The sequence below is a fragment of the Mycobacterium sp. ACS4054 genome (assembly GCF_001667275.1).
In the GTDB taxonomy this organism is placed as follows: Bacteria; Actinomycetota; Actinomycetes; order Mycobacteriales; family Mycobacteriaceae; genus Mycobacterium.
Genome location: NZ_LZHV01000017.1, coordinates 1 through 56756, shown reverse-complemented (window position 1 = coordinate 56756; position 56756 = coordinate 1). Strand labels below are relative to the sequence as shown.

Annotated in this window: 55 protein-coding genes, 1 tRNA gene and 1 other RNA gene (1 of these 57 running past the window's edge); 28 read left to right on the top strand and 29 right to left on the bottom strand. The window is 69.5% G+C overall.

The features are described 5' to 3' along the window. Positions 1–739, top strand: the final stretch of a protein-coding gene (locus tag A5730_RS03435; protein WP_067895669.1) for an FAD-dependent monooxygenase. It extends 818 nt beyond the left edge of the window; only the last 739 of its 1557 coding nucleotides appear in the window; its start codon lies off the left edge, out of view; the stop codon is at positions 737–739. A 21-nt stretch (positions 740–760) separates the two neighbouring features. Here A5730_RS03435 and A5730_RS03430 read toward each other — a convergent pair whose 3' ends face one another. The 7 genes from A5730_RS03430 to aceE all read right to left on the bottom strand — a co-directional run bounded on the left by A5730_RS03430 (position 761) and on the right by aceE (position 10554). Then, positions 761–2182, bottom strand: a complete 1422-nt coding sequence (locus A5730_RS03430) for an acyl-CoA carboxylase subunit beta (protein ID WP_067895667.1) — start codon at positions 2180–2182, stop codon at positions 761–763. Between the two features lie 46 nt (positions 2183–2228). Continuing rightward, the gene (gene kasB, locus A5730_RS03425) at positions 2229–3482 is read right to left on the bottom strand and encodes a 3-oxoacyl-ACP synthase KasB (RefSeq protein WP_067895664.1); all 1254 of its coding nucleotides are present in this window, start codon (positions 3480–3482) and stop codon (positions 2229–2231) included. A gap of 83 nt (positions 3483–3565) precedes the next feature. Then, positions 3566–4816, bottom strand: coding sequence for a 3-oxoacyl-ACP synthase KasA (gene kasA / locus A5730_RS03420; protein ID WP_067895661.1), 1251 nt, complete (start codon positions 4814–4816; stop codon positions 3566–3568). Beyond that, entirely contained in the window at positions 4813–5157 is a 345-nt protein-coding gene (gene acpM / locus A5730_RS03415; RefSeq protein WP_066949723.1) for a meromycolate extension acyl carrier protein AcpM, read from the bottom strand. Before acpM ends, kasA begins: the two co-directional genes overlap by 4 nt. 81 nt (positions 5158–5238) lie before the next feature. Then, complete coding sequence (locus A5730_RS03410; protein WP_067895658.1) at positions 5239–6147, bottom strand: ACP S-malonyltransferase; 909 nt, start codon at positions 6145–6147, stop codon at positions 5239–5241. Between the two features lie 140 nt (positions 6148–6287). Continuing rightward, the gene (locus tag A5730_RS03405) at positions 6288–7613 is read right to left on the bottom strand and encodes a CdaR family transcriptional regulator (RefSeq protein ID WP_067895656.1); all 1326 of its coding nucleotides are present in this window, start codon (positions 7611–7613) and stop codon (positions 6288–6290) included. A gap of 148 nt (positions 7614–7761) precedes the next feature. Beyond that, on the bottom strand, positions 7762–10554 hold the full coding sequence (aceE, locus tag A5730_RS03400) for a pyruvate dehydrogenase (acetyl-transferring), homodimeric type (protein WP_067895653.1): 2793 nt from the start codon (positions 10552–10554) through the stop codon (positions 7762–7764). 184 nt (positions 10555–10738) lie between these two features. On the opposite strand from aceE, the gene A5730_RS03395 reads away from it, so the two are divergent. From A5730_RS03395 to A5730_RS03375, 5 genes are all read left to right on the top strand, one after another. Next, entirely contained in the window at positions 10739–11320 is a 582-nt protein-coding gene (locus tag A5730_RS03395) for a hypothetical protein (RefSeq protein ID WP_082946699.1), read from the top strand. Between the two features lie 81 nt (positions 11321–11401). Beyond that, a complete protein-coding gene (locus A5730_RS03390; RefSeq protein WP_055404358.1) occupies positions 11402–11824 on the top strand; it encodes a DUF3052 domain-containing protein in 423 nt (140 codons plus the stop codon). After that, the gene (locus A5730_RS03385; protein ID WP_067895648.1) at positions 11824–12285 is read left to right on the top strand and encodes a peroxiredoxin; all 462 of its coding nucleotides are present in this window, start codon (positions 11824–11826) and stop codon (positions 12283–12285) included. Before A5730_RS03390 ends, A5730_RS03385 begins: the two co-directional genes overlap by 1 nt. Before the next feature lie 46 nt (positions 12286–12331). Continuing rightward, positions 12332–12406 (top strand) — tRNA-Val (locus tag A5730_RS03380). A 40-nt stretch (positions 12407–12446) separates the two neighbouring features. Further along, positions 12447–13568 carry an epoxide hydrolase family protein gene (locus A5730_RS03375; RefSeq protein WP_067895960.1) on the top strand — a complete coding sequence of 374 codons (1122 nt, stop codon included), beginning with the start codon at positions 12447–12449 and terminating at the stop codon, positions 13566–13568. Here A5730_RS03375 and A5730_RS03370 read toward each other — a convergent pair. After that, complete coding sequence (locus A5730_RS03370; RefSeq protein WP_067895646.1) at positions 13565–14395, bottom strand: oxygenase MpaB family protein; 831 nt, start codon at positions 14393–14395, stop codon at positions 13565–13567. The two genes, A5730_RS03375 and A5730_RS03370, sit on opposite strands and share 4 nt — an antisense overlap. Before the next feature lie 61 nt (positions 14396–14456). On the opposite strand from A5730_RS03370, the gene A5730_RS24590 reads away from it, so the two are divergent. After that, entirely contained in the window at positions 14457–14609 is a 153-nt protein-coding gene (locus A5730_RS24590) for a hypothetical protein (RefSeq protein ID WP_156669581.1), read from the top strand. Positions 14610–14662: 53 nt separating this feature from the next. Beyond that, the gene (locus A5730_RS03365; protein ID WP_082946698.1) at positions 14663–15667 is read left to right on the top strand and encodes a cobalamin biosynthesis protein; all 1005 of its coding nucleotides are present in this window, start codon (positions 14663–14665) and stop codon (positions 15665–15667) included. A 43-nt stretch (positions 15668–15710) separates the two neighbouring features. Here A5730_RS03365 and A5730_RS03360 read toward each other — a convergent pair whose 3' ends face one another. Genes A5730_RS03360 through A5730_RS03350 form a run of 3 tightly spaced genes read right to left on the bottom strand, consistent with a single transcriptional unit; the run spans position 15711 to position 17731 of the window. Next, positions 15711–16535 (bottom strand): SURF1 family protein, encoded by an 825-nt coding sequence (locus tag A5730_RS03360; protein ID WP_067895643.1) that lies wholly within the window; start codon positions 16533–16535, stop codon positions 15711–15713. 1 nt (position 16536) lies between these two features. After that, positions 16537–17028, bottom strand: coding sequence for a low molecular weight protein-tyrosine-phosphatase (locus tag A5730_RS03355; RefSeq protein ID WP_067895641.1), 492 nt, complete (start codon positions 17026–17028; stop codon positions 16537–16539). Further along, positions 17021–17731, bottom strand: a complete 711-nt coding sequence (locus A5730_RS03350; RefSeq protein ID WP_197506129.1) for an HAD-IA family hydrolase — start codon at positions 17729–17731, stop codon at positions 17021–17023. The genes A5730_RS03355 and A5730_RS03350 overlap by 8 nt, the downstream gene beginning before the upstream one ends. Before the next feature lie 81 nt (positions 17732–17812). Between A5730_RS03350 and cobC the strand changes: the two genes are divergently transcribed. Genes cobC through A5730_RS03320 form a run of 6 tightly spaced genes read left to right on the top strand, consistent with a single transcriptional unit; the run spans position 17813 to position 22628 of the window. Continuing rightward, entirely contained in the window at positions 17813–18841 is a 1029-nt protein-coding gene (gene cobC, locus A5730_RS03345) for an Rv2231c family pyridoxal phosphate-dependent protein CobC (RefSeq protein WP_067895633.1), read from the top strand. Next, positions 18838–19974, top strand: a complete 1137-nt coding sequence (locus A5730_RS03340; RefSeq protein ID WP_067895631.1) for a Nif3-like dinuclear metal center hexameric protein — start codon at positions 18838–18840, stop codon at positions 19972–19974. The genes cobC and A5730_RS03340 overlap by 4 nt, the downstream gene beginning before the upstream one ends. Beyond that, the gene (locus tag A5730_RS03335; protein ID WP_067895628.1) at positions 19971–20708 is read left to right on the top strand and encodes a zinc ribbon domain-containing protein; all 738 of its coding nucleotides are present in this window, start codon (positions 19971–19973) and stop codon (positions 20706–20708) included. Before A5730_RS03340 ends, A5730_RS03335 begins: the two co-directional genes overlap by 4 nt. Further along, on the top strand, positions 20705–21814 hold the full coding sequence (locus A5730_RS03330) for a bifunctional RNase H/acid phosphatase (protein ID WP_067895625.1): 1110 nt from the start codon (positions 20705–20707) through the stop codon (positions 21812–21814). Before A5730_RS03335 ends, A5730_RS03330 begins: the two co-directional genes overlap by 4 nt. A 10-nt stretch (positions 21815–21824) precedes the next feature. Then, positions 21825–22406, top strand: coding sequence for a TetR-like C-terminal domain-containing protein (locus A5730_RS03325; RefSeq protein ID WP_067895622.1), 582 nt, complete (start codon positions 21825–21827; stop codon positions 22404–22406). 21 nt (positions 22407–22427) lie between these two features. Next, entirely contained in the window at positions 22428–22628 is a 201-nt protein-coding gene (locus A5730_RS03320) for a hypothetical protein (protein WP_067895619.1), read from the top strand. A 4-nt stretch (positions 22629–22632) separates the two neighbouring features. Here A5730_RS03320 and A5730_RS03315 read toward each other — a convergent pair whose 3' ends face one another. The 3 genes from A5730_RS03315 to tpx all read right to left on the bottom strand — a co-directional run bounded on the left by A5730_RS03315 (position 22633) and on the right by tpx (position 24926). Continuing rightward, positions 22633–24141 carry a molybdopterin-dependent oxidoreductase gene (locus A5730_RS03315; protein WP_369829852.1) on the bottom strand — a complete coding sequence of 503 codons (1509 nt, stop codon included), beginning with the start codon at positions 24139–24141 and terminating at the stop codon, positions 22633–22635. Positions 24142–24213: 72 nt separating this feature from the next. Next, on the bottom strand, positions 24214–24408 hold the full coding sequence (locus A5730_RS03310; RefSeq protein ID WP_067895615.1) for a ferredoxin: 195 nt from the start codon (positions 24406–24408) through the stop codon (positions 24214–24216). A gap of 20 nt (positions 24409–24428) precedes the next feature. Next, a complete protein-coding gene (gene tpx, locus A5730_RS03305; protein WP_067895612.1) occupies positions 24429–24926 on the bottom strand; it encodes a thiol peroxidase in 498 nt (165 codons plus the stop codon). A 126-nt stretch (positions 24927–25052) separates the two neighbouring features. Between tpx and A5730_RS03300 the strand changes: the two genes are divergently transcribed. After that, positions 25053–25949, top strand: a complete 897-nt coding sequence (locus A5730_RS03300; RefSeq protein WP_156745669.1) for a hypothetical protein — start codon at positions 25053–25055, stop codon at positions 25947–25949. A 10-nt stretch (positions 25950–25959) separates the two neighbouring features. Here the strand turns inward: A5730_RS03300 and A5730_RS03295 are convergent, their stop codons facing one another. Both A5730_RS03295 and A5730_RS03290 read right to left on the bottom strand, forming a co-directional pair. Then, entirely contained in the window at positions 25960–27129 is a 1170-nt protein-coding gene (locus tag A5730_RS03295; protein ID WP_067895607.1) for a cytochrome P450, read from the bottom strand. A gap of 45 nt (positions 27130–27174) precedes the next feature. After that, positions 27175–27885 carry a 2OG-Fe(II) oxygenase gene (locus A5730_RS03290; RefSeq protein ID WP_067895954.1) on the bottom strand — a complete coding sequence of 237 codons (711 nt, stop codon included), beginning with the start codon at positions 27883–27885 and terminating at the stop codon, positions 27175–27177. Positions 27886–27973: 88 nt separating this feature from the next. On the opposite strand from A5730_RS03290, the gene rnpB reads away from it, so the two are divergent. Then, positions 27974–28374: RNase P RNA component class A (gene rnpB / locus A5730_RS03285), an RNA gene on the top strand. 6 nt (positions 28375–28380) lie between these two features. Here rnpB and A5730_RS03280 read toward each other — a convergent pair. Both A5730_RS03280 and A5730_RS03275 read right to left on the bottom strand, forming a co-directional pair. Then, complete coding sequence (locus A5730_RS03280; protein ID WP_067895603.1) at positions 28381–29940, bottom strand: CYTH and CHAD domain-containing protein; 1560 nt, start codon at positions 29938–29940, stop codon at positions 28381–28383. A 121-nt stretch (positions 29941–30061) separates the two neighbouring features. Next, complete coding sequence (locus tag A5730_RS03275) at positions 30062–30259, bottom strand: hypothetical protein (RefSeq protein ID WP_231994622.1); 198 nt, start codon at positions 30257–30259, stop codon at positions 30062–30064. 197 nt (positions 30260–30456) lie between these two features. Between A5730_RS03275 and A5730_RS03270 the strand changes: the two genes are divergently transcribed. Beyond that, entirely contained in the window at positions 30457–30822 is a 366-nt protein-coding gene (locus A5730_RS03270) for a heme-binding protein (protein ID WP_197506126.1), read from the top strand. Position 30823: 1 nt separating this feature from the next. On the opposite strand, the gene A5730_RS03265 is transcribed toward A5730_RS03270, so the two are convergent. Both A5730_RS03265 and panB read right to left on the bottom strand, forming a co-directional pair. Beyond that, on the bottom strand, positions 30824–32005 hold the full coding sequence (locus tag A5730_RS03265) for a 1,4-beta-xylanase (RefSeq protein ID WP_067895594.1): 1182 nt from the start codon (positions 32003–32005) through the stop codon (positions 30824–30826). 112 nt (positions 32006–32117) lie between these two features. Next, positions 32118–32957, bottom strand: a complete 840-nt coding sequence (gene panB / locus A5730_RS03260) for a 3-methyl-2-oxobutanoate hydroxymethyltransferase (protein ID WP_067895951.1) — start codon at positions 32955–32957, stop codon at positions 32118–32120. Between the two features lie 201 nt (positions 32958–33158). Here panB and A5730_RS03255 point away from each other — a divergent pair, with 201 nt between their 5' ends. The 7 genes from A5730_RS03255 (at position 33159) to A5730_RS03225 (ending at position 42958) form a co-directional block, all read left to right on the top strand. Next, on the top strand, positions 33159–34721 hold the full coding sequence (locus tag A5730_RS03255) for an alpha/beta hydrolase (protein ID WP_156745673.1): 1563 nt from the start codon (positions 33159–33161) through the stop codon (positions 34719–34721). Positions 34722–34827: 106 nt separating this feature from the next. Continuing rightward, complete coding sequence (locus A5730_RS03250) at positions 34828–36378, top strand: alpha/beta hydrolase (protein WP_156745668.1); 1551 nt, start codon at positions 34828–34830, stop codon at positions 36376–36378. 91 nt (positions 36379–36469) lie between these two features. Next, positions 36470–37807: a glutamine synthetase family protein gene (locus tag A5730_RS03245; protein ID WP_067895585.1), complete on the top strand. Its 1338-nt coding sequence runs from the start codon at positions 36470–36472 to the stop codon at positions 37805–37807. 50 nt (positions 37808–37857) lie between these two features. Beyond that, positions 37858–40842: a bifunctional [glutamine synthetase] adenylyltransferase/[glutamine synthetase]-adenylyl-L-tyrosine phosphorylase gene (locus tag A5730_RS03240; RefSeq protein WP_067895582.1), complete on the top strand. Its 2985-nt coding sequence runs from the start codon at positions 37858–37860 to the stop codon at positions 40840–40842. Continuing rightward, complete coding sequence (locus A5730_RS03235; protein ID WP_067895579.1) at positions 40839–41483, top strand: PaaI family thioesterase; 645 nt, start codon at positions 40839–40841, stop codon at positions 41481–41483. The genes A5730_RS03240 and A5730_RS03235 overlap by 4 nt, the downstream gene beginning before the upstream one ends. Beyond that, on the top strand, positions 41480–42340 hold the full coding sequence (locus tag A5730_RS03230; RefSeq protein WP_055404005.1) for a TIGR03619 family F420-dependent LLM class oxidoreductase: 861 nt from the start codon (positions 41480–41482) through the stop codon (positions 42338–42340). Before A5730_RS03235 ends, A5730_RS03230 begins: the two co-directional genes overlap by 4 nt. Before the next feature lie 90 nt (positions 42341–42430). Continuing rightward, positions 42431–42958: a GNAT family N-acetyltransferase gene (locus A5730_RS03225; protein ID WP_156745667.1), complete on the top strand. Its 528-nt coding sequence runs from the start codon at positions 42431–42433 to the stop codon at positions 42956–42958. Between the two features lie 264 nt (positions 42959–43222). Here the strand turns inward: A5730_RS03225 and A5730_RS03220 are convergent, their stop codons facing one another. From A5730_RS03220 to glnA, 3 genes are all read right to left on the bottom strand, one after another. Next, positions 43223–44437, bottom strand: a complete 1215-nt coding sequence (locus tag A5730_RS03220; RefSeq protein WP_067895573.1) for a hypothetical protein — start codon at positions 44435–44437, stop codon at positions 43223–43225. 193 nt (positions 44438–44630) lie between these two features. Continuing rightward, a complete protein-coding gene (locus A5730_RS24585; RefSeq protein ID WP_156745666.1) occupies positions 44631–44768 on the bottom strand; it encodes a hypothetical protein in 138 nt (45 codons plus the stop codon). A gap of 75 nt (positions 44769–44843) precedes the next feature. Then, positions 44844–46280 (bottom strand): type I glutamate--ammonia ligase, encoded by a 1437-nt coding sequence (gene glnA / locus A5730_RS03215; protein ID WP_067895570.1) that lies wholly within the window; start codon positions 46278–46280, stop codon positions 44844–44846. A gap of 244 nt (positions 46281–46524) precedes the next feature. Between glnA and A5730_RS03210 the strand changes: the two genes are divergently transcribed. Beyond that, entirely contained in the window at positions 46525–46947 is a 423-nt protein-coding gene (locus A5730_RS03210) for an RDD family protein (RefSeq protein WP_067895566.1), read from the top strand. Here A5730_RS03210 and A5730_RS03205 read toward each other — a convergent pair whose 3' ends face one another. The 5 genes from A5730_RS03205 to sucB form a co-directional block, all read right to left on the bottom strand. Continuing rightward, positions 46948–47700, bottom strand: coding sequence for a DUF4191 domain-containing protein (locus tag A5730_RS03205; RefSeq protein ID WP_067895564.1), 753 nt, complete (start codon positions 47698–47700; stop codon positions 46948–46950). Positions 47701–47739: 39 nt separating this feature from the next. Beyond that, positions 47740–48663, bottom strand: coding sequence for a lipoyl synthase (gene lipA, locus A5730_RS03200; RefSeq protein ID WP_067895560.1), 924 nt, complete (start codon positions 48661–48663; stop codon positions 47740–47742). Beyond that, the gene (gene lipB, locus A5730_RS03195) at positions 48660–49358 is read right to left on the bottom strand and encodes a lipoyl(octanoyl) transferase LipB (protein WP_067895557.1); all 699 of its coding nucleotides are present in this window, start codon (positions 49356–49358) and stop codon (positions 48660–48662) included. The genes lipA and lipB overlap by 4 nt, the downstream gene beginning before the upstream one ends. A gap of 68 nt (positions 49359–49426) precedes the next feature. After that, positions 49427–50338: a TIGR01777 family oxidoreductase gene (locus A5730_RS03190; protein WP_067895554.1), complete on the bottom strand. Its 912-nt coding sequence runs from the start codon at positions 50336–50338 to the stop codon at positions 49427–49429. Between the two features lie 15 nt (positions 50339–50353). After that, positions 50354–52150 (bottom strand): 2-oxoglutarate dehydrogenase, E2 component, dihydrolipoamide succinyltransferase, encoded by a 1797-nt coding sequence (gene sucB / locus A5730_RS03185; RefSeq protein WP_067895551.1) that lies wholly within the window; start codon positions 52148–52150, stop codon positions 50354–50356. 192 nt (positions 52151–52342) lie between these two features. Between sucB and A5730_RS03180 the strand changes: the two genes are divergently transcribed. After that, the gene (locus tag A5730_RS03180; protein ID WP_067895548.1) at positions 52343–54103 is read left to right on the top strand and encodes an SDR family oxidoreductase; all 1761 of its coding nucleotides are present in this window, start codon (positions 52343–52345) and stop codon (positions 54101–54103) included. Positions 54104–54106: 3 nt separating this feature from the next. Here A5730_RS03180 and A5730_RS03175 read toward each other — a convergent pair whose 3' ends face one another. Next, complete coding sequence (locus A5730_RS03175) at positions 54107–54451, bottom strand: aminopeptidase (protein WP_067895545.1); 345 nt, start codon at positions 54449–54451, stop codon at positions 54107–54109. Positions 54452–54587: 136 nt separating this feature from the next. On the opposite strand from A5730_RS03175, the gene A5730_RS03170 reads away from it, so the two are divergent. Both A5730_RS03170 and A5730_RS03165 read left to right on the top strand, forming a co-directional pair. After that, positions 54588–55037 (top strand): SRPBCC domain-containing protein, encoded by a 450-nt coding sequence (locus A5730_RS03170; protein ID WP_067895948.1) that lies wholly within the window; start codon positions 54588–54590, stop codon positions 55035–55037. After that, complete coding sequence (locus A5730_RS03165; RefSeq protein WP_067895542.1) at positions 55034–56635, top strand: NAD(P)/FAD-dependent oxidoreductase; 1602 nt, start codon at positions 55034–55036, stop codon at positions 56633–56635. The genes A5730_RS03170 and A5730_RS03165 overlap by 4 nt, the downstream gene beginning before the upstream one ends. Positions 56636–56756 lie beyond the last annotated feature (121 nt).

Here is a 56756-nt window from a genome sequence, read left to right as displayed (position 1 = left end):
GGAGATCATCGACGTCGCGCCGTGGCAGCCATACGAGCGGGTCGCCGACCAATTCCGCTGCGGCCGAGTGTTTCTCGTCGGCGATTCGGCCCACACCATGCCGCCGTTCAAGGCCGGCGGGGCCAACACCGCCATCCAGAGCGCGCACAACCTGGCCTGGAAGCTGGCTAGCGTCTTGAACGGGACCGCCGACCCGGCCTTGTTGCGCACCTACCATGCCGAGCGGCACGCGGTCGGGCGGTTCAACGCGCGCCAGTCGCTCACCGGGCCGTCGCTGGCTTTCCTGCGGTTGGACGACGACCGGCCGCTATTACCACCGGACGAAGAGGCGCCGATGTTCGCGCTGCTGATCGGCTACCAATACCGCTCGGCCGCGGTGATTTCCGACGATCCGGGTCCGCCGGATCCCGACGCCGTGTCGCTGGTCGAAGAATTGCGCGGGCAGCCCGGCACCCGCGTCCCGCACGTTTGGGTGCGCGACGGCGTTTCGACGCTCGACCTGGTGGGCCCGGGGTTCACCGTGCTCACCGGTGACGAACGCTGGTGTGCCGCCGCGGCTTCGGTGCCGGTGGCCGCGCACTGCATCGAAATCGACGAGTGGGCTGGGCTCACCGGGCTCGCCCCCACGGGCGCCCTGCTCGTTCGCCCCGACGATTTCGTCGGGTGGCGCTCCGACACGCTGCCCGCGGACCCCGAAGGCGCGCTGCGCCAAGCGGTTACGGAGATCCTCGGCCGCTAGGTCTGCTCCCCAGAGGGTGACCTACAGCGGGATGTTCTTGTGGCGCCCGCGGCGTGCCGGCGCCTGGGCCAGCGCCTCGGTGAGTTTGCTGCGGGTGTGCGACGGGTCGATCTTCTCGTCCACCACGCCGATCTCGATGGCGCTGTCCACGCCACCGGCGATCTTCTCGTGCTCGGCGGCCAGCTCGTCGTGCAGCGCTTCGCGCTCGTGATCCGCGGCGGCGGCCAGCTTCTTCTTGTGCAGGATGCCGACAGCGGCCTTGGCGCCCATCACCGCGACCTCGGCGTCCGGCCAGGCGTACACCTTGGTCGCGTTCAGCGACCGGGAGTTCATCGCAATGTAGGCCCCGCCGTAGGTCTTTCGGGTGACCAGCGTGACGCGGGGGACCGTGCACTCGCCGAACGCGTGCAGCAGCTTCGCGCCGCGGCGCACCACGCCGCCCCACTCCTGGTCGACCCCGGGCAGGTAGCCCGGCACGTCGACGACCACGATCAGCGGGATGCCGAACGCGTCGCACAACCGCACGAAACGCGCGGCCTTCTCGGCGCTTTCGGAGTTCAGGCAGCCGCCCAGGCGCAACGGGTTGTTCGCCAGGACGCCCACCGTGCGGCCGGACAGCCGGCCCAGGCCGATCACCATCGACGGCGCCCAGTTGGCCTGGAACTCGTCGAAGGGGGTCTCGTCGTCGAGGATCGCGGTCACGATCGGACGCACGTCGTAGGCCCGCCGGGACGACTCGGGCAGCAGCGCGTGGATGTCGGTGTCACCGGCCTCGGCCTTGGTGCGGTCGAAATGCCCCTGCTGGCAGAACAATCCGACCAGCCGGCGGCCCCGCTCGTAGGCGTCGAGCTCGTCGTCGGCGACGATGTGGCACACGCCGGACTTCTTGTGGTGGGTCTCCGGGCCGCCGAGCGACGCCATGTCGACGTCCTCGCCGGTGACGCTGCGCACCACGTCGGGCCCGGTGACGAACACCCGGCTCTCCGGCGCCATCACGATGACGTCGGTCAGCGCCGGGCCGTAGGCTGCGCCGCCCGCGGCGAAGCCGACGACCACCGAGATCTGCGGGACATACCCGGACGCGCGGATCATCGCTTCGAAGACCGTGCCGACCGCGTGCAGCGCCTTCACACCCTCGGCCAGGCGGGCCCCGCCGGAGTGCCAGATGCCGACGATCGGGCTCTGCTCCTCGATGGCGGTGTCGTAGGCGTTCACGATGTGCGCGCAGCCCTCGACGCCCATGGCGCCGCCCATCACGGTTCCGTCGGTGCAGAAGGCGATGGTGCGCACGCCGTTGACGGTGCCCGACGCAGAAAGCACACCCGAGCGGTCACGCTCGTGCAGCAGCGCGACGCTGCCCTCGTCGAAGAAGTTGCTCAGACGCAGCAACGGGTCCCTGGGGTCGAGCGATTCGCCGACCGACGCGGGGGCCATGATTGTCATCGCAGGTCTCCTGTTCTCCGGTGTGCTTGCTGGTGGGGCGGCGATGTCAGTACCGCCCGAAGGCGATCGCGACGTTGTGCCCGCCGAAGCCGAACGAGTTGTTGACGGCGTATTCGTAGTTGCCCGGCCGCGGCTTCCCCGCCACCACGTCCAGATCGACCTCAGGGTCGAGGTTTTCGAGATTCAGCGTCGGCGGAACAACCTGGTCCCGCAGGGCGAGCACCGTCAGGATCGACTCGACCGCACCCACCGCGCCGACCGAGTGACCGAGAGCGGACTTGGGCGCATAGACCGCCGGCTTGTGGCTGCCCAGGGCGTTGTTGATGGCCTTGGCCTCGGCCACGTCGCCGACCTGGGTACCGGTGGCGTGGGCGTTGACGTGGTCGATATCGCTCGGAGTGAGGTCCGCGAGCTGGATCGCCCGCGAGATCGCATGGCCGGCGCGTACGCCATCGGGATCCGGCGCCACCATGTGGAAGCCGTCCGAGGTGATGCTGGCCCCCATAACCCGAGCCAGGATGTTGGCGCCACGGGCCTTCGCATGTTCCTCGGTCTCGATCACCATCAGCGCGCCCGCCTCACCGAAGACGAATCCGTTGCGGTCCCTGTCGAAAGGGCGGCAGGCGCCGGCCGGGTCGTCGTTGGTCGTGGACAACACGATCCGCATGGCGGCGAACGCCGCGATCGGCACTGCCTCGATCTTGGTCTCCACGCCACCGCAGATCGCGATGTCGGCCTCGCCGAACACGATGTGCCGCCAGGCCTGGGCGATACCCTCGGCGCCCGACGCGCACGCCGATACCGGGGCGCACACCCCGGCCTTGGCATGCCGCTCAAGGCCGACCGTTGCGGCCGCCCCGTTGGGCATGTACTTCTGCACGCCCAGCGGGTTGAACGCCTTGGTACCGCGCTCGCGCAGTGAGTCATAGCCCCAGATGAGCTCCTCGGTCGAGCCCATCCCGGTGCCGATGCACACCATCAACCGGTTGGTGTCCACCTCGGGCGACCCGGCGTTCTCCCATACCCGCCGGCCCAGCACGGTGGACATCTTTTGCAGATATGACAGCCGACGCAACTCGATGCGCGTCAAGTGGCTGTCGAACTCCTCGACGAGATGCCCGCCGATCCGGACCGGCAGGTCGAACTCCTCAATGAACGGGTCTTCCAAGGTGCGGATTCCACTTTGGCCGTCAAGCAACAGCTTCCAGGTGTTCTCCGCGTCGGGTGCTACCGCAGTCGTCATGGCGACGCCCGTGACGACCACGTTCGGGAGCGCTTTCCCGGTAACCAGCTCTGTCATTGGTCTTGCCAACGTTCCTTCCAAAATCTGTCCGGCGTCTTTTCGGGCCGTCGGCGGCCCCGCATCGTCACCGGACGCCGTGCTCAGTACCGCCCGAACGCGAGCGCCACGTTGTGGCCACCAAAGCCGAACGAGTTGTTGATCGCGTAACGGAAATCGCCGTAGCGAGGTTCGCCCGCGACCACATCAAGCTCGATCTCGGGATCGGGGGTTTCGTAGTTCAGTGTTGGCGGTATCACGCCGTCCCGAAGGCTCAATACCGTGAGGACAGATTCCAGCGCGCCGACCGCGCCGATGGAGTGGCCCAGAGCCGACTTCGGTGCGTACACCGCCGCCTGCTCACAGCCGGCGACCCGGATGGCGTTGGCCTCGGCCGTGTCGCCGATCGGTGTCGCTGTGCCGTGGGCGTTGACGTGGTCAATGTCCTTGGGGGACAAGCCAGCCAACTCGAGTGACCGTTGCATTGCCCGGCCGGCGCGCACGCCGTCCGCTGCCGGGGCCACCATGTGGAAGGCGTCCGAGGTGATGCCCGCGCCCATCAACCGGGCCAGCGGCTTGGCGCCGCGAGCCTTGGCGTGCTCCTCGGTCTCGATGATCATCAGGGCCCCGGCCTCGCCAAACACGAAGCCGTCGCGGTCCTTGTCGAACGGCCGCGAGGCGCGTTCGGGCTCATCGTTGCGAGTGGACATGGCCCGCATCATCGAGAACGCCGCGATCGGCAGCGCCTCGATGGGACCCTCGACACCGCCGCAGACGGCGAAGTCGGCGTCACCCATTGCGATCTGGCGCCACGCGTGCGCGATCGCCTCCGAGCCAGACGAGCAGGCCGACACCGGGGTGATGACCCCGGCGCGGGCGCCCAGCTGCAGGCCCACCACCGCGGCGGCGCCGTTGGGCATGATCATCTGGACGGCGAGCGGCGACACCTTGCGGGGCCCGCCCTCGTTCATCAGGTCGTAGCTCTCCACGATCCTCTCGGCGCCACCGAGCCCGGTGCCGACCACGACCGAGAACCGGTCGGGGTCGACCTCCGGGCTGCCGGCGGACTCCCACAGCTGAGTGCTGAGCAGCTTGGCCAACCGTTGGACGTAGGACATACGCCGCAAGTCGAGCCTGCTCATGTGCTCGTCGATGGGCTCCTTGAGGTGACCGCCGATCTGCACGGGCAGGTCCCACTTCGTGACGAACTCGTCTTCGAGGACGCGGATGCCGCTTTCGCCGGCCAACAAGCCCTTCCACGTGCTCTCGATGTCCGGCGCGATCGATGTCGTCGCCGTGACGGCGGTCACCACAACGCTGGGGTAACCGCCATTAGCAGTGGAAGGCTTGCTCACTTGTCCGCTTCCAGCCGGGCCTTGACGTTGGCAACAGCGTCGGGGTTCTCCGACTCCAGCTTGGCGCGCAGCGCTGCGGCGGCCTCGGGGTCTTCTTCCTCGAGCTTCTGGATGTAGGCGACGACGTCACCAACGGTCCGCAGACCGGCGAGGTCCTCGTCCGGGATCTTCACGCCGTACTTGTCCTCGGTCTGCACAGCGATCTCAACCATCGACAGCGAGTCGATGTCCAGGTCGTCGACGAACGACTTCTCCGGGGTGACCTCGGACGGCTCGATACCGGTGACCTCTTCGATGATCTCCGCGATACCGGCAATGATTTCTTCTTGAGTGACGGCCACAGCCTCTTCCCTTCGTAATGTGTTTGTTGATCGAACAGAAACGTTCTTTAGAGCGGTATGTGGTTGTACTGGATGCGGCTTTTAGAGTTCGGCCAGTGCGTCCAGGTCTGCGGGTGCCTTGACGGCGCGGGTCGTGACCCCCCGAAGTTCGCGTTTGGCGATGCCGGTGAGAGTGCCCGCGGGCGGGAACTCCACGGCCGCCGTGATCTCCCGGTCACGCATCGTTGCCGTGCACAGGTCCCAGCGGACCGGCTGGGTCAGCTGGGCGACCAGCGCCTCCATCGCCGCCGCCGCCGAGGCGGCGGGCTGGCCGTCGCGGTTCGACAGCAGCGTGGCGGTGGGCTCGGCGGTCTCGACCGCGGCCGCCGCGGCAGCGTAGCGGTCCAGGGCCGGAGCCATGTACTTGGTGTGAAACGCCCCGGCCACGCCCAGGGCGCGCACCCGCGCCTTGGCCGGCGGGTCCTCGGCCAGCTTCTCCAGCGCCGTCAGCGGGCCGGCGGCGACGATCTGGCCGGCGGCGTTGCGGTTGGCGGGGAACAGGTCGAGCTGCTCGAGGCGGGCCAGCACCTCGGCCTCGTCGCCGCCGAGCACCGCGGACATGCCGGTCGGCTCGATGGCGCAGGCCTTGGCCATTTCGGCGCCGCGGGTGGCGGCCAGCGCGACGGCGTCGTCGGCGGCCATCACACCGGCGATCGCGTAGGCCGCGATCTCGCCCACGGAGTGGCCGGCGACGATCAGGTCCGCGTCGGCCAGCAGGCCGCGCTTGGTGAGCTCCTGGTGGGCCAGCAGGGTGGCCGCGACGACCAGGGGCTGCGTGACCGCGGTGTCGGTGATCTCTTCGGTCGACGCGGTGGTGCCCAGCCGGACCAGGTCGAGGCCGCTGGCCTTCGACCACAGGTCGAGCTGGTCTGCGGCACCGGGCAGGTCGAGCCACGGCGACAGCATCCCCTCGGTCTGCGAACCCTGTCCGGGCGCAAGCAATGCAATCACGTGTTTAAGAGAACACTGTGGAAACGGTTTTGGCGGGTGTAACAGATTATGAACCTCGTCTTAGGTTTTTGTGCACTCCCAACAAAATAGCTCCGTAAGCTACATGTTCGATACCGTGCCGCGATCTGTTGCCTGGATCACTATCGCTCGGATTGGCCCGCAATAGCGGCCCTGACCGGCAGCGGAACCGGGGGCATAGCGTTGGTGCCGACGCTAGCGGGAGCGGTGGGGTAGTTGAGCTGCCCGACGGTGGCCGCCACTCGCAGCACGTACGCGTCGCGGGGCTGCGTGGGATCGCGTCCGGTGAAATCGGTGATCCGCTTGAGCCGGTAGCGCACCGTATTTGGATGAACGAACAACTTTCTGGCACAGGCCTCAATCGCGCCGCCGCAATCTAAGTAAGCGTCCAGGGTTTCGATGAGCGTGGGCCCGGCGTCGGCCATCGGCCCCATCACATCGGTATGCAGCGCCACGATCGCCGAGGCGTCCCCCATCAGGGCGCGTTCGGGCAGGAGTTCCCGCGCCTGGACCGGCCGCGGCGCCCCGCGCCAGCCGCCGACGGCGTTCATGCCGGAGATCGCCTCGCTCGCACTGTGGTAGGCCGCGGTCAGCATGGGCGCCGTCGGCCCAATGACCACCGGGCCGTCGGAGAAGGCGTCCAGCAGCTCGCCGAGGAATTTGTCAGTAGGTGACAGTTGGCCGGACACGATAGCGACCAGCCAGGTGCCGTGCACGTCCGTCAGGGCGGCGCGGCCGTGGCGCGCGGCGATGTCGCGGACGTGCTGACTGGCCCGCTGGTCGTCGCCCGGGCCGGTCGACCCGTCGGGGCCGGGCGCGGGGACCCCGACCACGACGGTCGCGGGGGCGGTGGTGTCCCAGTTCAGCGCCGCGGCGCGGGACAACAGCTCGGGACCGGTGTCGCCGCGGACGACCGCGTCGACGACGCTGGCCTCCATGCGGCTGTCCCAGGTGCCGCGCGCCTCGGCGGCGTTCGCATAGGCCGAGGCGGAGGTGAACGCCAGGTCGCGGCTGTACTTCAGGACGCCCACGGTCAGCGCGGTCAGCTGCTCCTCGGAGCGGGCCACCAGCGGCAGCACCTCTTCGAAGAACTCCATCGTGACGCGGACCATGTCCACGCTGTGTCGCAGCGCGATCCGGCGCGCCAGGTCCTGAGGCACCAGCTCGAACGCCTGCGCGGTGTAGCTGACGTCGCTGTGTGGGTCCTGCATCCACTCGACGAAGTTGTTGATCGCCGTCTGCACCACCAAGGCCACACTGGCCCGCTGCGACGCCTCCAGGTCGGCGAAGAACGGCAACCGATCGCCCATGACCGACACCGCCTCGGTGGCCAGCCGGCCGGAGTGCTGCTTCAACCGGCGCAGGACGGAGTCCGGGACCGTGTCCAGCAGTTCGAGCGGCGAGCGCGGCTGCTTCGCGAACGGGCCGGCGAACGGATTGTCATTCACAGCTAAAACCTACGCCATTTTTTAGATACAACCACCAAAGGGGCGGGGGTGGCGCGCCTTGCGGCAGGTCGAGTGTGCGGCTGGCCGCACACTCGGCGCCCACTGTGCGGCTGGCCGCACACTCGCGGGAAGCGCGGTGCGCCCGGCGTCAGGTCGCCTCGCCCGCCTCGCCGCTCTGCCCGGGAGCGGCCTGGACGTCGTCGATCTTGTACTGCCGGGCCGCCGCGACCGGCACCGACGGGTCGATCTCGCCGTCGCGGGCCAGCGCCTCCAGCACGGCGACCACCTGCGACTCGGCGTCGGTGTTGAAGTAGCGCCGCGCGGCGGGCCGGGTGTCGGAGAAGCCGAACCCGTCGGTGCCCAGGGTGACGAACGTGCCGGGCACCCACGGCCGGATCTGCTCGGGCACCGCGCGCATCCAGTCCGACACCGCGACGACCGGCCCGCTGGCGTTCGCCAGCGCCTGGGTCACGTAGGCGGTCCCGGCCAGGCGGTCGGGGTGCCGCAACCGCGCCTTCTCGACGGCCAGGCCGTCGCGGTTCAGCTCGCCCCAGCTGGTCACCGACCACACGTCGGCCGCCACGTCCCACTCGGCGGCCAGCATCTCGGCCGCCTGCAGCGCCGATGGCATCGCCACGCCGGACGCCAGCAGCTGCGCGGTGTTGGCGCGCTGCTCGGTGGCGGGGCGGTAACGGTAGATGCCCCGCAGCACGCCCTCGGGATCGAAGTTCTCCGGCTCCGGCGGCTGCACGTACGGCTCGTTGTAGACGGTGATGTAGAAGTACACGTCCTCCGGGTTGTCCCCGAACATCCGGGCGAGCCCGCTCTCGACGATGTAGGCGATCTCGTAGGCGAAGGCCGGGTCGTAGGCGACCACCGCCGGGTTGGTGCTGGCCAGCAGCAGCGAGTGGCCGTCGGCGTGCTGCAGGCCCTCGCCGGTCAGGGTGGTGCGCCCCGCGGTCGCCCCGAGCAGGAAGCCGCGGGTCATCTGGTCCGCGGCGGCCCACAAGCCGTCGCCGGTGCGCTGGAAGCCGAACATCGAATAGAAGATGTAGATCGGGATCATGGGCTCGTTGTGCGTCGCGTACGACGTGCCGGCCGCGATGAACGACCCCACCGACCCGGCCTCGTTGATGCCCTCGTGCAGGATCTGCCCGACTTCGCTTTCCTTATAGGCCAGCATCAGTTCGGCGTCGACGGCGGTGTACAGCTGGCCGAGGCGGTTGTAGATCTTCAGCGACGGGAACCACGAGTCCATGCCGAACGTGCGTGCCTCGTCGGGAATGATCGGGACAATGCGCGGCCCAATTTCCTTGTCCCGCAACACTTCCTTGAAGGTACGCACGGTCGCCATGGTGGTGGCGACCTCCTGGGTGCCCGACCCCTTCTTCAGCGCGGCGTAGATGTCGCGGGCGGGCAGCTTGAGCGCCTTGGCCTTGGTGCGGCGTTCGGGCAGGAAGCCGCCGAGCGTGCGCCGACGGTCGAGCATGTAGCGGATCTCCGGGGCGTCCGGCCCGGGGTGGTAGTAGGGCGGCAGGTAGGGATTCTCGTCCAGCTGGGCGTCGCTGACCGGGATCCGCATGGAGTCGCGGAAGCGCTTAAGGTCTTCCAGCGCAAGCTTTTTCATCTGATGGGTGGCGTTGCGGCCCTGGAAGTGCGCGCCCAGCGAGTAGCCCTTGATGGTCTTGGCCAGGATCACGGTCGGCTGGCCCTTGTGGTCGATGGCGGCGCGGTAGGCGGCGTACACCTTGCGGTAGTCGTGGCCGCCGCGCTTGAGGTTCCAGATCTCGGCGTCGGTCATGTTCTCGACGAGCGCCTTGGTGCGCGGGTCGCGGCCGAAGAAATGGTCGCGCACGTAGGCGCCGTCGTTGGCCTTGTACGTCTGGTAGTCGCCGTCGGGGGTGGTGTTCATCAGGTTCACCAGCGCGCCGTCGCGGTCGGCGTGCAGCAGGGCGTCCCACTCGCGGCCCCAGACCACCTTGATGACGTTCCAGCCGGCGCCGCGGAAGAACGACTCCAGCTCCTGGATGATCTTGCCGTTGCCGCGTACCGGGCCGTCGAGGCGCTGCAGGTTGCAGTTGATCACGAAGGTCAGGTTGTCCAGGCCCTCGAGCGCCCCGACGTGCGCCAGCCCGCGGCTCTCCGGCTCGTCCATCTCGCCGTCACCCAGGAAGCACCACACATGCTGATCGGAGGTGTCCTTGATGCCGCGGTCGTGCAGGTAGTGGTTGAACCGCGCCTGGTAGATGGCGTTGAGCGGGCCCAGGCCCATCGACACGGTGGGAAATTCCCAGAAGTCCGGCATCAGCCGGGGGTGCGGGTAGGACGGCAACCCGCCGCCGGCGTGGCTGTGTTCCTGGCGGAAGCCGTCGAGCCGGTCCTCGCTGAGCCGGCCTTCGAGGAACGCGCGCGCATAGATGCCCGGGGACGCGTGGCCCTGGATGAAGACCTGGTCGCCGCCGCCGGGATGCGATTTGCCGCGGAAGAAGTGGTTGAAGCCGACCTCGTACAGCGCCGCCGACGACGCGTACGTCGAAATGTGGCCGCCCACGCCGACTCCCGGCCGCTGGGCGCGGTGCACCATGATGGCGGCGTTCCACCGGATCCACGCCCGGAAGCGCCGTTCGACGTCCTCGTCGCCGGGGAACCACGGTTCCAGTTCGGTCGGGATCGTGTTGACGTAATCGGTTGACGTGAGCGAGGGGATGGCGACGCGCTGTTCCCCGGCCCGTTCCAGCAGCCGCAGCATCAGGTAGCGCGCCCGCGCCGGGCCGGAGCGCTCGAGCAGTTCGTCGAAGGACTCCAGCCACTCCGACGTCTCTTCGGGGTCGATGTCGGGCAGGTACGACGCGACGCCTTCGCGGATCACCCGAACGCGGTCGGGTTCGCTTGCGCTGCTAGGGGTTTTGGCCAGATCGTGGCGCGCGAACTCGGTTGTCAACGCACTGCTCCTGTAGTTGTCGGGGCTTGTGCCCTCGGGGTGCTGCGCACCGTATCCCCCTATCGTGCCGCACCAGCGTTTCGCAGGGCTAGCCGACGCCTGGTAGCCGGCGCGGGTTCACGCGGCGGACACGAACTCGTGCGTAGCGGGACGATCGGCAAACCCACCCGGTAACGTCTGAGCTGTGCTCAGCGGATGGCGTGCCGCCCTTGCGGGGAGCTTCCCCAGGCGAGGCGCTCTGGCGCTCGGATGTATTGCGGTCACGCTGATGGGGATCGTCGGGTGTACCACCGTCACCAACGGCACGGCCACCCCCGACACCCAGGTGGCCCCGGCGTATCGGCAGTCGGTGTCCGCATCGGCGTCCGCGTCGTCGGCGACCTCGCGGGTGCGCGAGTCCCAGCGCCAACAATCGCTGACCACCCGGGCCGTGCGGACGTCGTGCGACAACCTGGCGACCACGAGCAAGGACGCGATCGACAAGGTCAACATCTTCGTCGGGGCGTTCAACGCGGGGCGCAACACCGGCCCGACGGAGGGGCCGGCGATCGACGCGCTGAACAGCAGCGCCGACACGGTCAGCAACAGCTTCAACGATGCGCTGTCCCAGCAGTTGAAGGACGCGTTCAACTCCTACATCGACGCGGCCCACGGGGTGGCCAACGCCATCGGCACCCACGCGGCGACGGGCGAATTCAATCGGCGGGTGGACCGGCTCAACGACGCCAAGACGAAGGCGCTGAAACTGTGCCTGGCGTCGTTCTAAAGGCGCGGGTGTCGAGCCGGTTGCGGCTGTGCGACGATAATCCCCATCGCACGAGGCGGCACGGTTTAAGGAGGCTCCACGGTGGTCGCGGCGGATCACGCCCCGAGCTACGCTCGCAAACTGGGCATCCAACGGGACCAAGTTGTCCAGGAATGGGGCTGGGACGAGGACACCGACGACGAAATCCGCGCTGACGTCGAGGAAGCGTGCGGCGGTGACCTGCTCGACGAGGACACCGACGAGGTGGTCGACGTGGTGCTGTTGTGGTGGCGAGACGGGGACGGCGACCTGGTGGACACCCTGATGGACGCGATCGGCCCGCTGGCCGAGGACGGCGTGATCTGGGTGCTGACGCCGAAGACCGGCAAGCCCGGCCACGTTCTGCCGGCCGAGATCGCCGAGGCGGCCCCCACCGCGGGCCTGATGCCGACGTCGTCGGTCAACCTGGGTGACTGGAGCGCCAGCCGGCTGGTGCAGCCGAAGTCGCGAACCGGGAAGCGTTGATGCTGCCCGTTGGCGCCTCCGCCCCGGACTTCACACTGCGCGACCAGAACCAACAGCGGGTCACCCTGAGCTCCTACCGCGGCGCCAAGAACGTGCTGCTGGTGTTCTTCCCACTGGCCTTCACCGGCATCTGCCAGGGCGAGCTGGACCAGTTGCGCGATCACCTGCCCGACTACGAGAACGACGACAGCGCGACGCTGGCCATCTCGGTGGGTCCGCCGCCCACGCACCGGATCTGGTCGCTGGAGAGCGGGTTCACCTTCCCGGTGTTGTCGGATTTCTGGCCGCACGGCGAGGTGAGCCAGGCCTACGGCGTGTTCAACGACGAGGCCGGCTACCCCAATCGCGGCACCTTCGTGATCGACAAGTCCGGCGTCATCCGGTTCGCCGAGATGAAACAGCCCGGCGAATCGCGCAACCAGCGGCTGTGGACCGAAGCGCTGGCGGCTTTGCGGGGCTGAAAGTTTTGGGTACTCGGGCGTTGTGCGTGTAGCCTGCCTCGGGCACGGGCGCGTAGCTCAGTGGTAGAGCTCTGGTTTTACACACCAGCGGTCGGCGGTTCGATACCGTCCGCGCCCACCATCGGCTTGCGGGCTACGCTCGCGCAGTGAACCCCCAACCCGTGGAGCCGTTTCGCATCGACGTCCCCGACGCCGTCCTGGAGGATCTGCGCTCGCGGCTGGCTCGCACGCGCTGGCCGGAAGCCGAATGCGTGGACGACTGGAGCCAGGGCATGCCGCTGGCCTACACCCGCGACCTGGCCGCCTACTGGGCCGACGCATACGACTGGCGGTCCCGGGAGGCCGCGCTAAATCGCTTCGACCAGTTCGTCACCGAAATCGACGGGCTGGCCATTCATTTCGTCCATCAGCGCTCGCCCCATGCCGACGCGTTCCCGCTGCTGATCACCCACGGCTGGCCCGGCTCGATCGTGGAGTTCCACAAGGTGATCGAGCCGCTGACCAACCCGCCGTCGGGCCGCGCCGAGGACGCCTTCCACGTGGTCTGCCCGTCGCTTCCCGGTTACGGATTCTCCGGCAAGCCGTCTCGCACGGGCTGGGGCGTGGAAAAGATCGCCGCGGCGTGGGAGACGCTGATGCTGCGGCTGGGCTACGACCGCTACGGCGCCCAGGGCGGCGACTGGGGCGCCGCGGTGACCACGCAGATCGGCCGAAACCGCGGCCACTGCGCGGGCATCCACCTCAACATGCCGATCGGGCGGCCCACCCCGGAGTCGCTGGCCAACCCGACCCCGGAGGAGCAACGCGCGCTGGCGTCGATGGCGGATCACCGCAAGTGGGGCACCGGCTATTCCAAGCAGCAGTCCACCCGGCCACAGACGCTGGGCTACGGGCTGGCCGATTCGCCGGTCGGGCAGCTGGCGTGGATCGTCGAGAAGTTCTGGGCGTGGGCCGACTGCGACGGCCACCCGGAGAACGTGTTCACCCGAGACGAGCTGCTCGACAACGTGATGCTCTATTGGGTGACCAACAGCGGCGCGTCCTCGGCCCGCCTGTACTGGGAGAGCTTCAGGGTGTTTGGGCAGCTGGACCGCGTCGAATTGCCCACGGGCGTAGCGGCTTTCCCGCACGAGCTGCTCAAGGCGCCCAGGAGCTGGTGCGAGCCGGTCTACAACATCACGCACTGGACGGACATGGAGCGCGGCGGGCACTTCGCGGCGTTCGAGCAACCGGAGCTGTTCGTCGACGACGTCCGCGCGTTCTTCGCGACGGTGCGCGGCTAGACGATACGCCAACCGCGTCGGGCGCGAAAACGCATGTCCCACAAGTAGATCTGATACCCGAGCAGCCAGATCCCGTGCGGTAGGAACAGGTCGGCCACCCGCAGCGCGGACAGCAGCCACCCGAACCGGCGCTGCTGGCCCCGCGACCAGTCCAGCCTCATCAATGCCCGAAACTCCGGGGCCAAGAACCCCGTCGTCGCAAACAGGTTGAACCGGCCGGCCAGTACGCGCAGCGGCCACGGCAGGAAGGCCAGGGACGCGACGCCGTGCAGATGCTCGCGCACGGGAGGGTCGATGCGCAGCTCGTCGAGCGAGCGCTTCCAGTACGCGCCGAACGCCGCCCGGTCCGCCGGCCACATGCCCTCGGGCACCTGCAGCGTGGTGCCGAGCCGGGCGGCGTCGAGATAGACGGCGTCGGCCGCGGCGTCATCGAGCGGGCCGTGCAGGAATTCATGCTGGTCGACGAAATAGCGGTAGAGGCACGCGGCCACCCACAGCTGCAACTTCGGGTCGAACGCGTTATAGGGCACCGGGCTTGCCGACGTCGAGCGGACCTGCCGGTGCACGGTGTCCACGGCACCGCGGATCAGCGCGCGGTCGGACTCCGTCCCGATGGCGGCGACCGCCAGGTAGGTGCCGGTGGTTCGGGCTCGTTTGAACGGGTGCTTGTAGACGTTGCCGCTGTCCACCGGGCTCTCCAGCACTCCGTACCCGACGCCGGGCAACGACAACTGCATGATCACGTTGGCGGCGGGCAACAACATGGCCGCGGGGTTCAGCAGGTCGGCGACCCGGACCGCGGGCCGCTTCGTCGCGGACGACGCCATGTCTTCGAGTGAACCATGTGCCGCGGGTTACAACCGGCCGAAAACGGGCACGTCTAGCGGAATGAGCACCCAATTCGGCGTCTCGGCCACCGGGCCGGCGCGGCACCGGGCGGCCGTTGCGACCGGCACGCTCGAACCATCCCTGCTGATCTGGTGGGTAATCGGCCTGCTGATCGCCGTGGTGATCTTCGCGGGCATCCTCGCCATGGCCTAGTGCGTTGGTTGCGCCCGCGTGGGCGGCCCGGCCGCGTGTGAGACGCTGCCGAGGTGGTTGCGACGCGGCTTGCCGGCGTGCTGGTGGGTTACCTCGCCGACGTGGCGCTGGGCGACCCGGCGCGCGGGCATCCGGTCGCGGCGTTCGGCCGGGCCGCGGCCGCCGTCGAGCGCGTGACCTACCGCGACACCCGGGCCGCCGGGGCGTTACACGTCGGCGTGCTGGTCGGGGGCGTGGCCGTGCTCGGGGCCGCGCTGCAACGAGCCGCCGACCGCCGCGGCCGGCCCTGGTCGGTCGCGGCCGTCGCGGCGGCCACCTGGGTGTCGGTGGGCGGAACATCGTTGGCGCGCACCGGCCTGGCGATGGCGGACCTGCTGGAACGCGGCGACATCGAGGCCGCGCGCCGGCTGCTGCCGTCGCTGTGCGGGCGCGACCCGGCCTGGCTGGACGGCGCCGGGCTGACGCGGGCGTCGCTGGAATCGGTCGCGGAGAACACGTCCGACGCGCAGGTGGCGCCGCTGCTGTGTGCGGCCGCGGGTGGTGTGTCCGCGGTGCTGGCGTACCGCGGCATCAACACGCTGGACTCGATGATCGGCTACCGCTCGGCGCGCTACGCCCGATTCGGCTGGGCCGCAGCGAGATTGGACGATGCCGCCAACTATGTGGGCGCGCGGGCGACCGCGGCGCTGGTGGTGTTGTGCGCGCCGTTCGTGAGCGGGTCACCCTCGGGCGCGTTGCGGGCGTGGCGCCGCGATGCCGCCCGCCACCCCAGCCCCAACGCTGGCGTCGTCGAGGCGGCCTTCGCCGGGGCGCTCGGCGTGCGGCTGGGCGGGCCCACGCAGTACCACCACGAGCTGCAGATCCGGCCCACGCTGGGCGATGGCCACGAGCCGACGGTGGCCGACCTGCGCCGGGCGGTGGCGCTGTCGCGCACGGTGCAGGCGGGTGCCGCGCTGTTCATCGGGCTGTGCGGGGCATCGAGAGCGCTTGGCAAGGCGGCGAGTGTGCATCGGCGGCATCGGAAGTGCATGCAGGGCGGGAAAATCACGAGTTTCTAGCCCTCAGTGCACACTGAAGGCCCTCAGCGCACGATGAAGCTCGCTAGCGCCGGCGGCCGTAGCGGTCGGCGAGCTTCGCCTCCACCGTCTTTGGTGCCGCTGACGGCGCCGCCTCGGGTCGCTGTTGCCTTTCCCGGCGCCGGACGCGAATCTCGGAATACACGAAGTAGCCCAATCCGAGCGGGGCCACGATGCCGAACGAAATCCACTGAATGCCGTAGGACAGGAACGGGCCCGCGTCCAGATGCGGCACGTCGATCACGCCGAGCCCGCCGGGCTGGTTTTCGGTCAGCTGAAGATAGGACCCGGCCAGCGGCACCTTGGTCAGCGCCGCGACCTGCCCGGTGTTGATCGAATACACCTGCGGCACACCGTCTTGCGAAAAGGGATCCTTCCCGGCGGCGACGGGCTCGGAATCGCGCAGCCGGGCGGTGATAGTGACCGGATCCCGCGGCGGCGGTGGGATGGGCGGGACCTGGGCCCCCTGCTCGGGCCGCACGTAACCGCGGTCGACGAGGACGGTGGGTCCGTCGTCGACGACGAACGGGGCCAGCACCTCGAACGCGGGCTTGCCCTCGATCACCCGCAGCCGGGCCAGCACCTGGACGTCGGGCAGGTAGCGCCCGGTGGCCGTCACCCGGCGCCACTGCGCGTCCGGCGCGGACGAATCCTGTTGCGGCAGCAGCGTTTTGATGGGGACGGGCGCGGTGTTGAGGGAATGCTCGATCTGGCGGTTCTCCCGCGACGTCCGGTTGTGCTTACCCAGCTGCCACGGCGCCAGCACCGTGAAGCACAGGTAGGTGAAGGCGATGACCACCAGCGCCAGGGCTATCCAGCCGGGCCGCAGCAGGAACGCCAGCCGACGCATATCAGCCGGATCCGTTCCGGCCGAGTCGATCGTCGACCCACGCGTGCAGGCCGGGCAGCGACGCCTCGATGACGGTGAAGACGTCCTCGAAGTCTTGGGCATCGCCGTAGTACGGGTCGTCGACGTCGAGGGCGTGCGCGCCCGACCGCGGGTCGAACGAGCGCAGCATCCGCACCCGCTCCTCTTCGACGCCCAGCGCGCGCAGCATCCGAAGGTGGTTGCGGCCCAAGGCAACCACCAGGTCGGCGCCCAGATGGTCGGCGTCGACCTGCGCGGCGCGGTGGTCGGTGGAGTAGCCGTGGGCGCGCAGCACGTCGGTCGCCCGGTGGTCGGCGCATTCGCCGACGTGCCAGTTGCCGGTGCCCGCGCTGGTCACCCGGACCGCATCGGCCAGGCCGCGGCGCCGCAGCTGGTCGGCGAACATCTTCTCGGCCATCACCGACCGGCAGATGTTTCCGGTGCAGACGAACGTCACGTGCAGCGGCTCAGACACCCAGCACCGCCCGCAGCTCGTCGATGGTGGCGGCGTGCGTCACCGCCGTGGCGCCGGCGACGGCCGCGCCGTCGGGGAAGTCGGCTTGGCCGTAACCCCAGCCGACCACCACCGTGTCGATGCCGTGCGCGGCCGCACCGTGCACGTCGTGGCTGCGGTCGCCGACCATCAGCACCCTTTCCGGCAGGGGCTGCAGCTGCTCGAGCGCGTGCGCGAGCACGTCGACCTTGGTCTTGCGCGAGCCGTCGGGGCTGGCCCCGGCGATCACCTCGAAATGCTGATCGAGCCCGAAGTGGGCGAGGATGCGCCGCGCCGTCGGTTCCAGCTTCGAGGTGGCCACGGCGAGCCGAACGCCGGCGGCGCGCAGGTCGGCCAGCAGCGGCTCGATGCCGTCGAACAGGGTGTTCATCGCCCAGCCGCGGCTGCCGTATTCGGCGCGGAACGCCGCGATCGCCTGCTCGGCGCCTTCGCCCAGCATGGCGCGGAAGGTGTCGTCCATCGGCGGGCCCACAATCTGGGCCACCAGGTCGCCGTCGGGCACCGGGACGCCGACATGCTCGAGCGCGTGCAGGAAACTGGCCACAATGCCCTCGGCGGAGTCGGTGAGCGTGCCGTCGAGGTCGAAGATCACCAGCTGCGCCGCAGCCGGCGACGTTGCTTGGTAGCGGGAAGCCGGGCGATCCGCCGACGCTGTGCCTGTCACCTCACCATTGTCCTCGATGGTCCTCGGCGGGTGTGACGGTGTCGGTGCCACGGGGTCGAGCGGCCCACTAGTGTTTCTCGGGTGGCGAGTCTGAACATGAGCCCGCCTGCGGCGCGCTATCACGGTGACCAGGCGGTCGCACCGGGGATGCTGGATTTCGCCGTCAACGTCCGACACACCCACCCACCCGAGTGGCTGGTGCGCCGGCTGGCCGCGCGACTGCCCGATCTGGCTTCCTACCCGAGCGCCCGCGACGTGCGTTCGGCGCAGCACGCGATCGCCGAGCGGCACGGCCGGGCCCGCGACGAGGTGCTGCCGCTGGCGGGGGCGGCCGAGGGGTTCGCCTTGCTGAGCAACCTGCGCCCGACCCGGGCGGCGATCGTCGCGCCGTCGTTCACCGAGCCGGCCGACGCGCTCACCGCCGCCGGGGTGCCCGTGCACCACGTCGTGCTCGAGCCGCCCTTCGCCCTGGACGGGGTGAGCATTCCCGACGACGCCGACCTGGTCGTCGTGGGCAATCCCACCAACCCCACCTCGGTGGTGCACACCCGCGAGCAGCTGCTCGCGCTGCGCCGGCCCGGCCGCATCCTGGTGGTCGACGAGGCGTTCGCCGACTCGATCCCCGGCGAGCCCGAGTCGCTGGCCGCTGAGTCGCTGCCCGACGTGCTGGTGCTGCGCAGCCTGACCAAGACGTGGGCGCTGGCCGGGCTGCGGGTGGGCTACGCCCTCGGGGCACCGGAGGTGTTGGCCCGGTTGACCGCCCGGCGCGCGCACTGGCCGGTGGGCACGCTGCAGCTGACGGCCATCGCGGCGTGTTGCGGCCGGCAGTCCGTCGCCGAAGCAGCGGCCGGTGCCGCGCGGCTGGCGGAGGTGCGCGCCGAGATGGTCGCCGGCCTGACGTCGGTGGGCGCCGAGGTCGTCGACGGCCGGGCCCCGTTCGTGCTGTTCCGCTTGCCCGGGGCCGACAAGGTCCGAAAGAGCCTGCGGGACAGGGGGATCGCCATTCGCCGCTGCGATACGTTCGTCGGTCTCGACGAGCGCTACCTGCGGGCCGCGGTGCGCCGGGAGTGGCCGCTGCTGGTTCGGGCGATCTCGGAGGTGCGGCGATGAGCGTACGGCTGGCCGACGTCATCGACGCGCTGGACGAGGCCTACCCACCGCGGCTCGCCGAGCCGTGGGACTCGGTGGGCCTGGTGTGCGGCGACCCCGACGATGCGATCGAGTCGGTGACCGTTGCGGTCGACGCGACGCCCGCGGTCGTCGACGAAGTTCGGCAGGGCGGCCTGCTGCTGGCCCATCACCCATTGCTGCTGCGCGGGGTGGACACGGTGGCGGCCAGCACGCCCAAGGGCGCGCTGGTGCACCGCCTGATCCGAACGGGCCGTTCGCTGTTCACCGCGCACACCAACGCCGACTCGGCTTCGCCCGGCGTGTCCGCCGCGCTGGCCCACGCCCTCGGCCTCACCGTTGAAGCGGCCCTCGAGCCGCGAACGGCCGCGCCCGACCTGGACAAGTGGGTCGTCTACGTGCCGCGCGAAAACTCCGAAGCCGTGCAGGCGGCCATGTTCGAGGCCGGCGCCGGGCACATCGGCGACTACTCGCAGTGCAGCTGGAGCATCACCGGCATCGGTCAGTTCCTTCCGCACGAGGGGGCGTCGCCCGCGGTCGGCAGCGTCGGGACCGTCGAGCGAGTGACCGAGGACCGGTTCGAGGTCGTCGCGCCGGCGCGGATCCGGGCGGCCGTGCTGACCGCGATGCGCGCCGCCCACCCCTACGAGGAGCCCGCGTTCGACGTGTTCGCGTTGCTACCCCTGCCCGGTGACGCCGGGCTGGGCCGCATCGGCACCCTGGCGCGCCCGGAACCGCTGCGCGACTTCGTGTCCCGCGTGGACGCCGCGCTGCCGCGAACGGCGTGGGGCGTGCGCGCGGCCGGCGACCCCGACGCGCCGGTGTCGCGGGTCGCCGTCTGCGGCGGGGCCGGGGACTCGCTGCTGGCGACCGACGCCGGCGCGGGCGTGCAGGCCTACGTGACGGCCGACCTGCGGCACCATCCAGCCGACGAGCATCGCCGGGGCTCCGGTGTCGCGCTGGTCGACGTGGCGCACTGGGCGAGTGAATTCCCTTGGTGCGAGCAGGCCGCCGAACTGCTGCGGTCCCGTTTCGGTGCGGCGCTGACGGTGCGGGTGTGCGGCATCCGCACCGACCCGTGGAACATGGGGCAGATGGAAGGTGACCAGCGATGAAGGCCGAAGTCGCTCAGCAGCGTTCGCTGCTCGAGCTGTCCAAGCTGGATGCGGAGCTGTCCCGCATCACGCACCGGGCCACCCATCTGGCGGAGCAGCAGGCCTGCGAGCGCCTGCAGGAGGAACTCACCGCCGCCGGCGACCGCGTGGGCGCCATCCGAATCGCGTTGGAGGACATCGACACTCAGGTGTCGCGGTTCGAGTCCGAAATCGAGGCGGTGCGGCAGCGCGAAGACCGCGACCGCTCCTTACTGCAGTCCGGGGCGACCGACGCCAAGCAGTTGTCGGACCTCCAGCACGAGCTGGAGACGCTGACGCGCCGTCAGGCCAGCCTGGAAGATTCGCTGCTGGACGTGCTGGAGCGCCGCGAGGAGCTGCAGACCCAACTGGACGACGCGCAGGGCAGGGTCGAGGCGCTGGACGCCGAATTGGCCGGCGCCCGGCAGGCTCTCGACGCCGCGCTCGCCGAAATCAGCGAGGCCCGCCAGGCACATTCGTCACGCCGCGAGACCCTGAGCGCCGCGCTGGATCCCGCCCTGTCCGCACTCTACGAACGGCAGCGAGCCGGGGGAGGGCCGGGCGCCGGGCCGCTGCTGGGGCGCCGCTGTGGTGCCTGCCGCCTGGAGATCGACCGCGGCGAGATGTCCCGCATCTCCGCGGCCGCCGAGGACGACGTGGTGCGCTGCCCGGAGTGTGGCGCGATCCTGTTGCGGGTCAACGGGAGCGACCAGTGAAGGTCGTGATCGAGGCCGACGGCGGGTCGCGCGGAAACCCTGGCCCCGCCGGGTACGGCGCCGTGGTGTGGACCGAGGACCGCTCTACGGCGCTGGCGGAGAACAAGCAGGCGATCGGCCGGGCCACCAACAACGTGGCCGAATATCGGGGGCTGCTGGCCGGTTTGGACGACGCCCTGCAACTCGGCGCCACCGAAGCCGCGGTCTTCCTGGATTCCAAGCTGTTGGTGGAGCAGATGTCGGGGCGGTGGAAGGTCAAGCACCCCGACCTGATCGAACTGCACGGCAAGGCCAAAGCGCTGGCGTCGCGGTTCGACCGGATCAGCTACACGTGGATTCCGCGCGAGCGCAACTCGTATGCCGACCGGTTGGCGAACGAGGCGATGGACGCGGCCGCCGAAAGCGACCTGGCCAATGAACCCGCCGAGCGCGCGAAACCCGCTGCGGTGCAATCCCCGCAGGCGCCCGGCTGGACCGGCGCCCGGGGCACGCCGACCAGGCTGCTGCTGCTGCGGCACGGCCAGACCGAGCTGTCGGCCCAGCGCCGCTACTCGGGCCGCGGCAATCCGGCCCTCACCGAAGTGGGCCGGAGTCAGGCCGATGCCGCGGCGCGTTATCTCGCGCAGCGCGGCGGCATTTCGGCGGTATTCTCCTCGCCGCTGCAGCGGGCCTACGACACGGCGGCCCGGGCCGCCAAGGCGCTCGGCCTGGACGTGACCGTCGACGACGACTTGATCGAAACCGATTTCGGCGCCTGGGAGGGCCTGACCTTCGTGGAGGCCGCCGAGCGCGACCCGGAGCTGCACGGCCGCTGGCTGCGTGATACCGGCACCACCCCACCGGGCGGGGAGAGCTTTGACGCCGTGCTCGATCGGGTCGTGCGGGCCCGGGAACGGATCATCGCCGCGCATCAGGGCAGCACGGTGCTGGTGGTGTCGCACGTGACGCCGATCAAAATGCTGCTGCGGCTCGCGCTGGAGGCCGGGCCGGGCATCCTGTACCGGTTGCACCTGGACCTGGCGTCCCTGAGCATCGCCGAGTTCTATTCCGACGGTGCGTCTTCCGTGCGCCTGGTGAACCAGACCGGATACCTCCAGGCCGTGTAAGGAGACGTCGATGGAGCCGTCTGATCTGACCCGTGAAGCCGTTCCCGCGGACGTCCGGGCGAGGGTGATGCCGGCGGTACTCGACGAATTGTCCCGCTGGGGTGTCGAGCGGTTCAGCATCGAAGCCCTTGCCGAACGGCATCGCCTCGACGCGGCGATGGTGTACCGGTACTGGGGGGATCGGCGCCGGCTCATCGTCGACGCGGTGCTGTCCGATATCGACACGGTGAACGCGGGAACCGACACCGGGTCATTGCGCGGCGACCTACAGGCGTTGGCCCGCAACGTGACCAATCGAATCAACACCGAGGTGGGCCGGACGCTGCTGCGCTCGCTGGTGATGGACCGCCGCAGCGGGCACGACGAAGCCACCCGGCTGCGGTTCTGGTGGGCGCATTTCACCGTCGTGCGCGCGGTCGTGGACCGGGCCAGGGAGCGGGGCGAATTGCGCGAGGGCGTCAACACCCTGGCCGCGGTTCAGATCGTGCTGTCGCCGCTCAACATTCGCGCCCTGTACTCCGACGTCCCCGTCGACGACGAATACTGCGAGGCCGTCGCCGACATGGCGTATCACGCCCTCGCCCGCAAGTGAGGGCGCGCGTAGCATCCCGGTATGAGAAGGACCTTCGTCGCCACCCTCGCCTTCGGGTTGATCCTCGCGTTGTTCGGTTCGATCTGGGCGCTCCAGGGATTCGGGGTGCTCGGTGGTAGCCCGATGAGCAACACCACCACCTGGTCGGTCATCGGGCCCATCACGGCGGTGATCGGCATCGTGATCGCGGTGGTCAGCTGGCGCAAGCTCTCGTCGAGATAGCGCGTCATGCCCCCGCGACGGTGAAGTCCACCGTGTGCCAGCCGGTGGCGCCGTCCGGGACGGGAGGGACGCGATCCGCGGTCTGGGTGGCCCCGGTGTTGTCGGTGGCGCGCACCGTGATGGTATGCCTCCCAGGGCTTTTCGCCTCCCAGGGGAACGTCCACAGCCGCCAGGTCTCGTTGGAATAGCTCGCGCCCTGCACGGCGGGCTGCCACCCGCCGCCGTCGATGCGGACCTCCACGGACCGCACGCCGCGATTCTGCGCCCACGCGACACCGCCAAACACGACCGGACCCATCGGTACCCGCTGACCACCTTTTGGCACGTCGATCCTCGACTGGGTCTTGACGGGCGCACGTGGCGCCCAGCCCTGCCGCGTCCAGTACGCCTCCGCCCTGACGAAGCGGGTCAGCTCCAGGTCGACCACCCACTTGGTGGCCGACACGTACCCGTAGAGCCCCGGCACGACCAGCCGGGCCGGATAGCCGTGCTCGATCGGCAGGGGCTGGCCATTGAGGGTGACCGCCAACAGCGCGTCGCGGCCGTCGGTGAGCGCATCCACCGGCGTGCCGGCGGTGAATCCGTCGATAGACGTCGAGAGCACCATGTCGGCGTCCGGGTGCACCCCGGCCGCCGCCAGCAGGTCGGCGACCCGGTAACCCGTCCAGACGCCCGTCGAGATGAGTTTGCCGCCAACGGGATTCGATACGCAGGTCAGCGTCGCCACCTTTTCGACCACGTCGAAGCCGGCGAGATCGGCGAAGCTGTACGTGGCCTCGCGGTTCACCATGCCGTGGATGCGCAGCCGCCAGTCGCGGTGGCTGAGTTGGGGAACCACGAGCGTGGTGTCCACCCGGTAGAAGTCGGCGTTGGGAGTGATGAAGCTGGGCAGCTCAACACCTTTCGGCTGCACGTCGGCCGGTATGGGTGGCGCCGCCGCGTGCGGGCGGGGAAGCGCGAAGCTGTTGCGGTCCGCGGCCACCGAATGCACCAACCGCGTGATCACCGCACCGGCCACGCCGCTCACCACCCCGAACCCCAGCACCGAAAGCACGACCAACCTGCGCCTGCCGGCGTCCGGCTCGTCGGCATCGGGATCATCGGGGCCGGACCCGAACCGGCGGGTGAGCAAGCGAAGGGCCGCCACGCCGCAGACCGCGCCCGCGACGGTGGGGATCGTGTCGAGCGCTGTCGCGCCCGGCCGCGACAGCGCGGCGGCGCACCCGAGCGCGCCCGCCGCCGCGATCGCGGCGCTGCCGAACGGCCGGCGCGCGGTCTCCAGCGTTCCGCCGATCGCGGCGATCGCCGCGATCACCACGAGCACGGCGACGGCGAGGAAGAGCTTGTCCAGGGTGCCCAGCGTTTGAATCGCCCACTCTTTGACCGGCCCCGGTGTCAGGTCGACGACGGCCGAGCCGATCGCGGCCCGCGCGTCGGCCCGCGCCCCGAACGGGATGCCCACCAGTTGGGCCACCCCGAGCGCAACGGACGCCGCCGCGACCCCGGCGATCATCCGCCCGTTCGATGTCGACGGCGTGGTTGTCATGCCCATATCCTCGCGCAGCGGCCCGGGTCCAGGCCCGCGTCAGCGAACCAGGGTGATGGCGCCCTCGGGGCAATTCTGCTCGGCGGTGACGGCCTGCGCCTCGAGGTCACCGGAGACGTCGGGGACGAGCACGACCGAGTGGCCCACCTCGTCGGCGTCGAACACATCGGGGGCCAGCGTGTAGCAGCGCCCGTGGCCGGTGCACCGGTCGGCGTCGACGAGGATGCGGGTCATCAGCGGTGCTCCTCCTGCACTCAGCCCACCAGCATGGCCAGCGCGCTGTCGTAGTTGGGCTCATCGTCGAGTTCTGGCACCAATTCGGTGTACGCGACGTTGCCGTCGGCGTCGATCACCACGACGGCGCGGGCAAGGAGCCCCGCCATCGGGCCGTCGGTGATCGTGACGCCGTAGTCCTCGCCGAAGCTGTCCCGGAAGGCCGACGCCGTCCTGACGTTGTCGATGCCCTCGGCGCTGCAGAATCGTTGAAACGCGAACGGCAGGTCCTTTGACACGCACACCACGGACACGCCGGTTCCCGCGGCGCGCTCGTTGAAGGTCCGCACGGTCGTCGCGCAAACCGCGATATCGACGGACGGAAAAATGTTCAGCACCAAGGGCTTGCCGAGAAACTGCTCGGTACTGATCACCCACAAGTCGGAGCCGATCAAGTTGAAGGCCGGGGCTTTGGATCCGATGGCAGGCAGCTCGCCGACGGTGTTTATCGGTTTTCCACTCAAGGTTATCTGTGCCATGCGCATAGTGTGCCAGGCCCGCCCGAGTCAGGTCCCGATGTCGCCGAATTAACCGGCACCGGCGGCCGAAAAAGGAAGCAGACAAATTTCGAGCCCGGGGCGGCCTAATTGGGCGATAATCGCCGCATGCGCGATGGAATCAAACGCCGCTGGCGACGAGCGACTCAGCTCACGTATCTCAGCCCATTCGAACGCACACTCAACCGATCGCTCTGGGCGCTGGCATGCATCGCCCTGGCCTATTGCCTTGCCCAGCATGTGTTCCTCGCCAACACTCCGGAGGTCTTCGAAGGGGGTGAGCGACTCGGCGCCGTCGGTTTCCACCTCGCCAACGGCTACGTGGAGGCATTCATCTTCTACCTGCTGGTAGTCCGGCTGCCGTTGCGGCGCGATCGCCAAAACATTTACAAGAACCTGGAGCCGCTGATCGCTCGTGTCGTTGGCGAGGCGACCAATCTCATGGGCACCTTGCACCAAGCGGCCGGCTTCGACAGTCATCGAGAGAATTCGTTGGCGAACGTTCAGGAGACGTGCAGCAAGATCGGACCGCAAACACCCACCAACATGCTGATTGCGTCGGCCAGCCCCGCGGCGCACACCCCGGTGTTGGATGCGATTCACTTCCACATGGACCGCGCCCGCCAAGTAAATCGGGAGATTCTCGACCTGTCGTCGTTCGTCGCCTCGGAAGTGATCTGCCTGGTGAACGACATCGAAAGCCAGGGCTATTTCCGGGCGTTCGAGTTCGTCTACCCATTGTTCAAGGCCGACCAGCTCGGTAAGTCCGACCTGTCGATTCTCAGCCGACACATTTTCGACTATTTGTTGATTGTGGACCGGCTCGACGCGTACCGCCGCGACTTCCTGCCGGAGCCGGAACCGCGACCCGAGTACCTCATTTCGGGCTCGATGCGCGATAGCGACGAAGTTCCGCTGCGGCACTTCTCGACTTCCGGGCGGGGAAACGGACTGCCCACGACGCCGGGTCAGGAGCACCGAGCCTCGCGGGCCGTCAAGGTCTGAGCCGCACGACCTAAGGCACCGGGAAGATCAGCGGCAGCGACTCCACCGAACGCAGCGCGGCGGTGTAGCTCAGCTGGGTGCCGGGCTTGATCTCGTAATCCGGTATGCGCCGGTGGAATTCGCGCAACGCCACCCGCAGCTCCATGCGGGCCAGATGCGAGCCGAGGCACCGGTGCGGGCCGCCGCCGAACGCGCGGTGCCGGTTCGGGTTGCGGGTGAAGTCGACCAGCTCCGGATCGGCGAACTCGGCCGGGTCGGTGTTGGCCGCGCCCAGCAACGGGCTGACCCGCTCGCCCTTGCTGATGGGGCACCCGCCCACCTCGACGTCCTGCATGGCTACCCGCGCCACGCCGGGAACCGGTGTCTCCCAACGCAACAACTCCTCGATTGCACTGGGCAGCACGTCCGGTTGCTCGACCAGCTGGTGACGGTGCTCGGGATGGCGCGCCAGGTACACGAAGAAGCAGTCGAGCGAGTCGGTCACCGTGTCCAGGCCGGCGATCAGGAACAGGAAGCAGATGTCGAGAAGCTCCTCCCGCGACAGCGGTTGCCCGGCGATGTCGGCGGCGATCATGGCCGACAGCACGTCGTCGCGGGGGCTGGCGATGTGGTCGTCGATCGCGCGGTCGAAGTAGTCGTAGATCTGTTGCGCCACCCCGGCGGAGCTCTCGTGGCGGCGGTCGAAGCCCGAGTCGCCTTCCGGGCGGATGACGCCGTCCTTCCATTCCAGGAACTTGTCGAGGTCTTCCAGCGGCAACCCGAGCAGCTGCAGGAAGACGGTGCACGGCAGCGGCACCGCGAACTCGGCATGGAAGTCGCATTCGCCCCGGCCCGCGAAGCGGTCGATCATCTCGTTCACCAACTCGGTGACGCGCGGCTCGCGCCGCGCCATCTCCCGCGGCGTGAACAACGGGTCGAGGATGCGGCGGTATTTGGCGTGCTCCGGCGGGTCGATTTGTAGCGGGATCAGCGGCCGCACGTTGCCGAGATCGACGGCGTCCATGTTCGACGAGAACAGCTCGGTGTGCTTGAGCGCCATCTCGATGTCGGCCAGGCGGCTGAGCACGACCGCCTGCGGCGACCGGAACACCGGGCTCGATTCGCGCAACGCCTTGTACATCGGCTGTGGCTCCGCGAGACCCGTGACCGTCTGGTCGACGAACCCTTCGGTTTCTGTCATCTGGTCAGACTGGCACCAACGTTCCCGTTGGGCAATGGTCCAGCCTCAGGCCGCGTCGTGGAAGATCAGGCCCATCGCGTAGCGCTCGCCCGAGCGCACGACCGACACACCGTGGCGCACCGGCGCCGCGGACCAGCCGCGGCTCGAGGGCACCGGCCGCTCCCGTGTGGTGAACACGAAGCCATGCCCCTGGGGCAATTGCGTTGCCATGCCGCGGGATTGCGCGCGTAGCCGCTGTTCGACGAGCAGGAATTCGCCGCCGGTGTAGTCGATTTCGGGTTCGCTCAAGTTGATCACCACCTGTAGCGGAAAGACCAAGTCGCCGTACAGGTCTCGATGCAGGGCGTTCCAGTCGCCGGGGCCGTACCTGAGCATGAGCGCGGTGGACCTGCGCTGGCCGGCCGCGTGGCACGTCGCCAGCCAATCGTCGAGGCTATCCGGCCAGGGCGGGTCGCGGCGCAGCTTGCCCCACCAGTCGCGGGCAATCGGCAACAGCCGGGGATACAGCGCTTGCTTGAGTTCCTCGATCGGGTCGGGGTAGGGCGCGTGGAAGTAGCGATAGTGCCCCGCGCCGTACCGCTTGGGCGCCATGTCGATGGTCGAGCGGAACAGGGTGTCGTCGCCATAAAGGCCGCGCAGCCGGGCCGCCTCACCCTTGGTGATCAGCCGCGGCAGCAGCGCCCCGCCGTATTCGTCGAGCGCGCCGGTCACGGCGTCCCAGTCGGCGGAGTCGACGCGCTTCTTGCACCCGGACATGAGGTCCACGATAGGGCCGCGCCGAGCCCGCCGGGGTGATCGTTGCTGGCCCCGGCATCGCGCAAGTAGTACCGTGGATCGTCGCGGACGAGTTGGCCGGGCGGCCGCGGACCGCCGCAAGGCGGTTCGAGGAAAGTCCGGACTTCACAGAGCAGGGTGATTGCTAACGGCAATCCGAGGTGACTCGCGGGACAGTGCCACAGAAAACAGACCGCCACCCTCGCGGTGGTAAGGGTGAAACGGTGCGGTAAGAGCGCACCAGCATCCCGGGTGACCGGGGTGGCTAGGCAAACCCCACCCGAAGCAAGGCCAAGAAGGCCGCACCGAAAGGTGCGGCCGCGCAGGCGCTCGAGGGTTGCTCGCCCGAGCCTGCGGGTAGGCCGCTCGAGGCACCCGGCGACGGTGTGTCCAGATGGATGGTCGCCACCGCGCGTCTCCGGTTGCCGGAGGCGCGCGGGACAGAATCCGGCTTACAGGCCAACTCGTCCGCCCCGCTCAGCGCCGGGCCTTGCGCACCGCCTTGGCGAGTTTGCGCAACGCGTCGTCGAGTCCTTGAGCGCACCGCTCGGCGAGGTCGGCCTCCTGTTGGTACAGCAGGCCGTAGGTGAAGGTGTCCTCGCCGTCGGCGTGCGCGGCCTCGGACTCGTGGCGCAGGTGCTCGCGGCTGACCACGCTGTCCTGGTGGTCACCGAGCAGCGACTGGACGGCCTTCGACTGCTCGGCGACCCTGTCGGCGCCGGTGGCCGCCGCGGTGTAGCGAAGCCGCTTGGCCCGCTTGCGGATTCGGTGGAGGGCCTCGTCGCGGTGGTGTTGGTCGTCCGGCTGCTCCGGGTCCACCTCGGCGACCGCCCTGGCGGCCTTGGCCGCCTTGCGGACCTTCTTGTAGGCGGCGTCGATGGTCACCGGCGCGTGTTCTTCGCCCGATTCGGCGCCGGGGGGTTGCGCGGCGATTTCCTCGAGGGCGTCGAGCAGCCGGAAGTAGCGCTGCGTCCGCATCGCCATCAGCGACCGCCGCAGCCCGGTCTGATACCGGCGCTGCGCGCCCCCGACCAGCCGCTCGCGCACCGGTCCGCGCACCAAATCCGGTGCCAGCCCGTCCAATTCACGCTCATAACGCTCCGCGAGAACCTCGGCGTCGCGGGCGATGCCGAGGATGCCGGCCAGTTCGCGCAGTTCGTCGAGAACCCAGGTGTCGGGCAGTCCGAACGTTTCCTCGTAGTCGCGCAGCAGGCTGCGCAGCTTGCGGGTGGTGACCCGCATCTGGTGAATGGAATCGAACGCGTCGGCCCGCACGGCGCGATCCCACACCAACAGTTCGCGGATCTGCTCGGCCACCGCGCGCTGCAGCGGGTGCTCGGCGGGCTGATCGCCATTGTGCCGCGGCTTGGTGCCGAGCACCCGCGCCAGCTTGGAGGAGTGACCGGCGGGCGCGGCGCCGGCGTCGAGCAGCCGGTTACCCAGGCGGTTCAACAGCTCGGTGTCGGGGGCGCCGTTGGACGCCCCGCTTGCTTCGATGAGCTCCAATTCCCATTCGCGCCACTCCTGCTGGGTGGGCTCCAGGTCGGCGTCCTCGGAGGTTTGGGCCGACCACGCGGTGACGTGGTCGTTGCAGAACTCAGCCAGCGGGGTGCCGTCCGCGGCGTACAACACCTGGCTTTCGCGTTGCGTGGTGATGCGCGCGACCGGTTCAAGCGGGTGGTCGCGGACGATCGCCAGCACGACGTCCACCAGCTCTTCCGGCACGGCGTCGGGGTTGTCCGGGCCGGAGGCGTCCAGCGGTGCCCGCACTTCGGTGCGGACCTCGGGTCCGGCGGGCAGCTTCAGGTGCCACCCCGCGTCGGCGCCACCGGTGCGGCGGCGCAGGGTGATCTTGTTGCGGGCCAGGTCCTGTGCCGGGGTGTCGAAGTACGTCGCGTCCAACGTCTGAGTCGGCGACTTGTCGACGTGCGCCACCGCGGCGATGCCTTCGAACGAGGGCGACACGGTGGACTCGCCGACGTCGAACTTGCGCTCCACCTCTAAATGGCGCGAGGTTTGCGGCGCTTTAGCAGGCATTTTCGGCTCCGTTGAGGGCGCGTCGCCGCGGCCTTGAACGTCGGGGACGGTGGTGATGGGCTCCCATAGCCTGCCATACCCCGGTTACCGGATCGGTGGCGATGGGCGCGTGGCCGTGGCGCTACGGCGGTGGCGGCGGGGGAGGCGTGTCCTCCGGCAGCGGGGCGTAAGCGTCCGGCGGCGGGGCGTAGCGCGCGATGGTGTCGCCGATGTTGGCGCATCCGCTCACCGAGATGCGCCGGCCGCCGCCGACGCAGACGGTCGCCTCCGCTCGGTCGGCGGAATGCGTGGCAAAAACGATGCCGGGAACGGCGGCCATCGCCGCCAACGCCAGCGTGATCCAGCGGCGCGCATTCATGTCCGAAGTATATCGGCGTCGCGGCCGGTGGAAGTCCGATTCGTCGGCCGCGCACGCTCGAATCTCCGCGCCGGAATGGCGCATGCGCCGCCCGGAAACCGCTTATGGTTTGCGGTACGGACAACCGCTCGTCCGGATGCCTGATGAAGGAGCGCTCCATGGTGTCTTTTGCTCGCGGCACGAGAGTGATGGCCGCCGGCGCGGCCGGTGTGGTAATGCTTTTCGCCGGGGCCGGCTCGGCGGGCGCGGATTCGGCAACCGATGCGCCGGAGCCGGCGCCCTCGTCGGCGCCCAACTGCACGGCGGCGGACCTCGCCCAGGTATCCGCGGGTGTGGCCGCGGCGACATCGGCCTACCTGTTCACCCACCCGGACGTGAACGCGTACTTCACCAGCTTGCGCGGCCAGCCCCGCAGCGAAATCCGGGACCAGGTCAAGCAGTACATGGATGCCAACCCGCAGACGCACGCCGACCTGGAGGGCATTCGCCAGCCGCTGACCGATTTCCAGAATCGGTGCCAGTAGCTCAACCGGGGGGCGGCGCGTCGTGCAGATGCAGTGCCAGCCCGCTCAGCTCGCGAATCGTCTGAGTCTCGGGCTCGCGGAACGGCCGCCCGTCGGGGGCGAGCAGGTCGTGGAACCACTCGTCGGGCAAGGCGGGATACGGGTGCTCCCATGAGTCCCACGGGAAGAACGTCTGGGTTTTCCCGGCGACCAGCCCCCAGTTGAACGCGCCGACGTTGTAGCGCTTCGCGATGGGCAGCACGCCCTGGACGGTGCTGCCCAACGGGCGGGCCATGTATTCGGTGCACAGGATCGGGCGCCCGAGGGGTGCGAGCTCGGCGATGCGGCCCTCGAACTCCGCCGGCGCGGCATAGGAATGGAATGTGATCACGTCGGAGTTGTCCAGCTGGATGCCGCTGATCGCGGTGCGACGACCGGGGTCGGCCCACTCGCCGTCCCACACGCCGCTCGTCAGCGGCTGGGACGGATCGACCGTGCGGGCCCAGCCGAATACCTGCGGAAGCAGGTCGGCGACCAGGTCGAGCTTGTCGGCCCGCTCGACGGAGCGGTAGTACTTCGACGGATTGTCCGGCTCGTTCCACAGGTCCCAGCCCAAAACGCGGTCGTCGGTGCGGAATTGGGTCAGCACCCCGGTGACGTAGGCCCGCAGCGTGTTCAGGTAGCCGCGGTCGTCGAGGCGCTGCGCGCCCGGGCTCTGGACCCATCCCGAGTTGTGCACGCCCGGGGTGGGGGCGCGTTGCGGACCGGCCTCGGGATGTGGATCCCAGCAGGAGTCGAACAACACGAACAGCGGCTTGATGTCGTGGCGCGCCGCGATGTCGACGAACTGGGCGAGGCGGACCTGAAACCCCCGCTGGTCCTGCGCCCACAGCAGGTCGTGCAGGAAGACCCGCACCGCGTTGAGCCCGTTGGCGCGGGCCCAGCCCAGTTCGGTGTCGATGCGTCGCGGGTCGAACGTGTCGGGCTGAAACATCTCCAGCTGGTTGATCGCGTTCGACGTGATGTAGTTCGCCCCGACCGGCCAGCCCTGCGCCTGATACCACCGGTTGGCGCGCTCGGGTGACCAGCGGCTTGCCTGCGGCGAGGTGCCAGGCGCGGGCTGCGCGGCCGCGCGAGGTGCTCGGGCCAGTGCCGTGCCTCCTGCCAGCAATAGCGGTAACTTCAGCACGCTTCGGCGGTGCACGAAGTCACCACGAATCCCCCGGTCGATGTGTTCACCCTCGCTCTTGAGAAGCTATCCAAGAGCAATCGTACGCGCCTGCCACACAACGGGTTTGGCGATTTGGGGGATTACGTCAGAAGCAGTGCTCGTCGGCGGGGAAGGTGCCCTCGGCCACCTCTTGCGCGTATTGGGTGGCCGCCCGGCGCAACTGGTCGCCGACGTCGGCGAACCGCTTGACGAAGCGCGCGGCCTTGCCGCTGCTGACGCCGGCCATGTCCTGCCAGACCAGAACCTGGCCGTCGCAGTTGGGGCCGGCGCCGATGCCGATGGTCGGGATGGTCAGCTTGCCGGTGATCTGCGTGGCCAGTTCGGCCGGCACCATCTCCATGACGACGGAGAACGCCCCGGCCTCGGCGACCGCGATCGCGTCGTGCACGGTCTGTTCCGCGGCGTCACCGCGACCTTGCACCCGGAACCCGCCCAGGCTGTTGACGCTCTGCGGCGTGAAGCCGATGTGCGCCATCACCGGGATGCCGGCCGCGGTCAGGCAGGCGATCTGGTCGACCACCCGCTCGCCGCCCTCGAGCTTGACGGCGTGTGCGCCGCCCTCCTTCATGAACCGGGTGGCCGACGCCAGAGCCGCGGCGGGCCCGGCCTCGTAGCTGCCGAACGGCAGGTCCGCGACGACCAGCGCGTGCCGGGCGCCCCGCACCACGCCGCGCACCAACGGGATCATCTCGTCGATCGAGACGGGCACCGTGGTGTCGTAGCCGTAGACGACGTTGGCGGCCGAGTCGCCGACCAGCAGGACCGGAATGCCCGCCTCGTCGAAGATGCGCGCGGTGGAGAAGTCGTAGGCCGTGAGCATGGCCCACTTGTGGCCTTCGGCCTTCATCTTCTGCAGGTGGTGGGTGCGGATTTTGGGGAGCGGCTGCTCCGACGTGCCGGCACCATAAACGTTCTGCTCAGACATCATTGTCCCTAGTGGTGGTCGGGTCGATCCTCGTGGCCTCTTGGGGTCCCCGGGTTCGTCTGACGGTGCCATTCTGCCATCTCTGCTGTGCGGTTGCACCGTCGCTGTGATGTGTGCCATACACCCGGTCGCATCGCCGTCGCGCGCCGGCGGCCCGGTGGTGCCGCTCATGAGAATCTCAGCTTGGCTCTGGCAGCATATGTGGGCATGGGTCTGTCTCGCCGCGACAAGGTTGCGCGCACGCTGCTGGTTGGGACGGCGTTTGCTGCCGTGGCGCTGCTGCTCGCGGGCTGCGTGCGCGTCGTCGGCGGGCGCGCCCTGCTGGCCGAACCCAAGCTCGGGCAGGCCGTCGAGTGGACACCGTGCAAGTCGTCGAACCCGAAGGCCAAGATTCCCGCCGGGGCGCTGTGCGGCAAGTTGGCGGTGCCGGTGGACTACGACCACCGCGACGGCGACGTCGCGACGCTGGCGATGATCCGGTTCCCTGCCACCGGCGACAAGATCGGCTCGCTGGTGATCAACCCGGGCGGTCCCGGGGAGTCGGGCATCGAGGCCGCGCTGGGCGTGGTGCAGTCGCTGCCCAAGCGGGTCCGCGAGCGGTTCGACCTGGTGGGCTTCGATCCCCGCGGCGTGGGGTCGTCGCGGCCGGCGGTCTGGTGCAACTCCGACGCCGACAACGACCGGCTGCGCACAGAGCCCAACGTCGACTACACCCCGGCGGGCGTGGCGCACATCGAGGACGAGACCAAGCAGTTCGTCGGCCGCTGCGTCGACAAGATGGGCAAGAACTTCCTGGCCAACGTCGGCACGGTCAACGTCGCCAAGGATCTGGACTCGATCCGTGCGGCGCTGGGCGACGACAAGCTGACCTACCTCGGCTACTCCTACGGCACCCGGATCGGCTCCGCCTACGCGGAGGCCTACCCGGACAAGGTGCGGGCGATGATCCTCGACGGCGCCGTCGACCCCAACGCCGACCCGATCGAGGCAGACCTGCGCCAGGCCAAGGGTTTCCAGGACGCGTTCAACGACTTCGCCACCGACTGCGCGAAGAAGCCGACCTGCCCGCTGGGCACCGACCCGGCCAAGGCCGTCGACGTCTACCACAGCCTGGTCGACCCGCTGGTCGATCCCAACAACCCGATGGTCGGCAAGCCGGCCCCCACGAACGACCCACGGGGACTGAGCTATAGCGACGCCATCGTCGGCACGATCATGGCGCTGTACTCGCCCACGTTGTGGCATCACCTGAGCGACGGGCTGGGCGAGCTGGCCGACCACCGAGGCGACACCCTGCTCGCGCTGGCCGACATGTACATGCGCCGCGACGCGCACGGCCACTACACCAACGCCACCGACGCACGGGTCGCCATCAACTGCGTCGACCAGCCGCCGATCACCGACCGCGCCAAGGTGATTGACGAAGACCGGCGCTCGCGGGAGATCGCGCCGTTCATGAGCTACGGCCAGTTCACCGGCGACGCGCCGCTGGGCACCTGCGCCTTCTGGCCGGTGCCGCCGACGAGCAAGCCGCACCCCATCTCCGCGCCCGGCCTGGCGCCGACCGTGGTGGTCTCGACCACCCACGACCCGGCCACCCCGTACAAGGCCGGGGTGGATCTGGCCAACCAGCTGCGCAGCTCGCTGCTCACCTACGACGGGACCCAGCACACGGTCGTGTTCCAGGGCGACGGCTGCATCGACAACTACGTCACGGCATACCTGGTCGGCGGCGCCACACCGCCCAGCGGCGCAAAGTGCTAGTGCGCGTACACCTCTGACGCCGAGTGCAACGCAACGCGCCGGTGCTCCGCAGACGAGACCAAGGCGTAACCGTTTCGCGGCGCTTCGGGTACCCGCGGCTGACACGATGACAGCCATGTCGCGCCTGGGGTCCTTGAGCTCGGCGCTGCTGTCATTCGCGTTGGTGGTGGGGCAATCGGCGGTGGCCGGTGCCACCCCCGAACCCGACGCCGGGCAGACCCCGGCGCCGAGGGCGTCGGTGGCCACGTCGCAGCCGTGGGGGAGCTGCGGTCAATTCGTCACGGACACAAGCGATGTCCCCACCGCGCAGTGCACCACGGTGTCAGTCCCGGTCGACTACGACAATCCCGGCGCCGGGCAGGCCAAGCTGGCGGTGATCCGCGTGCCGGCGACCGGCCAGCGGATCGGCTCGCTGTTGGTCAATCCGGGCGGCCCGGGCGGATCCGCGGTCGACATGGTGGCCGGGATGGCGTCGGATCTGGAGAACACGCCCATCCGGCGCAACTTCGACCTGGTCGGTTTCGACCCGCGAGGGGTGGGGCATTCCACCCCGGCGCTGCGCTGCCGCACCGACGCCGAGTTCGACGCCTACCGTCGCGAGCCGATGGTCGACTACAGCCCGGCCGGCGTCGCGCACATCGAACAGCTCTACCAACAGCTGGCCCAGCAGTGCGTGACCCGGATGGGCACCGGGTTCCTGGCCAACGTCGGCACCGCGTCGGTGGCCCGCGACATGGACATGGTCCGCCAGGCGCTGGGCGACGATCAGATCAACTACCTCGGCTACAGCTACGGTACCGAGCTGGGCACCGCGTACCTGGAGCGCTTCGGCGCCCACGTCCGGACGATGGTGCTCGACGGCGCGATCGACCCGACCGTCGGCCCGGTCGACGAGAACGTGCAGCAGATGGCGGGATTTCAAACCGCTTTCAACGACTACGCCACCGACTGCGCCCGCTCGCCGGGCTGCCCGCTGGGCACCGACCCGGCCCAGTTCGTCAACCGCTATCACGCCCTCATCGACCCGTTGGTCGCCAAGCCGGGCCACACGTCGGACTCCCGCGGCCTGAGTTACGCCGACGCGACCACCGGCACCATCAACGCGCTGTACACACCGGCGCACTGGAAGTACCTGACCAGCGGCCTGCTCGGGCTGCAGCGCGGCACCGACGCGGGCGACCTGCTGCTGCTCGCCGACGACTACGAGGGCCGCGACCGCGGCGGGCACTACACCAACGATCAGGATGCGTTCAACGCGATCCGGTGCGTCGACGCGCCCACGCCGAAGGATGCGGCGAGCTGGGTGTCGGCGGATCGGCGCATCCGCCAGGCCGCCCCGTTCCTCAGCTACGGGCAGTTCACCGGGGATGCCCCCCGCGACCTGTGCGCGCTGTGGCCGGTGCCGGCGACGTCGACGCCGCACGCGGCCTCGCCGGCGGCGCCGGGCAAGGTCGTCGTCGTCTCCACCACGCACGATCCGGCCACCCCGTACCAGGCTGGCGTCAACCTAGCCCGCCAACTGGGTGGCCCGCTGATCACCTACGACGGGACGCAACACACCGCGGTGTTCAACGGCGACCAGTGTGTGGACGGCGCCGTGACGCGTTATCTCGTCGCGGGGACGTTGCCGCCGCCGTCCTACCGGTGCCAGTCCTGACGGCACTGAGCAGCCTGTTTGCAATGTTCGCAATTGTTCCGAGCGCGCATCGGTAACACAGAATTAACAGCTGTTGCCTACTGTTTCGGTTATGGATCGCCAGAAGGAATTCGTCCTCCGCACCCTGGAGGAACGGGATATCCGTTTCGTTCGGCTGTGGTTCACCGATGTGCTCGGCACGCTCAAGTCGGTGGCCATCGCCCCGGCCGAACTCGAGGGCGCCTTCGAGGAAGGCATCGGCTTCGACGGATCATCGATCGAGGGCTTCGCCCGCGTCTCGGAATCCGACACCGTGGCCAACCCCGACCCGTCGACCTTCCAGGTGTTGCCGTGGGCCTCCGCCGGCCACCACCACTCGGCGCGGATGTTCTGCGACATCACCATGCCGGACGGATCGCCGTCGTGGGCGGACCCGCGCCACGTGCTGCGCCGCCAGCTGCAGAAGGCCAACGACCTCGGCTTCTCCTGCTACGTGCACCCCGAGATCGAGTTCTTCCTGCTCAAGCCCGGCCCCGACGACGGGTCGAGGCCGGTTCCCGTCGATACCGCCGGCTATTTCGATCAGGCGGTGCACGACTCGGCCTCCAACTTCCGTCGGCACGCGATCGAGGCGCTGGAATTCATGGGCATCTCGGTGGAATTCAGCCACCACGAGGGCGCGCCCGGCCAGCAGGAGATCGATCTGCGGTTCGCCGACGCGCTGTCGATGGCCGACAACGTGATGACCTTCCGCTACGTCATCAAGGAAGTCGCGATCGAGAACGGGGCGCGGGCGTCGTTCATGCCCAAACCTTTCGCCGAGCATCCGGGCTCGGCCATGCACACCCACATGAGCCTGTTCGAGGGCGACGTCAACGCGTTCCACAGCCCGGACGACCCGCTGCAGCTCTCCGACGTGGGCAAGTCGTTCATCGCCGGGATACTCGAGCACGCCTCCGAGATCAGCGCGGTCACCAATCAATGGGTCAACTCCTACAAGCGGCTGGTGCATGGCGGCGAGGCGCCCACCGCGGCATCGTGGGGCGCGGCGAATCGCTCGGCGCTGGTGCGGGTGCCGATGTACACCCCGCACAAGACGTCGTCGCGGCGGATCGAGGTGCGCAGCCCCGACTCGGCCTGCAACCCGTATCTGGCGTACGCCGTGCTGCTCGCCGCCGGCCTGCGCGGGGTGGAAAAGGGCTACGTGCTGGGACCCCAGGCCGAGGACAACGTGTGGGACCTGACCGCCGAGGAGCGGATCGCGATGGGCTACCGCGAGCTGCCGACAAGCCTGGATGCCGCGCTGCGTGCCATGGAGTCCTCCGAGCTCGTCGCGGAAACGTTGGGGGAGCACGTCTTTGACTTCTTCCTGCGCAACAAGCGCACCGAGTGGGCCAACTACCGCAGCCACGTCACCCCCTACGAGCTGAGCACCTACCTGTCGCTGTAGGGCCCGGCGCCCGCCTTTCCCCTGCGCGCCAGGCAGGTTGCGATACCGTCGTGAGCGTGACCAAACCCGCGACGCAGCGCCCCCGGCTGCCCAGCGTGGGCCGGCTCGGCTTGGTCGATCCCCCGGCGAGCGACCGCCTGAGGCAGCTCGGTTGGTACGACCACGACGACCAGGCCCACGTGGACCTGCTGTGGTCGCTGTCGCGCGCCCCCGACCCCGACGCCGCGCTGCGCGCCCTGATGCGGCTGGCGGAGAACCCCGAGGCCGACTGGGACGAGCTCAACGCGGCGCTGCTCACCGAACGCCCCCTGCGCGGGCGGCTGTTCGCCGTGCTCGGGTCGTCGCTGGCGCTGGGCGACCACCTGGCCGTGCACCCGCAGTCGTGGAAACTGTTGCGCGGCAAGGCCAAACTGCCCAGCCACGACGAGCTGTGCGCGGCGTTCACCGAGTGCGTCGACCAGGCGTCGGACGCGCCGGGTTCGGTGGTGCCGCGCCTGCAGACCCTGTACCGCGATCAGCTGCTGCTGCTGGCCGCGCTCGATCTTGCCGCCACGGTGGAAGACGAACCGGTGCTGCCGTTCACGGTGGTGGGCGCCCAGCTGTCGGACCTGGCGGACGCCGCGCTGGCCGCCGCGCTGCGGGTGGCCGAGCTGAGCGCGTGCGGCGACCGGACGCCACCGCGGCTGGCGGTCATCGCGATGGGCAAATGCGGTGCCCGCGAACTGAACTACGTCAGCGACGTCGACGTCATCTTCGTCGGCGAGCGCGCCGACCCGCTCACCACCCGGGTGGCCAGCGAAATGATGCGGGTCGCGTCGGAGGCCTTCTTCCAGGTCGACGCCGGGCTGCGGCCGGAGGGCCGCAGCGGTGAGTTGGTCCGCACCGTCGAGTCGCACATCGCCTACTACCAGCGCTGGGCGAAAACGTGGGAGTTTCAGGCGTTGCTGAAAGCCCGCGCCGCCGTGGGCGATCGGGAGCTCGCCGAGCGCTACCTGTCCGCGTTGATGCCGATGGTGTGGGTGGCCTGCGAGCGGGAGGATTTCGTTGGCGAGGTTCAGGCCATGCGCCGCCGGGTCGAGCAGCTGGTGCCCGCCGACGTGCGCGGCCGCGAGATCAAACTGGGCAGCGGCGGGCTGCGCGACGTGGAATTCGCGGTGCAGCTGCTGCAGCTGGTGCACGGCCGCAGCGACGAGTCGCTGCACGTGGCGTCCACGGTGGACGCGTTGCACGCGTTGGGGCAGGGCGGCTACATCGGCCGCGAGGACGCGGCGAACCTGACCGCCTCCTACGAGTTCCTCCGGCTGCTCGAGCACCGGCTGCAGCTGCAGCGGCTCAAGCGCACCCACCTGCTGCCCGAAGCCGAGGACGAGGAGGCGGTGCGCTGGCTGGCGCGCGCCGCGCACATCCGGCCCGACGGGCTGCACGACGCGGCAGGTGTGCTGCGCGAGGAACTGCGGCACCAGAACCTGCGGGTGTCGCAGCTGCACGCCAAGCTCTTCTACCAGCCGCTGCTGGAATCGATCGGCCCGGCCGGCCTGGAGATCGGGCATGGGATGACCTCGGAGGCCGCCGAACGTCAGCTGGCCGCGCTCGGCTACGAGGGCCCGCAGAGCGCGTTGAAACACATGTCGGCGCTGGTCAATCAGAGCGGCCGGCGCGGTCGCGTGCAGTCGGTGCTGTTGCCCAGGCTGCTGCATTGGATGTCGTACGCCCCCGATCCCGACGGCGGGCTGTTGGCCTACCGCCGCCTGTCCGAGGCGCTGGCCGCGGAGAACTGGTATCTGGCCACGCTGCGTGACAAGCCGGCGGTGGCCCGGCGGCTGATGCACGTGCTGGGCACCTCGGCCTTCGTGCCGGACCTGTTGATGCGCGCGCCCAGGGTGATTCAGGACTACAGCGACGGTGCCGCCGGACCGAAACTGCTCGAGACGGATCCCGCCGCGGTGGCCCGCGCGCTGATCGCCTCGGCGGCGCGCCACCCGGACGCGCCGCGCGCGATCGCGGCCGCCCGCACGCTGCGCCGCCGCGAACTGGCCCGCATCGGCTCGGCCGACCTGCTGGGCTTCCTCGAGGTCACCGACGTGTGCCGGGCGCTCACCTCGGTGTGGGTGGCCGTGCTGCAGGCCGCGCTGGACGCGATGATTCGCGCCAACCTGCCCAAGGACGGCAAGGCGCCGGCCGCCATCGCGGTGATCGGCATGGGCAGGCTGGGCGGCGCCGAACTGGGCTACGGGTCCGACGCGGACGTGATGTTCGTGTGCGAGCCCGCCCACGGGGCCGAGGACTCGGCGGCGATCCGGTGGTCGACGACGGTCGCCGAACAGGTGCGCACGCTGCTGGGCACGCCCAGCGTCGACCCGCCGCTGGAGGTCGACGCCAACCTGCGGCCGGAAGGCCGGCAGGGTCCGCTGGTGCGCACGCTGGGTTCCTACGCCGCCTACTACGAGCAGTGGGCGCAGCCGTGGGAGATTCAGGCGCTGCTGCGCGCGCACGCGGTCGCCGGCGACGCGGACCTGGGGCAGCGGTTCCTGTTGATGGCCGACCGGACGCGTTACCCGGCCGACGGGGTGTCCGCCGAGGCGGTGCGGGAGATCCGCCGCATCAAGGCCCGCGTGGACGCCGAGCGGCTGCCGCGCGGCGCCGACCCGAACACGCACACCAAGCTGGGCCGCGGCGGGCTGGCGGACGTCGAATGGACCGTGCAGCTGATGCAGCTGCGGCACGCGCACCGAATTCCCGCCCTGCACAACACCTCCACGCTGCAATGCCTGGACGCGATCGCCGCGGCCGACCTGGTGCCCGCCGACGAGGTCGACCTGCTCCGGCAGGCGTGGCTGACGGCCACCCGGGCGCGCAACGCGCTGGTGCTGGTCCGCGGCAAGCCGACCGACCAGTTGCCCGGGCCGGGCCGCCAGCTCAACGCGGTCGCGGTGGCCGCGGGCTGGCCGACCGATGACGGCGGGGAGTTCTTGGACAACTATCTGCGGGTCACTCGGCGGGCAAAAGCCGTGGTACGAAAGGTGTTTGGGAGTTGACTCAGGAGACCGGCGCGTTGGACGCCGTATTCGAGGTGCTCGACGCGGCGGAGGCTGAGCGCGTGACCGCCCTGTATGCCCCGTTGGCCGACGCCGTGCGCGAGCTCGTCGACGCGACCATCCGGACCGAGGTCGACGACGAGGTCGTCGCCCAGGCGCGCGCCGCGATCGAGGCCGTCACCCGGTCGTTGCGGCAACGGACGCGGCCGGTGGGCGTGAGCTACCGCGTCAACGGCCGACCGCTGCCGTTGGGCAACGCCGCGATCGGCGTGTGCAACCCGATAGCGCCGCCGATCGTCGTCCACCACGACGGCGGCGGCCGTTGCTGGAGCGAGTTCGTCCTCGGCTCGGCGTACGAGGGGCCGCCGAAACTGGTGCACGGCGGCGTCAGCGCCCTGGTGCTCGACCACATGCTCGGCGAGGCGGCCAGCGAGGGGCTGTCCAAGGCGCGCTTCACCGGCACCATCACCGTCAAGTACCTGCGCGGCACCCCGTTGGGTCCGCTGCGGTCCGAGGCGTGGGTGGACGGCAAGGAAGGCGTCAAAGTGTTTGCGCGCGGCACGATTTCAGACGCGAACGGGGTCACCGTCGAGGCCGAAGGCGTCTTCATCGAGCCGGCGTGGGCGCGGGAAGCCGAATGAAGTTCTACATCAGCAGCGCGTTTCTGAACACCCGGGAGATCATCGAGCTCGCCAAGGCCGCCGACGAACTCGGCTACGACGGCATCGGAATCCCCGACCACGTCGTCAACCTGGAGACCCTGGACACCCCGTACCCGTACACCAAGGACGGGGAGCGCCGCTGGCAGCCGTTCACCGACTGGCCCGATCCGTGGGTGCTGGTCGGCGCGCTGGCTCAGGTCACCACCCGCCTGCGGTTCGTCACGACCGTCTACATTCCCGCGATGCGCAACCCCTATTCGGCCGCGAAAGCCATTGGCACCGCGGCGGTTCTGGCGTCGGGCCGGGTGGAGCTCGGCATCGGCGTCGGCTGGTGCCGGGAGGAATTCGCGTTGATGGGGGAGCGGTTCGAGGCCCGCGGGAAACGGACCGACGAAATCATCGACCTGATGCGGGCGCTGTGGCGGCCGGGCTGGGCGGAGTTCGAGGGCGAGTTCTACCGTGCGCCGCGGCTGGAGATGGAGCCGACGCCGCCGCCGATACCGGTGTATGTCGGCGGGCTCAGCGACATCGCGCTGCGCCGCGCCGCCCGCAACGACGGCTGGATCGGCGACCTGATCAAGACCGAGCGCGCCATCGAGGCCGTGGGCAAGCTGCGGGAGTTGCGCGCCGAAAACGGTTTGTCTTTCCACGATTTCACCGTGTTGACGCCGCTGACCGACGCCTTCACCACCGCCGACTACCAGCGCGCCGCCGACGCGGGCATCACCGGCATCATCACCATGCCGTGGATGTTCTACACCGGACCGGATGCGTCGCTGGAGGACAAGATCGACGGCATGCAGCGCTTCCGCAAGGACTTGGCGCTCGACGGTTAGCTCGGGCTTGTTTGCCGCGACACTTAATCCTTGGCGACGACACGCCGTCGAAGTTCGCCGTAGTTTATGTCTCGCGAGAGGATGACGGGCATGCCAATCGGTCGGGTTCGCCCGGCGTCCGCATCGGATGCCGAGGAGTGCCTTGCGATCTATCGGCCCTATGTCACCGACACGACGATCAGCTGGGAGCTCGAAGTCCCCAGCGTTGGGGAGATGGCCGGCCGCATCGCCGACGCCCACGAATGGCTGGTGCTCGAACGGGAGGGTCGCGTCGTCGGTTTCGCCTACGGCCATGCGCTCTGGCGTCTGCCCAGCTTTCAGTGGTCGGTCGAGACGGGCATCTACGTCGACCCCGACCGTCACCGCACGGGCTGCGGCCGCCAGCTCTACACGGAACTACTGCGCCGGCTCGCCGAGCGCGGATACCGGCGAGCGCTCGCCGGCATCACCCAGCCGAACGAGGCCAGCAACGGGTTCCACCGGTCGTTCGGATTCCGCGACGCCGGCCTTTATCGCCGCGTCGCGTGGAAGCACGGCCGGTGGCACGACGTCGCGTGGATGCAACTCGACCTGGTGGGGACGGCCGATCCCGACGAGCCGCCCGGTCCGATCGGGTGAAGGGTTAGCGGCCCCCGCCGGCCCCGCCGCCCACGAAGCCTCCGCCGGCCCCGCCGCCGACAAAGCCTCCGCCGGCGCCGCCGCCCACGAAGCCTCCGCCCGCTCCGCCACCGAAGAAGCGGCCTCCACCGGCTCCGCCGCCAACGCGGCCCAGGGTCATTGTCTGTGCGGTGCTGATAGTCATGGCCGAGAAGCTAACGCCGGATCCGATGCCGCCGCAAGAGTTTTAATCTGAATTTTCGGCTACGTGATTTGCCAGAGCAACTACTTGCCCTGGGCGTCGATGCCGACCTCCGGGCACTCCCAGTCCGCGTCGGTGTTTTTGGCCGCGGCGCTGTCGGCGATGTGCTCAATCCGCTTCAGCGAAATGACGTGAGAGGCATCGGCATTGACGATGACGGCGAATCCCGCGGCCGGAGCCCATCGGGCCGGCACCAATACCCAGCGGTCATTGTGGACCGCCAGCGAGCGGAAACACTCGTAGCGCAGAAACGCCGACTTCGCCGACGGGTCAGCGCCCTGCGGAGCCCAGCTCACCTTGATCTGATTGCCGAGCAGCAGCGGCACGTCCTGCTTGGCGTCCACATCCAGCACGACGACGTTCTCCCGCGACCACAAACCCGCATTGGTGTTGATCGCGAGGTCGTGACCGCGGAAGGTGGCGAAGATGTCGGCGACCCAAAACAACGCCACCACGATCGCGCCGGCCGCCACCACCAGGCTGCCCCGTTCGGCGGCCGCGAACGGTCGCGGCGCATCGCTGGCGCGGGTCCCCCCGAGCAGCCACAGCCCGACCATAAGGAGGGCGGCGCCCAGGCCGAGCGCCACGGGCGTCACGGCGTCAACCCGGATCGGTGCCCAATCGGGTTTGGTGAGTCCGACGATCGCCCTTGCCACGCCCACCACGCCGAGGGCGATAGCGACCCAGGCGACCCTGCGCAGCAACCGGGGCCGGTGACCGGATTGCACCAGGCGACGCAGGTAATCGGCGGCCCAGAGCATGGCCACCCACGCGAGCAAGCCCACCACCAGCGGAACGTACAGCGCGGGAAGGCTTTTGACCACATAGTCGGTGGTGGTGAATCCGATTGCGTCCGTGTCGATTCCGAAATACGAGAAGTACGTTCGGGTGGCGACGTAGCCGTAGAAATAGCACAGCGAGGTGATGATGGTGGTCGGCGCGATGAACAATCCCACGACGCCGATCCACTTCGGCATCGCGGGCGAAACCTCTTCCTCGCTCACGACGATGGCGCCCGAGGCGGCGTGCCGGGGGTCGGCGAAGTGCCGGTGGTCACCGGCGGCCGGCTGGTTGTTGTGGACGGCTCGGGCGTTGTCACGCTCGTCGTGGGCGGCGTGCCGGTGGTCACCGTGGGCGGCGTATAGACGGAAATGCTCGACGTGGACGGGGCCTTGGTGCGCGTCGTCGAAGTCACCGACGGAGAGCTTGTCGGCGGCGCCTTGGTGTCCGAGGCGCACGAGGCCAACCAGAAGGCCGCGGCGGCGGCAAGCGCTGCGACTACCGCCTTGCGCGCTGTCGACGGGACTGGACCGGTCTGCGCCATGGCAACCTCCACACGCGGCATCCCCGAGATGCGATATTCCCACCCCGCGGACCCGTTGTGGCGACTATCGCCGAATCTCCGGCCCGGCGAGCCGAAACCGCGTCCGGTCAGTTCCCGATGGGCGGGCGGGGGTCGCCGGCCACCGGCGGGATCGGCCCCTCACCAGCTTCCGGCACGACGGCGTCCTTGTCCTCGGGCTCGTCGGCGGTGTGGTCGGGCGCGTCGTCCTCAGGGTTGCGGTTCACCGGACCCACTGTAGGCCCGGCAAAACGAAACCACCCGGGCGGCGGTTGCCACGCGGGTGGTTTCGGTTGACGGGTTTAGACGTCGTAGTAGAGCGCGAACTCGTACGGGTGGGGCCGGATCTGCACGGGCAGGATCTCGTTCTCACGCTTGAAGCTGATCCACGTCTCGATCAGGTCGGGCGTGAAAACCCCACCCTCGGTGAGGTATTCGTGATCCTCTTCCAGCCGGTCGATCACCGCGGACAGCTGGGTGGGCGCCTGCGGGATGTTGGCGGCCTCCTCCGGCGGCAACTCGTAGAGGTCCTTGTCGACCGGGGCCTGCGGCTCGATCTTGTTCTTGATGCCGTCCAGCCCGGCCATCAGCATCGCCGAGAACGCCAGGTACGGGTTGCCCGACGAGTCGGGGCAACGGAACTCGAGCCGCTTGGCCTTCGGGTTGCTGCCGGTGATCGGGATGCGGACACAGGCCGAGCGGTTGCGCTGGCTGTAGACCAGGTTGATCGGCGCCTCGTAACCCGGGACCAGTCGCTTGTAGGAGTTGACGGTCGGGTTGGTGAAGGCCAGCAGCGACGGGGCGTGGTGCAGCAGGCCGCCGATGTAGTGGCGGGCCGTGTCCGACAGGCCGGCGTAGCCGGTCTCGTCGTACATCAACGGGCTGCCGTCCTTCCACAGCGACTGGTGCGTGTGCATGCCGGATCCGTTGTCGCCGAACAGCGGCTTGGGCATGAACGTGACGGTCTTGCCCGCCTGCCACGCCGTGTTCTTGACGATGTACTTGTACAGCTGCATGTCGTCGGCGGCGTGCAGCAGCGTGTTGAACTTGTAGTTGATCTCGGCCTGACCACCGGAGCCCACCTCGTGGTGACCCTTCTCCAGGCTGAAGCCGGCCTTGATGAGGTTAGACAGCATGTCGGCGCGCAGGTCGACGTAGTGGTCGACGGGAGCGACCGGGAAGTACCCACCCTTGGGGCGGACCTTGTAGCCGCGGTTGGGAGTGCCGTCGTTCTCGGTCGGCTCGCCGGTGTTCCACCAGCCCGAGATCGCGTCGACCTCGTAGAAGGAGCCGTTGGTGCGCGAGTCGAAGCTCACCGAGTCGAAGATGTAGAACTCCGCCTCGGCGCCGAAGTAGGCGGTGTCGGCGACCCCGGTGCTGATCAGGTAGTTCTCCGCCTTGCGGGCGATGTTGCGCGGGTCGCGCGAGTAGGGCTCGAGGGTGAACGGGTCGTGCACGAAGAAGTTCAGGTTCAGCGTCTTGTGCTCGGTGAACAGGTCGATCTGCGCCGTCGCGGGGTCGGGCAGGAGCAGCATGTCGGATTCGTGGATGGACTGGAAGCCTCGAATCGAGGAACCGTCGAAGGCCAGGCCGTCCTCGAAGACGCTCTCGTCGAAGAACGAAACCGGAATCGTGAAATGCTGCATGATGCCTGGCAAGTCACAGAACCGGACGTCGACAAACTCGACGTTCTCGTCCTTGACGAGTTTGAAGACGTCGTCGGGCGTCGTTTCCGTCACAGAATGCTCCTTTACTTGGTGAGATCCGCGGCCTGACGCTATGGAGAGGATGTTGCCCGCCAGTCAACCCCGTGTTGCGCGCAGGTTACGCGACCGATGTCATCTGCGAAAGAGGCGGTGTCGGCGGCGGGTTCTATTGTGGGGCCATGGATCGCAAGATCGTATCTGGTTCGGCTCCGGCGCGCAGCGTCGGCTTGGCGACCCGGACCCCTCAGGTCCTGCAGCCGAACGCCGGTCCCGGCCGATGACGCCGGAGCCGCGGGCCGCATACCCCGGCGAGCGGTTGGGATTGCCGCAAAGCGGGCCGGGGTCGCTGGCCCCGATGGGACGCCGGCTGGGTGCCCTGATGATCGACTGGCTGATCTCCTACGGCCTGGCCGCGCTGGCGCTGCGCTTCGGCGTCTTCTCCGAACACGCGTTGTCGACGGCGGTGCTGGCCATCTGGTTCGTGCTCGGCGTGATCTCGGTGCGGCTGTTCGGCTTCACGCCCGGGCAGTTGGTGCTGGGCCTGCAGGTCGTGACGGTCGACGACCGGGGCGCGGTCGGCATCGGCCGGGCGGTGGTGCGCGGCGTGTTGGTCGGGACCGTGGTTCCGGCGTTGTTCACCGACTGGGACGGTCGCGGCATGCAGGATCGGCTGACCGCGACCGCGGTCGTCCGGCGTTAGCTACTTGCGGCGCACCGTCCGTTGCACGCCGCGCATCTTGCCGGCGTTGGGAAGCGGCCCCTTCGGCAGGACGGCGGCGCCCGCCCGCGTACCCAGCGCGGCGAGCCTGGACTCCAGCGTGTCCATCTGCTTGGCGGTGATGTTGGCCGGCAGGCGGTTGAGGTGGCGCTCCAGCTTGGACAGCGGCACCTCGTCGTCGCCGTTGCCGACGACGAGGTCGTAGATCGGCACCTCGCCGATCAACCGCGCGGTGCGCTTCTTCTCCTGGGCCAGCAGCGGCCGAACCCGGGCCGACGACCCTTCCCCGACCAAGATGACGCCCGGCCGGCCGATGACCCGGTGCACCGCGTCGAGGTGGCCGGTCGCGGCCACGCCCGGCGTCACCCGCCACTTGCCGCGCAGGTTGTCCAACGCCCAAGCCGCCGCGCCGGTTTGTCCCTCGGCCTTGCTGTAGACGCTCTTCTGCGCGCGGCGACCGAACACGATGAAGGCCGCCAGCGCGCCCAGCAGCACGCCCAGCGGGATCAAGGTAAACGTGGTCAGCCCGCCGGCCCACACGCCGACGGCCACCGAGGCGGCCACGATCAGCACGAAGACGCCGATCATGTAAGGCAACAGCCGCTTGTCCTCGCGGCGCTGAAGGTTGAACGCCTGCCACAACTGGGCGCGGCGCTCCTTTGCCGCGGCCTTGCGCGCGGCCTGCGCCTGCGCCCGGGCGGCCTTGTTCTCAGCGGCGGTGCGGGGTTTAGCCATAGTCAAAGAATACGTACCGGCAAATCGGGCCGACTTCCGTCAGGCGCGGGTGCGCGCGGCTTGCTCGTAGAGCCGGCCCGCCCGGTAGGACGACCGCACCAGCGGCCCGGCCAGCACCCCGGAGAAGCCCAGCCCCTCGGCGTGCCGGGAGAATTCGACGAACTCCTCGGGCCGCACCCAGCGCTCGACCGGGTGATGGCGCGTCGAGGGACGCAGGTACTGGGTGATGGTGACGATGTCGCAGCCGGCGGCCCGCAGGTCGGCCAGCGCGGTGCGCACCTCGTCGGGGGTTTCGCCGAGCCCGAGGATGAGGTTGCTCTTGGTGACCAGCCCGAAGTCGCGCGCCGCGGTGATGACGTCCAGGCTGCGCTGGTAGCTGAAGGCCGGCCGGATCCGCTTGAAGATGCGGGGCACGGTTTCGACGTTGTGCGCCAACACTTCCGGGCGGGATCCGAAAACCTCGGCAAGCCGCGCGGGTTCGCCGTTGAAGTCGGGTATCAAAAGCTCGACGCCGGTCGACGGGTTGAGCTCTTTGATCGCCCGCACCGTCTCGGCGTACAGCCAGGCCCCGCCGTCGGGCAGGTCATCGCGGGCCACCCCGGTGATGGTGGCGTAGCGCAGTCCCATCGTCCGCACGCTGTCGGCGACGCGTCTCGGCTCGTCGCGGTCCAGGGCGGCGGGCTTGCCGGTGTCGATCTGGCAGAAGTCGCAGCGCCGCGTGCACTGGTCACCGCCGATCAGGAAGGTGGCCTCCCGGTCCTCCCAGCACTCGAAGATGTTGGGGCAGCCGGCCTCTTCGCAGACCGTGTGCAGCCCCTCGCGGCGGACCAGGCCCTTCAACTGGGTGTATTCGGGTCCCATCCGGGCGCGGACCTTGATCCACGGCGGCTTGCGCTCGATCGGGGTTTGCGCGTTGCGGACCTCGAGGCGCAGCAGCTTGCGGCCTTCGGGTGCGACAGTCACGCCCTCGATGCTACGCGGGGGGTCGGCAGGTGTTCCCGCACTGGCAGGGCGCCGTCGAGGGCGTCGCAGACGGCGTCGGCGACGGCCGCTCGGACGTCGTCGACCGTCACCGGGCGCCGCAGCTCGGCCGACAACGACGTCACCCCGGCGTCGCTGATGCCGCACGGGACGATCGTGCCGAACGCGCCGAGGTCGCAGTCGCAGTTGAGCGCGAACCCGTGCAGGGTGGTCGCGCGCGAGATCCGCACGCCGATGGCGCCCACCTTGCGGTCGGGCCGGTCGCCGCCCGGCACCCCCCCCCCGGACCGCCCGTCCACCCGGCAGGTGTCCAGGCCGAGTTCGCCGCACACCTTGATCAGGGCCTCCTCGAGGCGGCGAACGTAATTCAGCACGTCCAGCGGTTCGCGCAGGCCGATGATCGGATAGCCGACCAGTTGGCCGGGGCCGTGCCAGGTAATCTTGCCGCCCCGGTCGGTGTCGACGACCGGGGTGCCGTCCATCGGTCGTTCGTGCGGCTCGGTGCGCCGCCCCGCGGTGTAGACCGCCGGGTGCTCCAGCAGCAGCAGCGTGTCGCCGCCGCCGGCGACCCTGGCGTCGGCCAGTTCGCGCTGCAGCTGCCAGGCGGTGCGGTACTCGACGCTTCCGAGCTGGCGGACGTCGATCGCGGCCCGGCTGGCCCGGATGGAATCGATCACCTTCGCGACGCTACCCCTGCGGCGGGTGCGATGCGCGTCACGCACCGGCGAAGACTTCGGCCGCGGCGTTAGTCGTGGTCGCGGTCGGCGGTGGCGTAGGCCAGGGCCTCGCCAATTGTGTTGTGGTGGAACTGGAATCCGGCCCGCTCCAGGGCGGACGGGATGGCGCGCTGGCCGATGAGAACGCCCTCGTCGGCGAACTCGCCGAGCGCGGCCCGCACCGCCAACGCGGGGAGCATAAACGGCGTCGGGCGGTTGACCGCCCGGCCGAACGCGGTGGTGAATTCGGCGTTGGTGACCGGTGCGGGCCCGGTCATGTTCACCGGGCCGGACAGCGTGGGATGGGAGATCGCGAACAGCAGCGCCCGCACCTCGTCCTCCAGCGTGATCCAGGACATGTACTGACGGCCACTGCCCAGCCGGGCCCCCAGGCCCGTCTTGAACAGCGGCCGCAGCCGCCCCAACGCGCCGCCCGCGGGGGCGAACACCAGGCCGGTGCGGGCCAGCACCACCCGGGCGCCGCCGTATTGCGCCGGCAGCGTGGCGGCTTCCCAGTCTTCGCACAGCTGCGCCAGGAAACCCTTTCCCGCCCGATCGTTTTCGTCCACCACGCGGTCCTTGGTATCCCCGTAGTAGCCCACCGCGCTGGCGTTGACCAGGGTCGCCACCCCGGCGTCGGCAACGGCGTGCGCCAGCACCTCGGTGGGGGCGATGCGGCTGTCGCGCAGGCCCTGCTTGAAGGCGCCCGACCATCGACGCTGGCCGACGTTGACACCGCACAGGTTGACGACGGCGTCGACGTCGCTCACCGCGTCGACGTCGAATTCGCCGCTCTCGGGGTTCCAGTGCAGTTCGTCGGAGTTCGACGGTGCCCGGCGCACGATGCGCAACACCCGGTGGTCGGCGGCGCGCAGCGCCGCGGTCAAGGCGGATCCGATCAGGCCGGATGAACCCGCGATGGCGATGACGGGCTTGGCCACGGTTCGGCAGTCCTCCTAAAGACCCAGGTCCGCCTCGAACGCTCCCTCTTCGAGCCGGTGCTTGATCGTGGTGAGGAAGCGTCCGGCGTCGGCGCCGTCGATGAGCCGGTGGTCGTAGGTCAGCGGGAGGTAGCAGATCGAGCGGACACCGATGGACTCGTTGCCGAATTCGTCGACGATCACCCGGGGCCGCTTCACGATGGCCCCGGTGCCCAACATGGCCGCCTGCGGCGGCACCAGAATCGGGGTGTCGAACAACGCACCCTGGCTGCCGATGTTGGTGATGGTGAAGGTGCCGCCCGACAGCTCGTCGGGTTTGAGGTCGCCCGACCGGGCGCGGGCGGCGATGTCGGCGATGGCCCGGGCCAGGCCGGCCAGCGACAGGTCGCCGGCGTTGTGGATGACCGGGGAGAGCAGGCCCTGCTCGGTGTCGACGGCGAAGCCGAGATGTTCGGCGTCGTAGTAGGTGATTTCCTTGGTCTCTTCGTTGTAGCTGGCGTTGATGTTCGGGTGGATCTTCAACGCGTCGATCACCGCCCTGGCGATGAACGGCAGGAAGGTCAGGTTGACCCCCTCGCGTTCGGCGAACGCGTTCTTCGCCCGGGCCCGCAACCCGACGATCCGGGTCATGTCGACCTCGTGCGTCTGGGTGAGCTGGGCGGTGGCCTGCAGCGATTCCCGCGTCTTGTTCGCGGTGATCTGGCGGATCCGGCTGGCCTTCTGCGTGGTGCCGCGCAGGTGCGCCAGCGCCGGCACCGGGCTCGGCGCGGGGGCCGCAGCCGCCCTGCCGTCCACGGCCGGCGCGGCGGCGGGTGCCTGCGCCGGGGCGGGCGCCTTTTGGGCCTGTTGTTTCTTCTCCGCGGCGGCGAGCACGTCCTGCTTGCGGATGCGGCCGCCGACACCGGTGCCGGTGATCTGGGCCAGATCGATGCCGTTCTCGGTGGCCAGCTTGCGCACCAGCGGGGTCACGTACGGCGCGCCATCCGGGCCCGAGCCGCTGGGCTCGGCGGCCGGTTGCGCTTGCGCGGGTTGGGGTTTCGGCGCCGGCTCGGGCTGTGAGATCGGCTGCGGTTCGGGCTTCGCCTCCGCCTTGGGTGGTTCGGGTGCCGGTTGGGGCTTGGGTTCCGGTTTCGGAGCGGGCGGGGGAGTCGGGGCGGCCGCGGCCTGGGAACCGCTGCCGATCCGCGCCAGCTCGCCGCCGACGGGCACGGTGGCATCCTCCTCGGCGGTGATGCTGAGCAGGACGCCGGCCACCGGCGACGGGATCTCGGTGTCCACCTTGTCGGTCGACACCTCGACCAGCGCATCGTCGACCTGGACCGAGTCGCCGACCTTCTTCAGCCAGCGGGTCACCGTGCCCTCCGCCACGGACTCGCCGAGCTCGGGCATCAACACCGGGGTCGCATCGCCGGACGAACCCTGCTGCTGGGCGGGCTGCGGCTCCGGTTGGGCCGGCGCCGCGGCCTGGGGCTCGGGTTCGGGTTCGGGCTCCGGCTGGGCCGGTGGCGCGGATTCGGCCTGCGGCTCGGGCTGGCTGGGCTCCTGCGGCGGCGCCGACGAACCGCCGCCCTCGGCGGAGTCGCCGATGACGGCCAGTTCGCCGCCCACCTCGACGGTGTCGTCCTCCTGGGCGACGATCTTGGTCAGCACCCCGGCCGCCGGCGAGGGGATTTCGGTGTCGACCTTGTCGGTGGAGACCTCGACCAGGGGTTCGTCGAGTTCGACCGTGTCGCCTTCCTGCTTGAGCCAGCGGGTGACCGTCCCCTCGGTGACGCTCTCACCGAGTGCCGGCATCTGGACGGAGAAGGCCATCGTTTCTGACTCCTCGATCGCTCGTGGGTCGGGGCGGGTCGAACATCTCGCTAGCCGCTGAAGTAGCTACTCAAAACTATCCTGTCACTGCGTCCGCGCCGCCACACATCCAGGGCGACCGCGCGCGATTGCCGGGACGGCCCGAATGGCCTTGCTACCGTGTGGCCACTGCAGTTGAAGCGGGGAGGTCCGATGCCGGCAACACAACATTTCGTAGACAGCGCCGACGGCGCGCGAATCGCGGTCTTTGAAGAGGGCAATCCCGACGGCCCGACCGTCGTGCTGGTGCACGGCTTCCCCGACTCGCACGTGCTGTGGGACGGCGTGGTGCCGCTGCTGGCCGACCGGTTCCGCATCATTCGGTACGACAACCGCGGCGTTGGTGAGTCGTCGGCGCCCAAGCCGGTGTCGGCGTACACCATGGAGCGCTTCGCCGACGACTTCGCCGCGGTGACCGGCCAGCTGTGCCCGGGCCGGCCCGTGCACGTGCTGGCCCACGACTGGGGCTCGGTCGGCATCTGGGAATACCTGACCCGCCCCGGCGCCGGTGACCGGGTGGCGTCGTTCACGTCGGTCTCGGGCCCCAGCCAGGACCAACTGGTCGACTACATCTTCAGCGGACTGCGCCAACCGTGGCGACCCCGCAGGTTCGCGCGGTCGATCAGCCAGGCGCTGCGGCTCACCTACATGGTGTTCTTCTCGATCCCGGTCCTCGCGCCGCTGCTTCTTCGGCTGACGCTGTCGATCCCGGCGCTTCGGCGCAACGCGGTGGACAACATCCCCGACGAGAAGATCCACCACTCGCCGCAGCTGCCCCGCGATGCCGCCCGTTCGGTAAAGACCTACCCCGCCAACTACTTTCGGTCCTTCGCCCGGAAACGGCCGGTTCCCGTCGTCGACGTGCCGGTGCAGCTGATCGTCAACACCGGAGACAAGTACGTGCGGCCGTACGGCTACGACCACACGCCGCGCTTCGTGCCGCGGCTGTGGCGTCGCGACATCAAGGCCGGTCACTTCTCCCCGATGTCCCACCCGCAGGTGATGGCCGCCGCGGTACGCGAGTTCGCCGACCTGGCCGACGGCCAGCCGCCCAGCCGGGCGCTGTTGCGCGCGCAGGTCGGGCGGCCCCGCGGGTCGTTCGGCGACACCCTGGTGTCGGTCACCGGCGCCGGCAGCGGGATCGGCCGCGAAACGGCGTTCGCGTTCGCGCGGGAGGGCGCCGAGCTGGTCATCAGCGACATCGACGAGGCGGCCGTCAAGGCCACGGCCGCCGAGATCGCCACCCGCGGCGGAGTCGCGCACGCCTACGTGCTCGACGTGTCCGACGCCCAGGCCGTGGAGGCGTTCGCCGAGCGGGTCAGCGCCGAGCACGGCGTGCCCGACATCGTCGTCAACAACGCCGGCATCGGGCACGCCGGCGGATTCCTGGACACCCCGGCCGAGCAGTTCGACCGGGTGCTCGACGTCAACCTGGGCGGCGTGGTGAACGGGTGCCGGTCGTTCGCGCGCCGAATGGTGGACCGCGGCACCGGTGGCTACATCGTCAACGTGTCGTCGATGGCCGCCTACGCGCCGCTGCAGTCGCTGAGCGCGTACTGCACGTCGAAGGCGGCGACCTACATGTTCTCCGATTGCCTGCGCGCCGAACTGGACGCCGCCGGGGTGGGCCTGACCACGATCTGCCCGGGTGTCATCGACACCAACATCATCAACACCACCCGCTTCGACGCGCCGGCGGGAAAGGGCGACCGGGTCGACGGGCGCCGCGGTCAGCTGGAGAAGATGTTCGCGCTGCGGCACTACGGCCCGGACAAGGTCGCCAACGCGATCCTGTCGTCGGTGCAGAAGAAGAAGCCGATTCGCCCCGTCGCGCCGGAAGCCTATGCGCTGTACGGTCTTTCGCGCGTGGCACCGCCCGGCCTGCGTAACGCCGCGCGGCTGCGGGTGATCTGACCCCTAGGGGCCCGCGCGCGTCGCGCCCTGGCGCCCCGTCAGCAGCGCGCCGCCGATCCCGAGCAGCCCGATGATCGCCAGCGGGATCGACCAGGTGCGCCGGCTGCCCACCGACGACTGGCATTGCGCCACATAGTCGGTGTGGGGAACGACCTGGTTGAGGATCGGGATGTTCGCCACGCTGTTGTTGTTGGCGCTTCTGGCCGCGGACAGGTCCGTGGCTACGGCGTTGCCGCACCCGATCGAATGGCCGTTGCCGTCCGAAATCGACACCGGCGCCAAGAGCCCGATCACACCGGCCAGCAACAGCACGGCGCCCACAGCGAGGATCAACCGTCGCAGCGTCACGATCTCGCCTTTCTTCGTACGAGTTTTCGATCGGTGGGAGATTAGCCGCTGCACCGGACCGGTAAACCCCGATGGGGTTCGTCGCCCGGTTCGTGGGTATTCCGCCGCGGTAACCGAGAAGGGGGATTAGCGCGTGGTGTTGATTGCGACGCGGGACGTGGCCGCGCCCTGCGAGCGGGTGTGGGAAGTGCTGGCCCAAGGGTGGACCTACACCCAGTGGGTGGTGGGTAATAGCCGCATGCGGGCCGTCGATCCGAACTGGCCGGAGCCCGGGTCCTCGATCAGGCACTCGATCGGCATCTGGCCGCTGGTGATCGACGACGCGACGGTGGTGGAGGAGAGCGAACCGCCGCACAAGCTGGTGCTGTGCGCCCGCCTGGGGCCGCTGGGCGCCGCGCGGATCACGATGCTGCTGCACGAGACCCCACAGGGCTGCCGCGTGGAGATGATCGAGGTGCCCGTCGAAGGCCCGATGGGGGCGGTTCCCAATTCGCTCGCGTTGGCCGCGGCCTACCCGCGCAACAAGGAATGCCTCTGGCGGCTGGGGGCCCTGGCGGAACGCAAGGTGCCCAGCCAGGTGAAATGAGCGCACGGGACAGCGCCGACGCCGTCGTCATCGGGGCGGGACACCACGGACTGGTCGCCGCCTCGATGCTCGCCGACGCGGGCTGGGACGTGTTGGTGCTCGAGGCCCAGCCCGAACCCGGCGGCGCGGTTCGCAGCGCCGAGCTGACGCCGGGCTACATCACCGACCTGTTCAGCTCCTACTACCCGATGACCGTGGCCTCGCCCGCGATTTCGGCGCTGGGGCTACAGGACCACGGCCTGCGGTGGTCGCATGCGCCGGCGGTGGTCGGGCATCCGCGCAACGCGACCGACGACGACCCGCCGATCGTCTATCCCGACCCGGCGCGCACGGCAACGGAATTCGCACGGCGGGAACCGGCCGACGGCGACAACTGGTGGCGCCTGGTGGAGCTGTGGCAGCGGATCAAGGCGCCGCTGCTGGACGCGATGCTGGCACCCTTCCCGCCCGTGCGTCCGCTGATGCGGCTGCTGGCCAAACTCGGTACGTCCGAGGCGCTGCGGGTGGCGCGCCTGCTGGTCCAGCCGGCCAACACCATGGCCAGCGAGCTGTTTGCCGGCGAGGCGCCGCGAGTTCTGTTGCTGGGCAACGCAATGCACGCCGACGTCCCGCCGGACGCACCCATCAGCGGCGCCATGGGGTTCCTGATGACGATGCTGGCCCAGGACTGCGGCTGGCCGGTGCCCGTCGGGGGCTCGGGGCAGCTGACCGCCGCCCTGGTCAGCCGTGCCCGCTCGGCGGGCGCGCGAATCGAATGCAACCAGAACGTGTCCCGCATCCAGGTCAAGGGCGGCCGCGCGGTCGGGGTCACCACGGCCGAGGGGCGCACGGTCGCGGCGCGGCGCGCGATCGTCGCCGACGTCACCGCCCCGCGGCTGTTCTGCGACATGCTGCCCAGCGATGCGTTGCCGCCCAAGCTGTTACGCGACCTCGAACACTTCATGTGGGACCCGCCCGTGGTGAAGGTCAACTACGCCTTGGGGAGTTCCATCCCGTGGCGGGCGAAGAGCCTGTGCGAGGTGGGCACCGTGCACCTGGGGGCCGACGGTGACGGGCTGGTCCGCTGGATGGCCGACCTGAACACCCGGGTGGTGCCCGAACACCCCTTCATGCTGCTGGGGCAGACCACCACGGCCGACCCGAGCAGGTCGCCAGCCGGTACCGAAAGTGTTTGGGCCTACACGCATTTGCCGCGCAACGTGGCCGACGACGCGTCGGCCGACCGGCTGGCCGAAGGGGTGGACCGGGTCATCGAGGAGCACGCCCCGGGCTTCGGGTCGGCGGTGATCGACCGCACGGTGCAGCGGCCGTCGGATCTGGAGGCCAGCGACGCCAACCTGCACATGGGCGCGCTCAACGGCGGCACCGCGCAATTGCAGCAGATGCTGATATTCCGCCCGGCGCCCGGCATGGGCCGGGCCGAAACCCCGGTAGAGGGGCTGTTTCTGGGCAGCGCGTCGGCGACCCCGGGGGGCTCGGTGCACGGCGCCTGTGGTCGCAACGCGGCCAACGCCGCGTTGGCCGCCCAGGGGATGACCGGCTGGCCGCGCCGCAATCTGCGCCGCGCCGTGTTCTCGCTGACGACCGGTAAGCGCTAGCTAGCGCCCGGGCGTGCCCCCCCCCGGGCCCCCGCCGCCCCCCCCCCCCCGGGCGGGGCCCCCCCCCCCCGGGGGGGGCCCCCCCCCCGCGGGGGGGGGGGGGGGGCCCGGTTTGGGGGGG

Excerpts from the sequence above, each read along its gene's own strand:
- A5730_RS03430 (WP_067895667.1), bottom strand. The coding sequence starts at position 2,182 with ATGACAATCATGGCCCCCGCGTCGGTCGGCGAATCGCTCGACCCCAGG.
- kasB (WP_067895664.1), bottom strand. The coding sequence starts at position 3,482 with ATGACAGAGCTGGTTACCGGGAAAGCGCTCCCGAACGTGGTCGTCACG.
- A5730_RS03385 (WP_067895648.1), top strand. The coding sequence starts at position 11,824 with ATGCTGCCCGTTGGCGCCTCCGCCCCGGACTTCACACTGCGCGACCAG.
- A5730_RS03370 (WP_067895646.1), bottom strand. The coding sequence starts at position 14,395 with ATGGCGTCGTCCGCGACGAAGCGGCCCGCGGTCCGGGTCGCCGACCTG.
- A5730_RS24590 (WP_156669581.1), top strand. The coding sequence starts at position 14,457 with ATGAGCACCCAATTCGGCGTCTCGGCCACCGGGCCGGCGCGGCACCGG.
- A5730_RS03360 (WP_067895643.1), bottom strand. The coding sequence starts at position 16,535 with ATGCGTCGGCTGGCGTTCCTGCTGCGGCCCGGCTGGATAGCCCTGGCG.
- A5730_RS03340 (WP_067895631.1), top strand. The coding sequence starts at position 18,838 with ATGAGCGTACGGCTGGCCGACGTCATCGACGCGCTGGACGAGGCCTAC.
- A5730_RS03335 (WP_067895628.1), top strand. The coding sequence starts at position 19,971 with ATGAAGGCCGAAGTCGCTCAGCAGCGTTCGCTGCTCGAGCTGTCCAAG.
- A5730_RS03325 (WP_067895622.1), top strand. The coding sequence starts at position 21,825 with ATGGAGCCGTCTGATCTGACCCGTGAAGCCGTTCCCGCGGACGTCCGG.
- A5730_RS03320 (WP_067895619.1), top strand. The coding sequence starts at position 22,428 with ATGAGAAGGACCTTCGTCGCCACCCTCGCCTTCGGGTTGATCCTCGCG.
- A5730_RS03315 (WP_369829852.1), bottom strand. The coding sequence starts at position 24,141 with ATGATCGCCGGGGTCGCGGCGGCGTCCGTTGCGCTCGGGGTGGCCCAA.
- A5730_RS03310 (WP_067895615.1), bottom strand. The coding sequence starts at position 24,408 with ATGACCCGCATCCTCGTCGACGCCGACCGGTGCACCGGCCACGGGCGC.
- tpx (WP_067895612.1), bottom strand. The coding sequence starts at position 24,926 with ATGGCACAGATAACCTTGAGTGGAAAACCGATAAACACCGTCGGCGAG.
- A5730_RS03300 (WP_156745669.1), top strand. The coding sequence starts at position 25,053 with ATGCGCGATGGAATCAAACGCCGCTGGCGACGAGCGACTCAGCTCACG.
- A5730_RS03295 (WP_067895607.1), bottom strand. The coding sequence starts at position 27,129 with ATGACAGAAACCGAAGGGTTCGTCGACCAGACGGTCACGGGTCTCGCG.
- A5730_RS03290 (WP_067895954.1), bottom strand. The coding sequence starts at position 27,885 with ATGTCCGGGTGCAAGAAGCGCGTCGACTCCGCCGACTGGGACGCCGTG.
- A5730_RS03280 (WP_067895603.1), bottom strand. The coding sequence starts at position 29,940 with ATGCCTGCTAAAGCGCCGCAAACCTCGCGCCATTTAGAGGTGGAGCGC.
- A5730_RS03275 (WP_231994622.1), bottom strand. The coding sequence starts at position 30,259 with ATGGCCGCCGTTCCCGGCATCGTTTTTGCCACGCATTCCGCCGACCGA.
- A5730_RS03270 (WP_197506126.1), top strand. The coding sequence starts at position 30,457 with ATGGTGTCTTTTGCTCGCGGCACGAGAGTGATGGCCGCCGGCGCGGCC.
- panB (WP_067895951.1), bottom strand. The coding sequence starts at position 32,957 with ATGTCTGAGCAGAACGTTTATGGTGCCGGCACGTCGGAGCAGCCGCTC.
- A5730_RS03250 (WP_156745668.1), top strand. The coding sequence starts at position 34,828 with ATGACAGCCATGTCGCGCCTGGGGTCCTTGAGCTCGGCGCTGCTGTCA.
- A5730_RS03245 (WP_067895585.1), top strand. The coding sequence starts at position 36,470 with ATGGATCGCCAGAAGGAATTCGTCCTCCGCACCCTGGAGGAACGGGAT.
- A5730_RS03230 (WP_055404005.1), top strand. The coding sequence starts at position 41,480 with ATGAAGTTCTACATCAGCAGCGCGTTTCTGAACACCCGGGAGATCATC.
- A5730_RS03225 (WP_156745667.1), top strand. The coding sequence starts at position 42,431 with ATGCCAATCGGTCGGGTTCGCCCGGCGTCCGCATCGGATGCCGAGGAG.
- A5730_RS03210 (WP_067895566.1), top strand. The coding sequence starts at position 46,525 with ATGACGCCGGAGCCGCGGGCCGCATACCCCGGCGAGCGGTTGGGATTG.
- A5730_RS03205 (WP_067895564.1), bottom strand. The coding sequence starts at position 47,700 with ATGGCTAAACCCCGCACCGCCGCTGAGAACAAGGCCGCCCGGGCGCAG.
- sucB (WP_067895551.1), bottom strand. The coding sequence starts at position 52,150 with ATGGCCTTCTCCGTCCAGATGCCGGCACTCGGTGAGAGCGTCACCGAG.
- A5730_RS03180 (WP_067895548.1), top strand. The coding sequence starts at position 52,343 with ATGCCGGCAACACAACATTTCGTAGACAGCGCCGACGGCGCGCGAATC.
- A5730_RS03165 (WP_067895542.1), top strand. The coding sequence starts at position 55,034 with ATGAGCGCACGGGACAGCGCCGACGCCGTCGTCATCGGGGCGGGACAC.